56 protein-coding genes, 4 pseudogenes and 1 riboswitch (2 of these 61 cut by a window edge) are annotated in these 54,932 nt (G+C 68.8%); of the genes and pseudogenes, 28 read left to right on the top strand and 32 right to left on the bottom strand.

The window, feature by feature from the left end:
- The 5 genes and pseudogenes from EJK15_RS74165 to EJK15_RS02875 all read right to left on the bottom strand — a co-directional run.
- On the bottom strand, positions 1–43 hold the start of the coding sequence (locus EJK15_RS74165) for a DUF6544 family protein (RefSeq protein WP_338089843.1). It extends 377 nt beyond the left edge of the window; 43 of the gene's 420 nt are visible here — the first part of the coding sequence; its start codon is at positions 41–43; the stop codon falls past the left edge of the window.
- Between the two features lie 64 nt (positions 44–107).
- Positions 108–470, bottom strand: a pseudogene (locus EJK15_RS74160) (universal stress protein); the annotation flags it as partial.
- Between the two features lie 63 nt (positions 471–533).
- The gene (locus EJK15_RS02885) at positions 534–947 is read right to left on the bottom strand and encodes an Hsp20/alpha crystallin family protein (protein ID WP_138708764.1); all 414 of its coding nucleotides are present in this window, start codon (positions 945–947) and stop codon (positions 534–536) included.
- A 141-nt stretch (positions 948–1,088) separates the two neighbouring features.
- The gene (locus EJK15_RS02880; protein ID WP_138708763.1) at positions 1,089–2,138 is read right to left on the bottom strand and encodes a nitroreductase/quinone reductase family protein; all 1,050 of its coding nucleotides are present in this window, start codon (positions 2,136–2,138) and stop codon (positions 1,089–1,091) included.
- Positions 2,129–2,344 carry a PLD nuclease N-terminal domain-containing protein gene (locus tag EJK15_RS02875; RefSeq protein WP_138708762.1) on the bottom strand — a complete coding sequence of 72 codons (216 nt, stop codon included), beginning with the start codon at positions 2,342–2,344 and terminating at the stop codon, positions 2,129–2,131. Before EJK15_RS02875 ends, EJK15_RS02880 begins: the two co-directional genes overlap by 10 nt.
- Positions 2,345–2,519: 175 nt before the next feature.
- Between EJK15_RS02875 and EJK15_RS77090 the strand changes: the two genes are divergently transcribed.
- The 3 genes from EJK15_RS77090 to EJK15_RS02860 all read left to right on the top strand — a co-directional run bounded on the left by EJK15_RS77090 (position 2,520) and on the right by EJK15_RS02860 (position 5,186).
- The gene (locus EJK15_RS77090) at positions 2,520–3,926 is read left to right on the top strand and encodes a DUF4389 domain-containing protein (RefSeq protein WP_138708761.1); all 1,407 of its coding nucleotides are present in this window, start codon (positions 2,520–2,522) and stop codon (positions 3,924–3,926) included.
- A 486-nt stretch (positions 3,927–4,412) separates the two neighbouring features.
- Entirely contained in the window at positions 4,413–4,826 is a 414-nt protein-coding gene (locus tag EJK15_RS74150; RefSeq protein ID WP_240776729.1) for a hypothetical protein, read from the top strand.
- A gap of 84 nt (positions 4,827–4,910) precedes the next feature.
- Positions 4,911–5,186 (top strand): SHOCT domain-containing protein, encoded by a 276-nt coding sequence (locus EJK15_RS02860; RefSeq protein ID WP_240776728.1) that lies wholly within the window; start codon positions 4,911–4,913, stop codon positions 5,184–5,186.
- A gap of 122 nt (positions 5,187–5,308) precedes the next feature.
- Here EJK15_RS02860 and EJK15_RS02855 read toward each other — a convergent pair whose 3' ends face one another.
- A complete protein-coding gene (locus EJK15_RS02855) occupies positions 5,309–6,661 on the bottom strand; it encodes a phenylacetate--CoA ligase family protein (protein ID WP_138708760.1) in 1,353 nt (450 codons plus the stop codon).
- On the opposite strand from EJK15_RS02855, the gene EJK15_RS02850 reads away from it, so the two are divergent.
- A complete protein-coding gene (locus EJK15_RS02850; protein WP_338089842.1) occupies positions 6,591–7,193 on the top strand; it encodes an HAD-IC family P-type ATPase in 603 nt (200 codons plus the stop codon). The genes EJK15_RS02855 and EJK15_RS02850 overlap by 71 nt on opposite strands.
- A 3-nt stretch (positions 7,194–7,196) precedes the next feature.
- Here the strand turns inward: EJK15_RS02850 and EJK15_RS02845 are convergent, their stop codons facing one another.
- Together EJK15_RS02845 and EJK15_RS76130 are read right to left on the bottom strand one after the other, a co-directional pair.
- Positions 7,197–7,787, bottom strand: a complete 591-nt coding sequence (locus EJK15_RS02845) for an Rv1733c family protein (RefSeq protein ID WP_138708759.1) — start codon at positions 7,785–7,787, stop codon at positions 7,197–7,199.
- A gap of 318 nt (positions 7,788–8,105) precedes the next feature.
- The gene (locus EJK15_RS76130; protein ID WP_276615353.1) at positions 8,106–8,228 is read right to left on the bottom strand and encodes a hypothetical protein; all 123 of its coding nucleotides are present in this window, start codon (positions 8,226–8,228) and stop codon (positions 8,106–8,108) included.
- Between the two features lie 239 nt (positions 8,229–8,467).
- Between EJK15_RS76130 and EJK15_RS02840 the strand changes: the two genes are divergently transcribed.
- The 4 genes from EJK15_RS02840 to EJK15_RS02825 all read left to right on the top strand — a co-directional run bounded on the left by EJK15_RS02840 (position 8,468) and on the right by EJK15_RS02825 (position 10,283).
- The gene (locus EJK15_RS02840; RefSeq protein WP_138708758.1) at positions 8,468–9,115 is read left to right on the top strand and encodes a methyltransferase family protein; all 648 of its coding nucleotides are present in this window, start codon (positions 8,468–8,470) and stop codon (positions 9,113–9,115) included.
- Positions 9,112–9,564: a hypothetical protein gene (locus EJK15_RS02835; protein WP_171074072.1), complete on the top strand. Its 453-nt coding sequence runs from the start codon at positions 9,112–9,114 to the stop codon at positions 9,562–9,564. The genes EJK15_RS02840 and EJK15_RS02835 overlap by 4 nt, the downstream gene beginning before the upstream one ends.
- Positions 9,552–9,977, top strand: a complete 426-nt coding sequence (locus EJK15_RS02830; protein WP_138708757.1) for a hypothetical protein — start codon at positions 9,552–9,554, stop codon at positions 9,975–9,977. The genes EJK15_RS02835 and EJK15_RS02830 overlap by 13 nt, the downstream gene beginning before the upstream one ends.
- Positions 9,978–10,040: 63 nt before the next feature.
- Positions 10,041–10,283, top strand: a complete 243-nt coding sequence (locus EJK15_RS02825; RefSeq protein WP_138708756.1) for a heavy-metal-associated domain-containing protein — start codon at positions 10,041–10,043, stop codon at positions 10,281–10,283.
- Between the two features lie 1,007 nt (positions 10,284–11,290).
- Here the strand turns inward: EJK15_RS02825 and fdhF are convergent.
- The 4 genes and pseudogenes from fdhF to EJK15_RS02805 all read right to left on the bottom strand — a co-directional run bounded on the left by fdhF (position 11,291) and on the right by EJK15_RS02805 (position 16,595).
- Positions 11,291–13,990, bottom strand: coding sequence for a formate dehydrogenase subunit alpha (fdhF, locus tag EJK15_RS02815; protein WP_138708755.1), 2,700 nt, complete (start codon positions 13,988–13,990; stop codon positions 11,291–11,293).
- Complete coding sequence (locus EJK15_RS76125; protein ID WP_276615354.1) at positions 13,987–14,229, bottom strand: NADH-ubiquinone oxidoreductase-F iron-sulfur binding region domain-containing protein; 243 nt, start codon at positions 14,227–14,229, stop codon at positions 13,987–13,989. The genes fdhF and EJK15_RS76125 overlap by 4 nt, the downstream gene beginning before the upstream one ends.
- Positions 14,230–14,574: 345 nt before the next feature.
- A pseudogene (locus EJK15_RS76120) lies at positions 14,575–15,609 on the bottom strand (NAD(P)H-dependent oxidoreductase subunit E); the annotation flags it as partial.
- A gap of 143 nt (positions 15,610–15,752) precedes the next feature.
- Positions 15,753–16,595 carry a universal stress protein gene (locus EJK15_RS02805; protein WP_240776727.1) on the bottom strand — a complete coding sequence of 281 codons (843 nt, stop codon included), beginning with the start codon at positions 16,593–16,595 and terminating at the stop codon, positions 15,753–15,755.
- 248 nt (positions 16,596–16,843) lie between these two features.
- Between EJK15_RS02805 and EJK15_RS02800 the strand changes: the two genes are divergently transcribed.
- Positions 16,844–17,344, top strand: a complete 501-nt coding sequence (locus tag EJK15_RS02800; RefSeq protein WP_138708752.1) for a hemerythrin domain-containing protein — start codon at positions 16,844–16,846, stop codon at positions 17,342–17,344.
- Positions 17,345–17,438: 94 nt separating this feature from the next.
- Here EJK15_RS02800 and EJK15_RS02795 read toward each other — a convergent pair whose 3' ends face one another.
- The gene (locus tag EJK15_RS02795; protein WP_240776726.1) at positions 17,439–18,278 is read right to left on the bottom strand and encodes a universal stress protein; all 840 of its coding nucleotides are present in this window, start codon (positions 18,276–18,278) and stop codon (positions 17,439–17,441) included.
- A 311-nt stretch (positions 18,279–18,589) separates the two neighbouring features.
- Positions 18,590–19,147, bottom strand: coding sequence for a DUF305 domain-containing protein (locus tag EJK15_RS02790; RefSeq protein ID WP_171074070.1), 558 nt, complete (start codon positions 19,145–19,147; stop codon positions 18,590–18,592).
- 1,096 nt (positions 19,148–20,243) lie between these two features.
- Here EJK15_RS02790 and EJK15_RS02775 point away from each other — a divergent pair.
- Both EJK15_RS02775 and EJK15_RS02770 read left to right on the top strand, forming a co-directional pair.
- Positions 20,244–20,504 carry a DUF2933 domain-containing protein gene (locus tag EJK15_RS02775; RefSeq protein WP_138708749.1) on the top strand — a complete coding sequence of 87 codons (261 nt, stop codon included), beginning with the start codon at positions 20,244–20,246 and terminating at the stop codon, positions 20,502–20,504.
- Positions 20,501–23,209, top strand: a complete 2,709-nt coding sequence (locus EJK15_RS02770) for a heavy metal translocating P-type ATPase (RefSeq protein ID WP_138708748.1) — start codon at positions 20,501–20,503, stop codon at positions 23,207–23,209. Before EJK15_RS02775 ends, EJK15_RS02770 begins: the two co-directional genes overlap by 4 nt.
- A 150-nt stretch (positions 23,210–23,359) precedes the next feature.
- Here the strand turns inward: EJK15_RS02770 and EJK15_RS02765 are convergent, their stop codons facing one another.
- The 5 genes from EJK15_RS02765 to EJK15_RS02745 all read right to left on the bottom strand — a co-directional run bounded on the left by EJK15_RS02765 (position 23,360) and on the right by EJK15_RS02745 (position 27,666).
- Positions 23,360–24,019, bottom strand: coding sequence for a CHAP domain-containing protein (locus EJK15_RS02765; RefSeq protein WP_138708747.1), 660 nt, complete (start codon positions 24,017–24,019; stop codon positions 23,360–23,362).
- A gap of 13 nt (positions 24,020–24,032) precedes the next feature.
- Positions 24,033–24,178: riboswitch (cyclic di-AMP (ydaO/yuaA leader) on the bottom strand.
- Between the two features lie 933 nt (positions 24,179–25,111).
- On the bottom strand, positions 25,112–25,390 hold the full coding sequence (pspAA, locus tag EJK15_RS02760; protein ID WP_138708746.1) for a PspA-associated protein PspAA: 279 nt from the start codon (positions 25,388–25,390) through the stop codon (positions 25,112–25,114).
- Entirely contained in the window at positions 25,387–26,160 is a 774-nt protein-coding gene (locus tag EJK15_RS02755; RefSeq protein WP_138708745.1) for a PspA/IM30 family protein, read from the bottom strand. Before EJK15_RS02755 ends, pspAA begins: the two co-directional genes overlap by 4 nt.
- 182 nt (positions 26,161–26,342) lie before the next feature.
- Positions 26,343–27,044, bottom strand: coding sequence for a DUF4386 family protein (locus tag EJK15_RS02750; protein WP_138708744.1), 702 nt, complete (start codon positions 27,042–27,044; stop codon positions 26,343–26,345).
- 355 nt (positions 27,045–27,399) lie between these two features.
- On the bottom strand, positions 27,400–27,666 hold the full coding sequence (locus EJK15_RS02745) for a DUF1876 domain-containing protein (RefSeq protein WP_138708743.1): 267 nt from the start codon (positions 27,664–27,666) through the stop codon (positions 27,400–27,402).
- 286 nt (positions 27,667–27,952) lie between these two features.
- Here EJK15_RS02745 and EJK15_RS70050 point away from each other — a divergent pair, with 286 nt between their 5' ends.
- The 3 genes from EJK15_RS70050 (at position 27,953) to EJK15_RS02735 (ending at position 29,869) form a co-directional block, all read left to right on the top strand.
- Positions 27,953–28,117 (top strand): hypothetical protein, encoded by a 165-nt coding sequence (locus EJK15_RS70050; RefSeq protein ID WP_171074068.1) that lies wholly within the window; start codon positions 27,953–27,955, stop codon positions 28,115–28,117.
- A gap of 101 nt (positions 28,118–28,218) precedes the next feature.
- Complete coding sequence (locus tag EJK15_RS02740; protein WP_171074067.1) at positions 28,219–29,328, top strand: carboxylate-amine ligase; 1,110 nt, start codon at positions 28,219–28,221, stop codon at positions 29,326–29,328.
- 349 nt (positions 29,329–29,677) lie between these two features.
- Positions 29,678–29,869: a DUF1918 domain-containing protein gene (locus EJK15_RS02735; RefSeq protein ID WP_138708741.1), complete on the top strand. Its 192-nt coding sequence runs from the start codon at positions 29,678–29,680 to the stop codon at positions 29,867–29,869.
- 79 nt (positions 29,870–29,948) lie between these two features.
- Here EJK15_RS02735 and EJK15_RS72580 read toward each other — a convergent pair whose 3' ends face one another.
- A complete protein-coding gene (locus EJK15_RS72580; protein WP_206060624.1) occupies positions 29,949–30,488 on the bottom strand; it encodes a beta/alpha barrel domain-containing protein in 540 nt (179 codons plus the stop codon).
- On the bottom strand, positions 30,463–31,293 hold the full coding sequence (locus EJK15_RS72575; RefSeq protein WP_206060623.1) for a nicotinate phosphoribosyltransferase: 831 nt from the start codon (positions 31,291–31,293) through the stop codon (positions 30,463–30,465). Before EJK15_RS72575 ends, EJK15_RS72580 begins: the two co-directional genes overlap by 26 nt.
- Before the next feature lie 210 nt (positions 31,294–31,503).
- Here EJK15_RS72575 and EJK15_RS02725 point away from each other — a divergent pair, with 210 nt between their 5' ends.
- A complete protein-coding gene (locus EJK15_RS02725) occupies positions 31,504–32,349 on the top strand; it encodes a universal stress protein (protein WP_338089840.1) in 846 nt (281 codons plus the stop codon).
- A gap of 76 nt (positions 32,350–32,425) precedes the next feature.
- On the opposite strand, the gene EJK15_RS02720 is transcribed toward EJK15_RS02725, so the two are convergent.
- The 3 genes from EJK15_RS02720 to EJK15_RS02710 all read right to left on the bottom strand — a co-directional run bounded on the left by EJK15_RS02720 (position 32,426) and on the right by EJK15_RS02710 (position 35,034).
- Positions 32,426–32,809, bottom strand: coding sequence for a LysR substrate-binding domain-containing protein (locus tag EJK15_RS02720; protein WP_206060622.1), 384 nt, complete (start codon positions 32,807–32,809; stop codon positions 32,426–32,428).
- Positions 32,810–32,938: 129 nt separating this feature from the next.
- Positions 32,939–34,351 (bottom strand): MBL fold metallo-hydrolase RNA specificity domain-containing protein, encoded by a 1,413-nt coding sequence (locus EJK15_RS02715; RefSeq protein WP_206060621.1) that lies wholly within the window; start codon positions 34,349–34,351, stop codon positions 32,939–32,941.
- A complete protein-coding gene (locus tag EJK15_RS02710) occupies positions 34,339–35,034 on the bottom strand; it encodes a CBS domain-containing protein (RefSeq protein ID WP_138708740.1) in 696 nt (231 codons plus the stop codon). Before EJK15_RS02710 ends, EJK15_RS02715 begins: the two co-directional genes overlap by 13 nt.
- 348 nt (positions 35,035–35,382) lie before the next feature.
- Between EJK15_RS02710 and EJK15_RS02705 the strand changes: the two genes are divergently transcribed.
- The 4 genes and pseudogenes from EJK15_RS02705 to EJK15_RS74140 all read left to right on the top strand — a co-directional run bounded on the left by EJK15_RS02705 (position 35,383) and on the right by EJK15_RS74140 (position 39,766).
- Positions 35,383–37,083 (top strand): GAF domain-containing sensor histidine kinase, encoded by a 1,701-nt coding sequence (locus EJK15_RS02705; protein ID WP_138708739.1) that lies wholly within the window; start codon positions 35,383–35,385, stop codon positions 37,081–37,083.
- A 173-nt stretch (positions 37,084–37,256) separates the two neighbouring features.
- Entirely contained in the window at positions 37,257–37,547 is a 291-nt protein-coding gene (locus EJK15_RS74145) for a cation-transporting P-type ATPase (protein ID WP_240776725.1), read from the top strand.
- A pseudogene (locus tag EJK15_RS02700) lies at positions 37,456–39,129 on the top strand (cation-translocating P-type ATPase); the annotation flags it as partial. The gene EJK15_RS74145 and the pseudogene EJK15_RS02700, both read left to right, overlap by 92 nt.
- Before the next feature lie 112 nt (positions 39,130–39,241).
- Complete coding sequence (locus tag EJK15_RS74140; RefSeq protein ID WP_338089841.1) at positions 39,242–39,766, top strand: cation transporting ATPase C-terminal domain-containing protein; 525 nt, start codon at positions 39,242–39,244, stop codon at positions 39,764–39,766.
- A gap of 80 nt (positions 39,767–39,846) precedes the next feature.
- Here EJK15_RS74140 and EJK15_RS02695 read toward each other — a convergent pair whose 3' ends face one another.
- The 3 genes from EJK15_RS02695 to EJK15_RS02685 form a co-directional block, all read right to left on the bottom strand.
- Positions 39,847–40,707: a universal stress protein gene (locus tag EJK15_RS02695; RefSeq protein WP_138708738.1), complete on the bottom strand. Its 861-nt coding sequence runs from the start codon at positions 40,705–40,707 to the stop codon at positions 39,847–39,849.
- Positions 40,708–40,734: 27 nt separating this feature from the next.
- Positions 40,735–41,862, bottom strand: a complete 1,128-nt coding sequence (gene fbp, locus EJK15_RS02690) for a fructose-1,6-bisphosphate aldolase/phosphatase (RefSeq protein WP_138708737.1) — start codon at positions 41,860–41,862, stop codon at positions 40,735–40,737.
- A gap of 155 nt (positions 41,863–42,017) precedes the next feature.
- On the bottom strand, positions 42,018–43,349 hold the full coding sequence (locus EJK15_RS02685) for a PP2C family protein-serine/threonine phosphatase (RefSeq protein ID WP_138708736.1): 1,332 nt from the start codon (positions 43,347–43,349) through the stop codon (positions 42,018–42,020).
- Between the two features lie 361 nt (positions 43,350–43,710).
- Here EJK15_RS02685 and EJK15_RS02680 point away from each other — a divergent pair, with 361 nt between their 5' ends.
- The 3 genes from EJK15_RS02680 (at position 43,711) to EJK15_RS70045 (ending at position 47,716) form a co-directional block, all read left to right on the top strand.
- Positions 43,711–46,302, top strand: coding sequence for a bifunctional acetate--CoA ligase family protein/GNAT family N-acetyltransferase (locus EJK15_RS02680; RefSeq protein WP_138708735.1), 2,592 nt, complete (start codon positions 43,711–43,713; stop codon positions 46,300–46,302).
- Positions 46,303–46,564: 262 nt separating this feature from the next.
- Positions 46,565–47,266: a CBS domain-containing protein gene (locus EJK15_RS02675; protein ID WP_138708734.1), complete on the top strand. Its 702-nt coding sequence runs from the start codon at positions 46,565–46,567 to the stop codon at positions 47,264–47,266.
- Between the two features lie 288 nt (positions 47,267–47,554).
- The gene (locus tag EJK15_RS70045) at positions 47,555–47,716 is read left to right on the top strand and encodes a hypothetical protein (RefSeq protein ID WP_171074066.1); all 162 of its coding nucleotides are present in this window, start codon (positions 47,555–47,557) and stop codon (positions 47,714–47,716) included.
- A gap of 445 nt (positions 47,717–48,161) precedes the next feature.
- On the opposite strand, the gene EJK15_RS02665 is transcribed toward EJK15_RS70045, so the two are convergent.
- From EJK15_RS02665 to EJK15_RS02655, 3 genes are all read right to left on the bottom strand, one after another.
- The gene (locus EJK15_RS02665; RefSeq protein WP_276615352.1) at positions 48,162–48,965 is read right to left on the bottom strand and encodes a WS/DGAT domain-containing protein; all 804 of its coding nucleotides are present in this window, start codon (positions 48,963–48,965) and stop codon (positions 48,162–48,164) included.
- A gap of 63 nt (positions 48,966–49,028) precedes the next feature.
- Positions 49,029–49,229, bottom strand: a complete 201-nt coding sequence (locus tag EJK15_RS02660) for a hypothetical protein (protein WP_138708732.1) — start codon at positions 49,227–49,229, stop codon at positions 49,029–49,031.
- A 165-nt stretch (positions 49,230–49,394) separates the two neighbouring features.
- Positions 49,395–50,096: a CBS domain-containing protein gene (locus tag EJK15_RS02655; protein ID WP_138708731.1), complete on the bottom strand. Its 702-nt coding sequence runs from the start codon at positions 50,094–50,096 to the stop codon at positions 49,395–49,397.
- Between the two features lie 273 nt (positions 50,097–50,369).
- Between EJK15_RS02655 and EJK15_RS02650 the strand changes: the two genes are divergently transcribed.
- The 4 genes from EJK15_RS02650 to EJK15_RS74135 all read left to right on the top strand — a co-directional run bounded on the left by EJK15_RS02650 (position 50,370) and on the right by EJK15_RS74135 (position 52,391).
- Positions 50,370–51,218 (top strand): universal stress protein, encoded by an 849-nt coding sequence (locus EJK15_RS02650; RefSeq protein WP_138708730.1) that lies wholly within the window; start codon positions 50,370–50,372, stop codon positions 51,216–51,218.
- A 78-nt stretch (positions 51,219–51,296) separates the two neighbouring features.
- Positions 51,297–51,716 (top strand): SpoIIE family protein phosphatase, encoded by a 420-nt coding sequence (locus tag EJK15_RS72570; protein ID WP_206060620.1) that lies wholly within the window; start codon positions 51,297–51,299, stop codon positions 51,714–51,716.
- A gap of 47 nt (positions 51,717–51,763) precedes the next feature.
- On the top strand, positions 51,764–52,168 hold the full coding sequence (locus tag EJK15_RS02640; protein WP_138708729.1) for a cation:proton antiporter: 405 nt from the start codon (positions 51,764–51,766) through the stop codon (positions 52,166–52,168).
- Positions 52,169–52,196: 28 nt separating this feature from the next.
- Positions 52,197–52,391, top strand: coding sequence for a hypothetical protein (locus EJK15_RS74135; RefSeq protein WP_240776743.1), 195 nt, complete (start codon positions 52,197–52,199; stop codon positions 52,389–52,391).
- Between the two features lie 59 nt (positions 52,392–52,450).
- On the opposite strand, the pseudogene EJK15_RS77395 reads toward EJK15_RS74135, so the two are convergent.
- A pseudogene (locus EJK15_RS77395) lies at positions 52,451–52,947 on the bottom strand (ATP-binding cassette domain-containing protein); the annotation flags it as partial.
- A gap of 99 nt (positions 52,948–53,046) precedes the next feature.
- The gene (locus EJK15_RS02630) at positions 53,047–53,424 is read right to left on the bottom strand and encodes a DUF6069 family protein (RefSeq protein WP_138708728.1); all 378 of its coding nucleotides are present in this window, start codon (positions 53,422–53,424) and stop codon (positions 53,047–53,049) included.
- A gap of 131 nt (positions 53,425–53,555) precedes the next feature.
- On the opposite strand from EJK15_RS02630, the gene EJK15_RS02625 reads away from it, so the two are divergent.
- Together EJK15_RS02625 and EJK15_RS02620 are read left to right on the top strand one after the other, a co-directional pair.
- Positions 53,556–54,665: a sensor histidine kinase gene (locus tag EJK15_RS02625; RefSeq protein ID WP_138708727.1), complete on the top strand. Its 1,110-nt coding sequence runs from the start codon at positions 53,556–53,558 to the stop codon at positions 54,663–54,665.
- A gap of 151 nt (positions 54,666–54,816) precedes the next feature.
- Positions 54,817–54,932 carry the beginning of a hypothetical protein gene (locus EJK15_RS02620; protein WP_138708726.1) on the top strand. The gene runs 514 nt beyond the window's last position, so the window shows 116 of its 630 coding nt (coding positions 1–116); it begins with the start codon at positions 54,817–54,819; its stop codon lies off the right edge, out of view.

Genomic DNA, 54,932 nt, shown 5'->3' with positions numbered 1-54,932 from the left:
CGTCCGCCCCAGTGCCTGACATCAGCGAAAAGGCGTCGAGCAGCCGAGGTGAACCCGCCGAGCCCGCGCGACCCGACCACCACGAGGTCGGCTACCCGCGAGGCCTCGGCCAGAGCCGGGACCGGGTGCCCTCCAACGACCGACTCCACCATCTCGACCACGGTATCGGCCGTCTCCGACTCGCTTCTGAGCCGTTCGGTCACCGCGCCGGTGATCAGAGCAGTCGAGATCCGCGTCCCCGAGGCGAGCGCACGGGCCTGCTCGGCGGCGCTGGCGAGCAGCAGGTTGTCCCGCTCTGTCAAGGCCTCCTTGGCGCTGGAGGCGATGAGCGGGTGCTCGGCCGTCCAGGGCTCGCGCACATGCACGATGCGCAGCGGCAGGCTTCTCCGTGCGGCGTCCTCGGCCGCCCAGGTGAGGGCTGACTTCGCCGCCTGCGAGCCATCGACCCCTACGACGATCGCTCTGTTCATCATGGACCTTCTTCAGCGATAGGGAGCGCGGGCAGGCGTCCCGGCCCGCGCTCGTCCCAGGCGTCAGTGCTCGACGGTGATCCGCCGGCCTTCCGCCTTCTTTCCTTCGGCCAGCCCCACGCTGACCTCCAGGACACCGCCCGTATAGCTGGCCTTGACGTCATCGGTCTTGGCCGTCTCGGGCAGCGTCACCGACCGAGAGAGCGCCCCGTAGGCGAACTCGGAGCGGTGCGGCTCGGTGGTCATCCGGGTCTTCTCCGCCCGGATGTGGAGCACGCCGTCGTCCAGGGTGACCTCGACGTCCTTGCCGGGGTCGATCCCGGGCAGCTCGGCGCGCAGAACGTACCGGCCGTCCGCGATGTAGTCCTCGATCCGCAGGATCTGTCCGAACGGCCGGAACCCGAACATCGGGTGCTCCAGCCACTCGACCAGCTCCGGGAACGGGAACCTGATGTCCCGCCGCTCAGGCAGGTTCATCGCAGCCTCCTTCCGTGGTCCCGATTTCCACATCTCCAGCTCACGCCTGACGGGCCCACGGCGGCAGAGGACGAAGTCCTCTTTCGCCGGGACCATCGGCATCGCTGGAACCGGATCGCACAGGGTGCGCTCCGGTGTCGATCACTGCGGCCGCGGGCGGAGGGGCAGGCGCACCAGCGCGGCCCCGGTGAGTGCCGCCACCGTGGCCGCCATGACGGCCCCGCCGAGCAGGCCGATGGCGACGACCAGCCAGCCAGGTTGCCCCTCCTGCCACAACGGCGTGGTCACCAGGGCGAACGCGCCCAGCGCGACGAGCCAGGAGCCCGCGGTCGCGATCACCCACCAGAAGGCCCGGCGCACGTGCCGGCGCAGCACCCGCCATTGCAGCAGCCCCATGGCGACCAGCAGGGTCAGCCCGAGCAGGGCGAGCACAGCAGGCGGCCACCGCAGCACGCGTTCACCCAGAACGATCGGCATCGCACCGACGATCCACGCCATGACGGCCCCTACCGCCGTCGCCCGTACCCAGTCGCGGGTGGCGATCGCGGGAAGCGCGGACCTGAGCGCGTACGCCTGCGCCAGGCCGAGGATCGCGCCTTCCACGGCTCCCGCCATGACGATCGCCGCTCCCTGCAGGAGCGGCCCGATGCCCAGCATCCCCCACTCGGGTCCGGACACCACGGCCCCCACCACCGCCGGCACGGTGAATCCGGCCATCTCCCCCAGCGTGACCGCCCGCGTCCAGCGCCACCACATACGCTCGCCGCCCCGGGCCGGGGCAGGGTCCTGCGTTCCGAGGCGGATGACGACGACGGGGCCGCCGGGTGCAATGCGCGACTTGAGGACATGACCTTGCTGCTCAGCCGCCACCACGTGTGCCGATTCCCGGCTGACCGTCGCGTGGCCGCGCCGCATCTCTCCCCTCAGGACCAGTTGCACGGGGGCGCCGCCCTCGAGGTTGCGCCACCACAGCCGCGACGGCCTGCTGATCACCGTGAAGGTGTCCCCGTGCCGCTCGTACTGAACGGGCAGCCGGATGGCGGCGCCGCTCCTGCGGCCGGTGACGGTGAGCAGCATGACCCGGCTCGACAGCAGGTCATGCAACGGCGTCTGGAGCAACCAGGCGACGAGCGGGTTCACCAGGAGCGTCTGGAGACGATCCAGGGCACTCCACAGCGAGATCACGGACATGGCCGGCGTCGGCCCCACAGCAGGTAGGCGATCGGGCCGACCGGCTGGACGAAGATCCCAAGCCACCACAGGCCCTTGCGCCCGCGCACGTCCTCCTTGGGGCGGAAGCACAGATCCACCGCGGCGGCCGTCGTGAGCGCGACCTCCGCGGAAACCAGCACCATCAGCGTGCCCCGGTGCCTCTTCGACAGCTCGTTCCAGCGCATCGACTGGCCCCCTTCTCTCCAGCACCAGGGTGACGACCGTGTCGGCTGCGGTCTGGAGGACGAAGTCACACGTCCGGGCGTCTTTGGACCCTTCTTCTGTGACAGGTGTCCATCGGCGCGCAGGTCGGGACTTTCGACCGCAGGCGCCCGTGCGGGACGGTGATGCGCTGGGAGAATGACTACCTATCCCGTACGAGTCGAGGCCCGGCTCGAGGAGCCGCTGAACCGGGGCCTCTGGATCGTCAAATGGTTCCTGGCGATCCCCCACTACATCGTGCTCGGCTTCCTGTGGATCGCCTTCGGCGTCCTCACCGTCATCGCGTTCTTCGCGATCCTGTTCACCGGCCGCTACCCCCGCGCGCTGTTCGACTTCAACCTCGGCGTGCTGCGCTGGACCTGGCGGGTGGCCTATTACACCTACGGCGCCTTGGGGACCGACCGCTATCCGCCTTTCACCCTCGGCCCGGCGCCGGACTACCCGGCCACGCTGGAGATCGACTACCCCGAACGGCTCTCGCGCGGCCTGGTGCTGATCAAGTGGTGGCTGCTGGCCATCCCGCACTACCTCATCGTGGGCCTGTTCACCAGCGGCAGCGTCATCTCCTGGCGCGGCGACCTGCCTGACGGCGGCGGCGTGCTCTACACGCTCGACTGGGGCGGGCTCATCGGGCTGCTGGTCCTCATCGCCGCCCTGTTCCTGCTGTTCACCGGCCGCTACCCGCACGGCCTCTACGACCTCGTGCTCGGGATGAACCGGTGGGCGCTCAGGGTGGCCGCGTACGCGACGCTCATGACCGATGTCTACCCGCCGTTCCGGCTCGAACAGGGCGGCCACGAGCTGCCGCGCATGGAGACACCGCCGGAGCCGCGACACGCGCCGGTACGGCACGGCGCCGGTTCGATCGTGGCGATCGTCGTGGGCGCGCTGCTCGCGTTCGGCGCCATCGGCACGGCCGCAACCGGCTCGCTCTCGGCGGTGCTCGCCCAGTCCCGCACCGGCAGCGGCTTCGTCAGCACGACCGGCGAGCGTATCTCCACCCCGGCGTACGCGCTGACCACCGACCAGATCGCCATCAGTGGCGAGGGCGTGGAGTACCTGCGCAGCTTCACCGGCAAGGTACGCATCGAGACGTCATCCACCGGCACCCCGCTGTTCGTCGGCATCGGCCCCCGGGCCGACGTCGACACATACCTGAAGGGCGTCGGCTACGACCGCATCGCCCGTCTGACCTTCGGTCCGGGTCCCGACGACACCGCCTACACGCGGCACGCGGGAGGGCAGCCGGCCACACCTCCCGCCACGCAGACCTTCTGGACGGCGACAGGGTCCGGGAGCCTCGAATGGGACATCGAACCGGGCGACTGGACCATCGTGATCATGAACGCGGACGCGAGCCCCACAATCTCGGCCGACCTCCGGCTGTCCGCCACGCTTCCATGGCTGGACGGACTGACCGCCTGGTTGTTCGTCGCGACCGGGATCCTGCTGATCTCCGGCGTCGGGCTCATCCTGTTCGGCATCCGCCTGACCAGGAGCCCCGTCCCTGAGGCCACGCATGCCGCACCGACGCCCCGTCCCTGAAGGGCACCCGCTCTTACAGCCGCAACGGTTTCCAGGACCTTGGGCAGGACCTTCGTCCCTGGCGCGGGCAGCGCCGCGGGCGTGGAGTTGAAAGGCCAGGCTCCGTGGAAGGAGGCCATCATGGATTGGCCCGTCGCGATCGTCATCATCTCCGTGATCTTCGCTGTCACGATCGTCATCACGTCGTTCATCGCCCGCCCGAAGAAGTAGCGCCAGAAACCGCTGGGCGGATAGAGGCGGGGGGCCGGAGGCACTCACCGGCCTCCCGCCTCCAACTCAGTGGATGCCACGGGACGGCCCGGTGTGACCCGTGACGAAGAAGCTGTCCGACACCGGCTTGTCGACCCTTCCCGGTACTTCGCCACAACGCGGCGGGATCCCTACTCAGACCTGACAATCTGCACCCGCGCATCGGCCGCCTAGACCGCCAGTATTGCGGGGAGGGCGCGGACGACGGTCAGAATCCGGCACCTGCCCTCCGCGGGTGTGGATCTGCTGGCCAATGCCGTCCCGGGTGCCGTGGCGGGCTGGTTGCTGGGCCTGGACGGCGTCGGAGTTGTGGCGCTGGCCGGTGCTACGTACATCTCCTCCTCGGGGATCATCGCCAGGCTGCTGGGCGACCTGCGGCGGTTGGGCAACCGTGAGACCCCGTCGGTGCTGTCGGTACTGGTGGTGGCGGCGCTTGCCGCGACGGCGGTCGGTCGTCTGCCGTTATCACGATCTGCTGTCCAGCTGACCGCCTGTCCCATCGGGTCGGTGCCGCACGGTCTCGTCGGATGGTTTCTGCCGGCGATCCGAGCGGGAGAATGCACGGCTTCACACGGGCCTCCCGTCGGCGGCTCGTGTGGCAAGGCACCAAGCCACGAGTTGCCCGCCTCACACCTCAGCCTCTACTACTAATTCCTCTAGTAGTAGGGACCAAGGTCCCTACTTTCATGAACGCTCGCCGGTGCAGGATGAAGGCATCGACGAGAATCCGAGGTGATGACGATGATGTGGTGGGGCTACAACGACATGGGCGGCTGGGGATATGCGCTCATGGGTCTGAGCACGGTGGTGTTCTGGGGCTTGGTGATCACGGCGATCGTGCTGGCCGCCCGACACGTGAGCAGGACCGCCCGCACGGGGCCCGCTTTCCCGCCCCCGACGGCGGAGGAGTTGCTGGCACAGCGGTACGCACGCGGCGAAATCGATGCCGAGGAGTACCACTCCAGGCTGGACATCCTGCACGGCAGGCATGACCACCCGGTCGGCGGCTGACAGGCAGGACGCTCGCACGCCCGGTGAGGTGCCCGCACGGTGCCGTTCGCCGGACGGCTTGCGACGTGGCCGCTCCCGGCCCCTGGAATGACTAACGCCCGCGAGCACAACGACAACGCTGCTCAGGACGTGCCGGGGGCAGCCACGATAAGCGGGCGCTTGCCGCTCGCGCCGGCGGGTATCGTATCCACGATCGTCACGCGGACCTCGGGTGGCAGCGCGCCAGCGCTGGCGAGCGCGGCCTGGACCAGGCGTGCGGTGTCGGCCGGGTCGAACCCGGCGCCGGGTGCGGCGACCAGGATCTCCAGAGCCTTGTCTTCCTGGCGTACCTGCCATCCGGCGGCGTCCAGCAGGTCAAGGACTTGGTGGAAGACGACGGGGTGGACGCGGATGGAGCCGCCGCCTTGCGCGGGCAACGTGAGCAAGTCGTCGGTGCGCCCCTCGATCGACTCCAGCAGCCGGAACGGCCGCCCGCACGGGCAGGGCCGGGTCGCCAGGCGTACCCGGTCGGTCATCTCGTAGCGGATGAGCGGCAGTGTCCTGCTGAACAGAACCGTGACCAGCAGCCGGTCGCCCGCCACACCGGGCGGGACCGGCCGATAGTTCTCGTCGACCACCTCCGGGATCACCAGGTCTTCGAACAGGTGCATGCCCTGGTGATGGCCGCATTCGGCGGCGATGCCGCCGGTCTCGGTGGCGGCGTACACGTTGAAGGGCGGCGCTTCCCAGGCGCGCGCGGCCATGGCCCGGGTCTCCTCGGTGAGAACCTCCGAGGAGGCGTTGACGGCGCGCGGCGCAACCCGCAGCCGCCCGGCGAGCTGCTCGTCGGCCAGGGCGCGGATCATCGACGCGTACGCCACCAGCACCTCCGGCATCGTCTCGTTGAGCCGGACGACGATCTCCGGCAAGGGTGACGCGGCGTCCAGGCGGACGCTCTGGATGAACGGGCTGCGCACGGTGGCGGCCACGCGGGCGGACTGATGCCAGGCGGTGGTGGAGCTGACCACCGCCATGCCCATGGGATGGAGCGGTCCGGCGCTGATGCCGGCCCACTCGTTGGCCCGGGCGTAGGAGGCGATGACGGTGGCCCATTCGCGGGCGTTGCTGGGAATGATGCTCTTGCGCCCGGAGCTGCCGGAGGTCGCCGACACCCAGTACCGGCCCCGGTAGCGGTCGTCACCGCGCAGCGTCTCCAGGTACTCCTCTACCTCGGCGAGCCGCACTTCGCGGTCGGTGCTGAGGTCATCGAAGCAGTCCATCAGGGCGGCTTTGGTGAGCACCGGCAGCTCGGCGAGCGGGGCGCGGGCCAGGCCCTGGTGGAAGTGGCGATAGAAGGTCGAGCGGGCGTAGGCGTGCTCGCGCAGCAGGGCGAGCCGGCGGCGCTGATACTCGCCCAGCCGTGCCCTGCTCCAGCGTTCACGGCTGCGCAGCACGCTTCTCAACCACAGCACCCGGGAGATCATCCGCACGTCCATCCGGTTCCTCCTGACACCTGTTACCGCGTGGACACACCCCGGTAGCGGGACCTTCGACCCTGTCACTCCGTGCTTTCTGCCGCTTCCGCGATACCGCCGACAGAACAGGCTCGACACAGGACCCCTATGTTCGATAGTAGAACGGCGGACGGTCGCGACGGTCGGTGACGGCGTCAACGACGCCCCCGCGCTCGCCCAGGCCGACCTGGGCATCGCGATCGGCGCCGGGACCGACGTCGCGATCGAGACCGCGGACGTGGTGCTCATGCGCTCGGACCCGCTCGACGTCCCCACCGCGCTGACCATCGGCCGCGGCACGCTGCGCAAGATGCGGCAGAACCTGGGGTGGGCGATCGGCTACAACGCGATCGCGCTGCCGATCGCGGCCGGCGTCTTCGAGCCCGCCTTCGGCCTGGTGCTGCGGCCCGAGATCGCCGCCCTGTCGATGTCCGGGTCGAGCTTCATCGTCGCGGTCAACGCCCTCGCCCTCAAACGGCTCCGCCTGCCGCGACCCGCCGCTGCCGGGGAGTGAGCGTCAGCTCGGCCGTGAGCGCCGCCAGCGCTCGTTGGCGGCGGCCCAGGCCGCGTCCCACTCACGGTAGCGGCGCCGGTCCAGAAAGCACCGACGAAGGCCGACAAAACCCGCGAAAAGCAGCGCTGCGGTGGCGAGCACGTACTCGGCCGCCGCGAACGTCACGGTGAACGGCGGTCCGGAAGGCTCGGGCGAAGGCGTCGTCGGTCGTCCCTGATCGTCGATCCACAGGTCGAAGGCTGCGCCAACGCCGACACCGGCCGGGGCGGAGACCATGCCCGTCCGGGCACTGCCATCCGGGGCGGTCCACCGCGCACGAGCCTTGGGCAGGGGTCCCCGGGATACGCCCCCAGGAGGTGCGGCGGCCTCTTCGACGACGGCCGTCACCAGATGCCGGCCGTCGTCCGGCCCGACCGGCATAGTGCCGCGATCTCCCTGTCCGAGGATCAAAGCAGGCCAGACACCGAGGAGAAGGACGACCAGCGCCCCGACCACCATGGCGGATTCGATGCGGTCCGAGCGCCGCCGCAGCGGGTTGTCATCGAAGCGATAACGGCGCACCAGGCGCACCATCCAGTCCGCCACCTGCATCATGCGCCTCCAACCGCTCCGCGATCCCGGTTTCTACTACCCACAGCAATAGATGTGATCAAGCATGCGGGCGGACGCCAGGGTCTTCCATGGCAGAACGTCCCGAAGCCAGAGGACGAAGGTCCCACCCACGCGGGTAGCACCAACCTGGGGGATGAAGACCCCGACCTGAGAACCTCGGGCACATCGGCATATCAGCCATTGTTCATCGTGGAAACAGGCGTCGGTGGCGCAGTTCCGCCTGGACGGCCGGGCCGACGCCCACGAACGGGAGGCACCTGATGTCCGGCATGAGAATGCCGGAGCTCGTGGCTGGAGGTGTCATGGTTTCCGCCGGGCTTGCTCGCCAAAGCGTTTGCTGAGCCGGGTGACCGCCTGCTCCTCATCATCAGTTCGATCCTTCTCGCGGCGGGCGCATGGCTGATCCTTGATGAACTCCTCCACGACCTAGGGCGCGACCGTCCCTGACATGACGGACCGCACGAGATCGGGTAGGCGAGCTCCAGGCGCCACCCTCGCTCCCAGTCGTGACCGTCGCGGCCAGGAGTTCCCGCTCCGGCTGGTTGGCTCCACCAGCGCGCGAACGAAGGCCAATAGTCCCGAACAGCACCTACTAAATGCCCTAGTAGCACAGGCGTGGACGGCGCGAGCATCCCATGAAAGGACTCTGCTGGGAGGGCGAGATGGCTGACGCCGCATACGGGCTGTGGCCGCTGGTGGTGCTCAACACCGCGCTGTTCGTGCTGTTCGCGGTGAGCTTCTTCCACCCCAAGAGCAAGCGGGACTGGCGGGCGATGGGCGCCTACAGCGCCTTCCTGGTCGCGCTGTTCACCGAGATGTACGGCACGCCACTGACCATCTACCTGCTCGGCAGCTGGCTGGGATCACGGTTCCCGCTGCTGAAAGACACCCACGCGGGCGGGCACCTGTGGAACGACCTCATCGGCTGGCAGGGCGACCCCCACCTGAGCCCGTTCCACCTCGCCAGCTACGTCTTCATCGGTGGCGGATTCTGGCTGATCGCAGCCGCCTGGCGGGTGCTGCACCAGGCGGCACAGGATGGCACCCTGGCGAGCACCGGCCCCTACGCCCACGTCCGGCACCCGCAATACGACGGCTTCCTGCTGGTCATGATCGGGTTCCTGCTGCAGTGGCCGACCATCCCCACATTGCTCATGTTCCCCATCCTCGTCGTGATCTACCTGCGGCTGGCCCGCAGCGAGGAACGCGAGGTCGCCCACCACTTCGGCGAGACCTGGACGGCATACGCCATCACGACGCCGGCCTTCATCCCGCGCCGTCACCGCCACCCGGCAGGAAGCAGATCATGAACCGCTCGAGTATCCGTATCGGGTTCATCGCACTGGCCGCCTTGGCGATGTTCTACATGCTGGTGGTCGGCGGGCTGGGTGGGCTGGACCACCTAGGGGACCAGGTGCTCACTGACTGGCCGTGGCTGGTGGCCATCCTGGCCGGGTTCGGCGTCCAGGTCGCACTCCTGACCGAGTTGCGCCGCCGGCGGCGGCTGCACGGAGCGGCCGGGACGGCGGCCGGCACCGGGAGCGGCGCCTCGGTGGTCGGCATGGTGGCCTGCTGCGCCCACCACGTCGCCGACCTCGCCCCCATCGTGGGCGCCTCGGGCGCGGCCATCTTCCTCACCGAGTTCCGCATCCCGATCATGGCCGCCGGTCTCGTCATCAACGCCCTGGGCGTCGCCGTCGCGCTGCGGCGGCTGCGCCGCACACCCGCACCCACCGGAGGTGAGACATGTCACGCCTGATGCCCCGCCCCGCCGTGGTGGTGGCCGCGATCCTGTCCCTGCTGCTTGTCGCGGCTGTGATCTGGTGGCTGGCCGCCCGCCCGTCCGGCGCGCCCCCGGCGCGCACCAGCACCATCCAAGCGGGTGCCGTCGAGGTCAGCGTGACCCCCCTGGTCCTGGACCGGTCGGGAGCACGCTTCAAGATCACCCTGGACACGCACACCGTGCCACTCGACCTCGACCTGCCGCGAGCCGCCATCTTGCGCATCGACGCACGCGCCATGAGCCAGGCGATCTGGAACGAGACGGCCGGGGGCAGCCATCACCGGGAGGGCACGCTCGCCTTCGCCGACCCGGTGCCGCCCGGCGCCGCGGTCGAGCTCCGCATCACCGGGTTGCCGAAAGATGTCACATCCGTCTGGACGGCGCCGTAACCCGCGCATCGTGCTGGCATCGTCCTGCGGATAGGAAGCCGCCGAGCGGGAAGGGGACTCGACATGGGCAGGCACCAAGGCCCCACGTGCCGGGTGGTACTGGATCTGTGTGGGGTGGACTGGGGCGGCGACCGCGAGCAGGCCACCGCCAAGCTGCTCGCCCGGCCCGGCGTCCTCGAGGTCGAGGTGGACCCGGACAAGCGCCGGGCCGTGATCATCCATGATGCCCACTACGAGCTGCCGGCACTGTGGAATTGGCTGGTGGAGTGCAAGACCAGCCATGAGCAGGAACGGGGAAACGCATGACACCCCCTCGGGACGCCCTTCAGTCCTGACGGCCGCGTTCCCTGCCATCGCCCCGTACGGAAACGCGCGCCGGACCGTCTCAGGAAGTCGGGGGCAGTTGTTTGATCGGGGCGAGTTCGGTCGGGCGCCGCGCTGATCGCCCGCGGAGAGTTCTCTCTCGTCATCGTCGGTCTGGCCGGGGCCCAGCTCCCCGCCTTGGCGCCGCTGGTGGCCGCCTACGTGTTCGTCCTAGCCGTCGCAGGGCCGCTCATCACCCGCCTCATCGACGCCCGACCGGCAGCGAGCCCTTCGGACCAGCCGCAGGGGACCTAGACTCCCCCTGCTTGCGCACGGTGCGTGCGGTGAACTGGGATCGTGACGCTCCCCACTGCCGCGCCCTCTGATGGCGCTCACCACACTCTGCTCCCACACGAAGTGTGCTGCTGCTTGAATCCGATCTTCACCGCGGTCTGAGCGAGGAGGAGGCCGAGCGGCGACTTCAGCGCTATAGGCGCAAGGTGCTGCCGAAAGCGAAGCCCGCCGGGCTGCCGTCGTGGCCCCCTGCCGTGAGCGCCGTACCGACCTGCCACGACGCCTGGATCACCGTCAAGATGATCTCTGGGACCTGGCCAGAAGCCTTGCCACCGTCCGGAACTACGCTTGGAGCTCAGGCGGCCCCAGTTTGCCCTACTGAAGGCAGCCGCCCATATCATCGAACACATTATCGGGTCGGGCCGGCTTCTGGGATTAGCGGCCGTCCACGCGAGGCGCGCTCATTCGTGCTGGGTCGGCCCGTAGGCGTACGGCTAGCGGCGGCCTGGGTGCGGCCACCCCACGCCGCACGACCTCATGATCGTCGACGAGGAACGCGCGAATCATGTATTCGACGCTAGTCAACAGCTCCAGAAACCCAAAGAGGCCAGAGCGCCAGGTCGCGCCGGTGAGAAGTTTTGGCCAACCGGTTGCCTGGCCGTTGACATCTCCGGAGAGCGCGGCGTACTGGCGGTATATCGGCTCCGGTTCACCCCTCAGGGAGCCGTCCGGGCACGGAGGCCGCCTGGGGTCACAGGCGCGCGCAGGCGGACGGCGGTGACCTTGTACTCGGGGCATGAGGTGACGGTGTCTGCATGACTGGAGGTCAGGGCGTTGACCCGGTTGGATGGGAAGTGGAAGGCGCAGAAGACCTGGCCCCGCGTGACCTCCTCGGTGATGCGCACGAGCAGCGTGGCCTGCCCGTGCCTGCTTTCCACGACCACAGGGTCACCGTCACGGACAGCCATGCGGGCGGCGTCGGCGGGATGGACATCCAGCCGATCCTCGGAGTCGAGCTCAAGGTTGCCGGTTCGCCTCGTCATGTTGCCGGAGTTGTAGTGCGCCCAGCGGCGGCCGGTGATCAGGATCAGCGGGTAGTCGTCGTCGGCGCTCTCGCCCGGCGGCAGGTAGGGGCGGGCGGCCAGGTGCGCCAGCCCCTCGGCGGTGGCGAATCGGTCCTGGTAGAGCCTGGCCACTCCGGGCAAGCTGGGATCGGGGCACGGCCAGGGGATGGCGCCTTCCCGATCCAGCCGCTCGTGGGAGATCCCGGCGAAGACGGGAGCCACCCGCCCGCATTCGGCGAGCGCCTCGGCGGGTGTCGGACAGCCCAGATCGGCGCCGAGGGCGGCGGCGAGCGCGTGCACGATGGCGAAGTCGGTGCGGGCCTGGCCGGGCGGGGCGAGCGCGGGGCGCACCCGCTGGAAGCGCCGGTCGAAGTTGACGAAGGTGCCGTCCTTCTCCAGCCAGGAGGCGGCCGGCAACACGACGTCGGCGTGGCGGGCGGTCTCGGAGAGGAAGAGTTCCTGGCTGATGACGAGGGGGCAGGCGTTCAGGGCGGCGATGACCTGGTTGGCGTCGGGGTCGGTGGTGGCCACGTCTTCGCCGATGACCCACAACACCCGCAGGTCTCCGGAGCGGGCGGCCGCGAACATCTGGGGTATGCGCAGACCGTCGTGGTCCGGCAGGCGGGTGCCCCACATCTGCTCGGCCCGGCCGCGCGCTACCGGGTCGCGGACCTTTCCGTAGCCGGGCAGCGTGTCCGGCAGGGCGCCCATGTCGGAGGCGCCCTGGACGTTGTTCTGGCCGCGTAGCGGGTTGACGCCGTAGCCGCGGTCGGTGCCGACCGCGCCGCGCAGGATCGCCAGGTTCGCCAGCGTCCGTACGCCGTCGGTGCCGTGCAGGTGCTCGGTCACGCCGAGCCCGTAGACGATCGCGGGACGTTCGGCCTGACCGTAGAGCCGCGCGGCGGCGATCAGATCCGCTGCGGGCACGCCGGTGATCCTGGCCACCTGGTCGGGCGCGTAGTCGTCGAGGATCGCCGTGAGCTCGGGCAGCCCCGTGGCACGCTGGCGCAGGAACTCCTCGTCGATCATGCCTTCCGCGAGCAGGATGTGCGCGAGCCCGTTGAACAGGGCAACGTTGGTCCCCGGGCGTGGTCGCAGGTGCACGTCGGCGTGGTCGGCCAGGCCGACGGTGCGCGGGTCGGCGACGATCAGGCGTGCGCCGTGCAGCACCTGCTGGAGCAGCCGTGCGCCGACGACGGGGTGTGCCTCGATGGGGTTGGCGCCCACGACGAGCAGGCAGTCGGCCTGCTCCACGTCCTCCAATCCGTCGGTGCCGCCGGCCAGGCCGAAGGCGGCGGTGAGTCCGGCGGCCGAGGGCGAATGGCACAGGCGCGAGCAGTTGTCGACGTTGTTGGTGCCGACGACCACTCTCATGAACTTCTGGATCAGGTAGTTCTCTTCGTTGGTGGCGCGGGCCGAGGAGATGGCCGCCACGCTGTCGGGGCCTGCCTCGCCGATGGCGGCTCGGAGTTCACGGGCGATGTGATTGAGCGCTTCGTCCCAGGTGACCGGCTCGAGATCGGAGCGGCGGCGCAGCAGGGGCTGGGTGAGCCGCTCCGGGGAGCGCAGGAAGCCGTGAGCGAAGCGGCCCTTGACACACGCATGACCCTGGTTTACAGGCCCGTCCCTGGCAGGCCGTACTGCCGTGACCTCGCCGTCACGGGTCAGCACGTCCAGAGCACAGCCGACGCCGCAATATCCGCAGGTGGTGCGGGTGTGAGTGAGCGCCGACAGGTGAGTCCCGACGGGGAGCCCCGGCTCGGTAAGAGCGCCGGTGGGGCAGGTGTCCACGCACCCTCCGCAGGCGACGCAGTCGGACTCCGCCCAGGGGCCGCCGGTGCCCGGCGCGACCACGGTCTCGGCGCCCCGGCCTGCCAGCGTGAGCGCGAACGTGCCTTGGACCTCGGCGCACATGCGCACGCACCGGCCGCAGGCGATGCACAGGTCCCGGTCGAGACGAACGAAAGGATGACTGTCGTCGCGGCCCCTGCCTGCACCGCGTTGCGCAGTTTCCGGCCCGATGCCGAGTTCTCGGCAGACCCTCGCCAGCTCGGCGTCACCTTCCAGCGCATACGGCGGAAGCGCCGAGACGATCAGCTCCACCGCGTCACGGCGCAGGCGGCGCAAGTCGTCCTGTTCGACGTGCACCTCGACGCCCTCCGACGTAGGGGTCACGCAGGCCGCCACAACGTGCCCGTCGACCCGTACCAGGCAGGCCCGGCAGGAGCCGACGGGCGTCAGCCGGTCGTCATGACAGAGCGTGGGCACGTCGGCGCCAGCGGCACGCACGGCAGCAAGCAGCGTCGACTCTTCGGGCAGATCGACAGGGACGCCGTCCACGGTAATCCTCATCCGCCCCACCCCCGCAGACGGTCTTCGTAGGCGCGCACCAGGCTCCGGACGGCAGGCGGCAGCCGACGGCCGAACGCGCACAGGCTGGCCTCGCTCATCACGCGCAGCATGCGGGCGTAGGCGTCGCCGGGAGGCTCACCCGTCCTGGCCAGTTCCAGCCCGCGGCGCGAGCCGACCCGGCAGGGCGAGCAGGCGCCGCAGCTCTCGGCGGCGGCGAATGCCCATACGTGCCGCAGCACCTCCAGCGGCTCGATTCGATCGTCGATGGCCACCAGCCCGGCGTGGCCGAGCGCCGCGCCATGGCCGGCCAACTCCGTTTCGGTGAGCGGCACGTCCAGGACCTGCTCGGACAGGAACCCGCCCAGCGGGCCGCCGACCTGCAGCACGCCGAGTTCCGCCCCGTTCCGCAATCCGCCGCCCAGCTCAGTGACGATCCGCCGTACCGGGGTGCCGAGCTCGACCTCGTAGCAGCCGGGATGAGTGAACCGCTCGGACAGGCAGACCAGCTTCGTGCCGGTCTCTCCGGGTGTACCGCGGCGCACGTAGGCTGCGCCGCCACGGCTGACGATCCACGGCACCGCGGCCAGCGTCTCAACGTTGTTCACCACGGTCGGAACGCCCCACAAGCCGCTGCTGGTCGGGTACGGCGGGCGCGCCCGCGCACAACCCCGGCCACCTTCGAGCCCGGCGATCAGGGCCGTCTCCTCACCCGCGACATAGGAACCGGCACCCGCCACGACCTCGACATCCAGGTCGACGCCGCTGCCGTGCACCCGGCGGCCGAGGTGGCCGTCCGCACGCGCCCGCTCCACCGCCTCCCGCATCTGCGCGAGCGCCTGCGGGTACTCCGAGCGCACCAGCACCAGACCACGGCGTGCCCCGCAGGCGAAGCAGGCCAAGGCCAGCCCTTCCAGCACCCGCGCCGGATCGACTTCCATGAGCAGCCGGTCGGCGTAGGAGCCTGGATCGCCCTCGTCGGCATTGGCGATCACCACGGTGTCCGGCGAGCCACCCGCCGCCGCCCACTTGGCCGCCACAGGAAAGCCCGCCCCGCCCCGGCCGCGCAACCCGGAGGCAGCCACTTCCTGTTGAACCAGTTCCGGAGTCCGCCGGCCGACGGTGTCCGCCCATGTCCGCCACGGGGGCTCACCGGCTGCGATCCCGGCGAGCACCACCGGATCACCCGTGGCGTCGGCTGCCGGAATGGGCGGCGCCTGCGGTCGCACGCGCCCCGCCACCTGGTCGACGACGTCCGGCCCCGCACAGGGCGTCTCACCGTCCAGCGCAGCCGGCCCTCCGTAGCAGTAGCCGAGACAGCGGACAGTCTGCAAGGACACCTCAGGATCCGGATCGCGGTCGTCATCGGCCGTGACGCCGAGTACGCCCTCGATGGCGGGCAGATGCCGGCCCGCTTGGGCCGCGAAGCACGCCGTCGCGCCGCAGACTCGCACGTGGCGACGCCCGTGCGGGATCGCCAGGTCCGCGTAGAAAGTCGCGGGCCCGAGCCCTGCCGCTGCGGGCAGCCGGAACCGCCTGGCTACCTCCGGCGCCCACCTTTCGGGCCGTTCCGCGTGCTCCGCGGCACTGGTGGCGAGCGCATCGATCAGGTGGGCACCTGGCCGCCCACGTCGTTCAGCGAGGGCGCGAAACGCGTCGAAAGGGCTGCTTCACAGATTTGTCCATGCCCATTTCCTAGATATCGGACACACGTAAATAGGGTCCACACCTATGCGGATGTCGCGACGAGGGCCGCGGCCGCGGCTCAAGACGGCGGGGTCACCGCCACCGGACATCGAGCTTCGGCCAGCGCGGTCTGAGTGACAGGTCCCAGCAGGAGGCAAGGTGGTGAATCGGTTCCCCGATTGCCGAGCACGAGTAGCATCGCGTCCTTCGTCGCGTCGATCAGCGCTCGCTGTGGTCGCTCGGCCACGAATTCTGTCGTGACAGACACCTTGGGGTGTCTGGAGGTCAAATGGGACGTGACGTCGCGAAAACGAACCTCCGCTCCCCTCCGGATCGCCGGGAAGTCGACGAACGGCTGCCACTCCGGCCCGGCCAGTGGCCCGTAATCTCGCCAGCAACAGATCGCTGTCACGGCACCGCCGCGGAGCGCGGCCTCCTCCAGCGCGAAACCGAACGCGGCCAGGCTGGCGGGCGAGCCGTCGATACCGACCACGATCCGTATCCCGTCGCCTGCCGGCTTCCCGTCAGGCCGTATGACGACGACAGGCCCGACACTGTGCGCGGGCACCTGCACGGCGGCCGATCCCACCTGCAGGTCATCGAAACCGCCTTGCCCCCGCGACCCGAGCACCGTCAGCTCGGCCTCGCGTGCGGCCTGCAGGAGCACCGTTGAGGCCGTCCCCCTCGCCAATCGCGGCCGGACGTCCATGTCGGGGGCCAGGCTCCGAGCACGACGTACACCCTCGTCCACCACATGGGCGGCGACCCGCTCGATCTGTGCCAGGACCTCCTGCTCCACAGGCCGAAGCGGATACGGCCAGTGCCAGGCATGACACACCAGGACAGAGGACTTACGTAGCCGCGCCTCCTCGACCGCCCAGCACAACGCCAGTGTGCTCGCCGGTGACTCGTCGTAGCCCACCAGTACGGGGCGTCCCATGATCGCCTCCCCGGGAGAAGGGCTCTCCCCTCCAACCGCATGGGCTTCCCCGGCCTGTTAGGTCAGATCCCACGGGCGACGAAAATCTTTCCTAGAGAGTGCCTGACAAAGAGCACAGCGCGCGCGGCACGGGCAGCTCGCACGGTCGGTCGTGGCGAGGTGCCGAGTTGACCGATGAGCCGCATCCTTCCCACCCCTCGTGGGGGCGAGACGACGTAGCTTGTAGCCTGATGAGGCGGGAGGCAACCATGTTCACCCAGCCATTGCGCGACGAGCACGCGCACCTGCTGCCACACATCGAAACACTCCGCACAGTGGCCGACACCCTGGAGCACACGACACCGGAGGCGCTCGGCGACGCGCTCGCCGACCTTGAGCGGTTCTTGGGCGATCACCTCATCCCGCATGCCGAAGCCGAAGACCGGGTGCTGTATCCCGTGATCGCCCGGGTGCTGGGAGCTGCGGAGGCGACCGCGACGATGTCCAGGGATCATGTCCAGGTCGGCCGTCTCGCGCACGAGCTGAGCACGCTGCGTAAGGCGATAGGCAGAGAAGGCCTCAACGACGAACGGCGGGCCGCACTGCGACGGGTTCTCTACGGCCTGTACACCTTGGTCAAGGTCCATTTCGCGAAAGAAGAGGAGATCTACCTGCCGCTACTCGAACAGCGGCTTCCCGAGCCCGAGGCGGAGCAGCTCTTCGCCGAGCTGGCGCATGCCCATCACCACTGACTGCACCGCGCTTCGAGACGGTGATGCCTGGGCTTCGGCCGCGCCACCCGACTGGCGACCGTCCACGCGCCTGGCTGCACCACGCGGACAATTCCTAACGGACGATCGCCACCGGGCAGGGTGCATGCCGCAGCATGGCCGCGGTCACGGAGCCGAACCGTCCGTGCGGGCTCCCGACGACCACCAGGGTCGCGTCGGAGACGGCGGTGAGCGCCTCGCCTGCTCGTGACTGCGGCGTACGCGCCTCGATGGTGACCTTGGGCTGTTTCTCCCTCCACGGCGCGAGGATTTGTGTCAACCAGTTCTCGGTCGCATTCTGAACGGCCAGCGGATCCAGCGCTGGGAAGGTCATCCCTCCCCAGGCCACCGGAGGTTGGTGCCAGGCGTGCACGACGAGCAGCGGAAGGCCGCGGATGGCGGCTTCCGTGAAGGCGAATCCGAGCACCGCGTCGGCCTTGTCGTCGTTCGCCAGGCCAGCCACGATCGGCCCCGGGTGGGCCTTTCGCGGCAAAGCGCCCCGGCCGCGGACGACGATGACCGGGCACTCCGCGTGGGCCGCCGTATGCGCCGCCACGGACCCGATGATCGCCCGAGCCATCGCGCCCAGTCCGCGAGAGCCGACCACGAGCAGTCCCGCGTCGGCCGACAACTCCTCCAAGCGGGCGGTCGTCGAGCCCTCGTACAGGTCGGTACGCACGTGCAGGCCCATGGAACTGGCTCGTGCGCAGTCGGCGCCGTGCCACAGCACGTGCTCACCCGCGCGACGCAGCGAGTCACGTGCAGCCTGATCCCCGTCGCCATACGGCCACTGCCAGGCATGGCAGATGGTGAGCGGCAGCTTTCGCAGCTCGGCCTCGTCCATCGCCCAGTCCAGGGCCTGCATCGAGTGGTCAGAGCCGTCATAGCCGATGACCACGCCCAAGGTCTCGTTCACATCATCACTCTTGGCAGATCGCAGCGCAGTATGACGGGACGCAATTGTCCGATCTTGAACCTTTCACATTTCCTGGTCAGATGTTTGGCCCGACGTCAAGCGAATCACGCCAGGGCCACCTCGAGGCGGTGCGGCAGAAACGGGGCGTGCAGGTAACGGTGCATCGTCTGACACTGACCTGAGTTTCGCCCCCCTGCGTCACGGAGAGTTACTCTCACCCGTGGCCAGCACGCCACCGTTCCAATGGCGCATCCCAAGCCTGTTGTCGCGGGGATCGCACCGCCACAGCCTCACAACCGACGTCCGCTGAATCAGGTGCCCGTCGGCGAGGGCTCCGTGGGCATGCCGGGCGTTCCCGGCATATGTGGCCCCGGCGTCATGCCCGGCATGCTAGGCATGCCCGGCACCCGTGGCATGCAGGGCACGCTCTCCTCTCCGAACCACTGGACCAGGTATTGGCGCATCGTGCGGACCTCCGCCCACTGGTCGTCGCGCACCGTGCGGGCGAAGGCGGCGACCTCGGAATGCTGCACCTCACCGTGCCTGAGGACCTGCTGCGACATCATGATCGCCATCATGTGGTGCGGGATCATGTGCTGCAGGAACGTCTTGTCGAGCTGATCTCCCGAAAGTCGCGAGAGATCGGGCATCGTGGTCTCGCTCGGGCTCGGCGTCGGGCTCTGCCGGTACCACTGCTCCAGCCAATCTCTCATCTTGCCGACCTCGGCAGTCTGCGTCGTGACGATCGACTGCCCGAGCCGCCGCATGTCGGACCGCTCGGAACGCTGCAGTTGCCGCGCCGCGGTGATGGCCTCCTCGTGGTGCGGCACCATCTGCGACAGGTAGTCGTACTCGCTGGTGATTTGCATCGGCCCCATGCCCGGGCACGTCGGCTGTATATCCGTAGGTGAAGGACTCGGGGACGGCATCGGCGGAGACTCCAGGGCCGCCGCGGTGCCCCCCGAGACTGCGGTGATGACGGCCAGGAATGCCCCTGCGGCGATTCCGGCCTTCATAGAGCGTCGCTTCATGCGTCTCCCCCAAACGCCGATCCGACCCCTACGTCCACGGTAACCCCACCGCTCTGACCGGCCGTATGGGAGGTCCGCCGGCGCCAGACCCGACTGCCGACCCCAAGTCCTCTGTCGCGGCCCACAAAGCAATCGCCGACGTAGATCGTCGATCACTTCCGCTGCTACTGCGGCGGAGGTGAGGACCAGCTCGCCGGTGGACAGACACGCTTCATGCCGCGTTCGGAGCCGGGGCTAGCATGGGTATCAAGGCAGGTGGTGGCCTATATGAACGCGAACGGCGGTGCCCCACGTCCCACAACTCGCACACGGGTCATGGTCGCGCTGGACGGCTCACCGGCGAGCCTGGCCGCCTTGCGCTACGCGGTTGATGAGGCCCGCGACGCGGTGCGGGCCTGTTCGCGATCTGTGTGTGCTCCCAGGTGTCGGCGCTATGCCCAGGCCTTGACGATGGGCATGGGTTCTTCTCTCGCATGCGAGGGGAGTATGGAACTCTTTCAGGGAAGCGCTGGGCTATGTTCCGGCCGATGTCGAGGTGAGCGCGCTGGTCGCCTGCGGTGAACCTGGTCCAGCACTGGTCGAACTCGCCGGCGGGGAGAATGACCTGCTCGTGCTGGGCAGGGGTTGGGTGGGCTTGTTGCGCCGTTGGCGGGGGGCGGTCTTGAGCCGTTACTGCGTCACTCATGGCCGCTGTCCGGTGCTCATCGTGCCGCTGCCGGCACGGCTACGGTCTTTGTGCCGTTCCAGAATCCGCCGACGCGATTGGGATCATTTGCTCCAGGGCTGATGTTCCTCAATGTCCTTCACAGCGACGATACCCAGGCCCGTGGGACCTTTGGCCCTGCCTCTGGGTACTTTCTGCCGTTCCATCGGAAGCCGCCGGCGAACACACTCAACCTGACTCCTACTTCCAATAGTAGAAGGGGTGGAGAGCATGATGAAACAACATCTCGCGCTGGCTGCCGTAGCGGTCGTGGCCGCGGTCGTGGCCGCGGTCGTGGCCGTCTGGGCCGGCGCGCCGGTGAGCACGGTTCTCCTGGTGGCGCTGCTTCTGGCGTGCCCGCTGATGATGCTGCTGATGATGCGGTCCATGGGCGGCGACCAGGCCGGCCACCAGCACCACCAGACGCCTGAGCACGACCAGACGCCTGAACACGACCGAACCCCGAACGTGAAGGGAACCGATGTGTCGTGACCGCATCCGACTGGGTGGTCATCGCCGTTTCAGCGGGGTTGCTCGCCTTCATCGCCTGGTACTTCTTCGGCCCGAGAAAGAGCCGGCTCGCGGATCTGCACGAGGGGCTGCAGGAGGTCGAGGTCACCATCAAGGGCGGGTATTCGCCTGACGTGATCCGCGCCCGCCAGGGCGTCCCACTGCGCCTGGTCTTCGACCGCCGAGAAGGCGGTGAGTGCACCTCGCACGTGGTCTTCCCCGATTTCGGGGTTGACCGGGTGCTGCCCGCGTTCCAGCGCACCGCCGTCGAACTGACCCCGCCCGAGGCCGGCGAGTACGGCTTCGCGTGCGGCATGAACATGGTGCGCGGCCGTCTCATCATCGAACCAGGCACAGACGGTGAGCCTCCACGTGGCGAGGCGACCGTGAGCCGGCGCGTCGAGAACGCAGCAGGCCAGGAGAGGATCCACGCGCCGAGCCCCGCCTCTTCGGAGGGTGGGGACGATGCCGAGGCGGCCGAGCGGCGGGCGGAGATCCGGGACCTGTCGCGCCGGGTGCTGATCGGGGCGGTGCTGACCGTACCGGTGGCGCTGGCGGTGATGGCGCACGAGTTCTTCGGCGCCGCCTGGGTGCCGGCGCTCCTGCTTGACCGCTGGGTGCAGCTGGTGCTGATCACACCGGTGATGGTCTACGCGGGCTGGCCCATCCACCGAGTCGGCTGGCTGAGCCTGCGCCACCGGGCAGCCGAGATGAACAGCCTCATCACTCTCGGCACCACCGCCGCCTATGGCTACAGCCTGCTGGTGACCGTCGCCCCTGGGCTGCTGCCGCCGGAACTGCAGGACGTGTACTACGAGGCCGTCGGCGTCATCCTGACGCTGATCCTGCTCGGCCGCCTCCTGGAATCACGCGCCAAGGCCGGCACCGGCGAGGCCATCCGCAAGCTGATCGGGCTGCAGGCCAGGACCGCCAGGGTCCGCCGCGACGGTGCCGAACGGGAGATTCCCATCGCCAAGGTCCTGCCCGGCGATCTGGTGATCGTCCGGCCGGGCGAGAAGGTTCCGGTGGACGGCGTGGTCGTCGAGGGCCACTCGACGCTGGATGAGTCCATGGTCACCGGCGAGTCGATCCCGGTGGAGAAGGAACCAGGCGATGCGGTGGTGGGCGCGACCGTCAACCAGACCGGCGCCTTCACCTTCCGGGCCGAGAAGGTCGGCGCCCAAACGGTGCTGGCCCAGATCATCCGCTTGGTCCAGGCGGCTCAGGCGTCCAGGGCGCCCATTCAGCGCCTGGCCGACCTGGTGTCCGGTTACTTCGTCCCGGCGGTCATGGCCATCGCCGTGGTGACGTTCGCGGTCTGGTACGTCGCGGGCCCCTCGCCCGCCTTCACCCTCGCCCTCGTGGCGGCGGTGGCGGTGCTGATCATCGCGTGCCCCTGCGCGCTCGGCCTTGCCACTCCATTGTCGATCATGGTGGGCACCGGCAAGGGCGCCCAGGCCGGCATCCTGATCCGCGACGCGGCGGCGCTGGAGACCGCGCATCGGCTCGACACGATCGTCCTGGACAAGACCGGTACCATCACCCGCGGCAGGCCCGCATTGACCGACGTGCTCCCCGTCGGGGCGCGGACCAAGGAAGACCTGCTCCGGTTGGCCGCCTCCGCAGAACGCTCCTCAGAGCACCCGCTCGGCCACGCGGTGGTCACAGGCGCGGCCGAACGTGGTCTGGCGCTCGCAGACCCCTCCGGCTTCGGGTCGGTGACCGGCCAGGGCGTCTCCGCCGTCGTCGAGGGCCACCGCGTGCTGGTCGGCGGCCGCCGGTTGCTGTCCGCCGAAGGAGTACAGGTGGCGGACTTGGAGACGGCCGCCGAACAGATCGCCGCGGCGGGCCGTACGCCGGTCATGGTGGCCGTGGACGGCGACCCCGCCGGGGTGCTCGGCGTGGCCGACACTGTCAAGGACGACTCCCGCGACGCCGTGGCCGCGCTCCAGCGGCTCGGCCTGAACGTCGTGATGATCACTGGCGACAACCGGCGCACCGCCGAGGCCATCGCCCGCCAGGTCGGCATCACGCGCGTGCTGGCCGAGGTGCTCCCCGAGCACAAGGCCGCCGAGATCGGCCGGCTGCAGGGCGAGGGCCGCCGGGTAGGCATGGTGGGTGACGGTATCAACGACGCTCCCGCTCTGGCGCAGGCCGACGTCGGTTTCGCCATCGGTACGGGCACCGACGTAGCGATCGAGGCCTCGGACGTCACCCTGATCTCCGGGGCGCTGGAGGGCATCGTCACCGCGGTCCGGCTCTCCCGCACGACCATGCGTAACATCCGCCAGAACCTGTTCCTGGCTTTCGTCTACAACGTGGTCGGCATCCCCATCGCGGCCGGCGTTCTGTACCCGTTCCTGGGCTTGCGGCTCTCGCCCATCATCGCGGCCGCCGCGATGGCCCTGTCCTCGCTGTCGGTGGTCGGCAACGCCAACCGGCTGCGCCGCTTCACCCCGCCGCGCCTGCGCCCCGCGCCGGAGGTCCCGGCGAGCCTCGCCGTCATCGTCGAGACCGGGAATGAGCCCGAGCAGGCCGTCGATCCCGTCTGCGGCATGCAGGTCGACACCGCCACCGCCGCCGGGTCAATCGAACGTGACGGCACCACGTACTGGTTCTGCTCCACTCACTGCCGCGACGCCTTCGCCACGCGTGGACCACTGTCGCACTCCCACCATGGCGGCTGACGCGCCGGCGCTCTGAGCCCTGCCTGTCGCATGGGGAGGTGGTGAATGAGCAACGGCCGGCAAGGCGTCAGGCCGCTCCGCTCGGCTCAGTGCGGAAACGCAGGAACGGGGCGGGACCGTATAGTGGTCCCGCCCCGCAGATGACGCTCGTCAGGCCTTGTAATGCGGGTAGCCGTAGCCCACGACCTGGGACGTGGGCCGGATGCGCTCCTCGACCTTGCCGTTGCCGGTGTTGCCCTCGATCGTGGTGATCGTGCCGTCCCCGTTGTCCTTCTTGACCAGGCCCATGTGATCGATGCTGCCGATGCTCCTGTCGTCCCAGGAGAAGTAGACGACGGCGCCGGGCTTGGCCTGGGTGCCCCAGCGGCCGTTCTTCTCGAACCACTTGGCGTAGGTGATCGTGTAGGCGTCCCAGCCCACGGTGGGCCTGGCGCCGGCCTTCTCGCCGACCCAGGAAACGAACATGGCGCACCAGGGCGCGTTCGCGTAGGCCTGGATACTGCCGCCGTCGCGGACCACGGTTTCCCTGGCGCGCTGCGAAGCCATGTACCAGGCGTGGAACGGCGTCCCGCCGCCGGCCGCGTTCTCGGTCACGCCCACCTGGGACTCCGCGATCTTGATGATGCTGTTGGCCGTGACCTGGGCGGGCTTCTTCGCGGCGACCTGAACGCCTGCTGCACGGTCACCCTGGTGGTCGGCGGCGAAGGCGGGCGTCGCGGCGAACAGGGCGCCGGCGGCCACGGTCGTGCCCATGAGGAGGCGCAGGCTGTTGGCGGGCTTGAGGGCACGAGAAAGTACGGTCTTGGTCATGCTTTTGGGTTGCTCCTTGCTTCCATGCCGCCTACCGGGTTAGCTGACGGGTTCGGGCGTGGAAGTGCCCTACGCAACGGCCCTGTGGGAGTTGCGATTCACCCCAACAGAATTGGGTCCCCGGCTTCGCTGACTTCGCGGATTCGGCGGTCGCACCTACGCTGCGGGCATGCTGCCTGCGCAGGTAGAGCACGGTCTCGGCAATCTGGGACGCACACCGGGCATGAAGCGGCTCTCGGTCCGTGCGCCTTGAGTCCTCAAAGGTAAGAAGTTTGCATAGGGAAATGCAAACGGGGCTCGCGGGAATGCCCCGAAATCCCATATGCGGCAACGGTTTCCGCGCTCAATTCTTTACCTTTGCCGCCCTGCAGGAACGGAAGGAACAGCCTGCGAGTCTCCTCGGGACAGTCGCCATGGAGCGAATGTCCGCCATACGATGCCGCCCGCATGCGGCTCACCGACGACCCCGATCAGGTCGTCGTGTGGGTGGAGCAGGCTTGGCATGAGCAGCCACGTTCACTGCCCGGAACTGCTCCGCAGGCCACGACAATGCCGGACTTGAGGCGTTCTGCGACGTGGAGGCTGCGTGTCTAGGTCGTGCCAATCCCTGCTCGAATGCCTCGAAGAACAGCGGGAACGTTACCAGCACGCCGATGATCATGGGGACCGCAGTGGAGACGAGTACGGCCCGCGTCAGGGCCGCCAGAAGTTGGTCCGCCGGCTCCCACGTGGTCGCGCCCCACGACCGTTTCCTGCAGCAACCGCCGGGTCGCGCGAAGGTCTCCAGCCGCCAACGCCTGCTCCGCCCCCTCCACCTTGGCGAGGTCCGTAGCGGACTTATCCGGTGCGTCCAGAGCGTCCTCGATCCGCTCAGCGATCACTCCCGGTCACTGAAGTGTTGACGATGAGCGAGATCACGTGCAGCTCCAGATCATGGGACCTGTCACTCTCTTCCGGGACATCGACGTTGGAGCCAACGACAGTGGGCCGGACACGAGACGAAGCCGGTCGTCATCAATATCGCGCAGCTAATCCTCGCGCCACGCCGGCTTCTTCGACGTACATGCCATGTCCCCCCAACGGCCGCCCTGGTCACCCTGGGATCAGGCCCTCCTCGGCCAGGAGCGAACGCACCTGCTCCAAGGTGGTGTCCTCGCTGGGCAAGACTAGGTCCGAGGTAGCCAGCTCGTCCGCCGCAAGGGCCGTACCGCGGCGCCGGACGGTGTCGAGCAGATCCCCCAGGGCCACGGCGAATGCCAGTGCCTCATCGGCGTCAACGGCGGCCTGAAGTCGGCCGTCGAGCGTGTTCAGCTCACCCAAGTAACGGTTGGCGATGTCGAACTGCCCTTCCCCGAGAATGCGCACGATCATGATGAGCCCTCCTGTCCGCGCCGTTCCTCAGCGGCGGGCTCGGCGGGCAGGGCCGCAAGGGCGGGCCCGGCGTCGAGCTGCCGCCTCAGTCGTGCCAGCTCTTCGTCGACGTCGCGACCCGCGGTCAGTTCGTCCAGCCGAATCTGGAGATCATCGCGACCTGCGGGGAGCGTGACATCCTCCAAAGCACCGGAGGCGATCAGCTCGTCCAGAGCGCTCGCGCGGGCCTGCAGCTGAGCGGTCTTGTCCTCCGCCCGCTGGACGGCCAGCCCGACGTCGCCCATTTCCTCGGAGATTCCGGTGACGGATTCACTGATCCTCGTCTGCGCCTCCGCCGCGGTATACGTCGCCTTGATCGTTTCCTTGCGGGTGCGGAACGCCTCCACCTTGGTCTGCAGGCGCCGACTGGCCAGCGTGAGCCGATCCTCCTCCGCGCGGAGTGAGGCTTGCTGCTCCTCCAGACCGTCCGCCTGTGACAGAACGGCCGCGCGGCGGGTCAGGGCCTCACGAGCGATCTCCTCCCGGCCCGCGGACAGCGCCTGCTGCGCCTGCCCCTCCAGCTTGCCCGCGGACCTCTGCAACTGGCTCAGCTGCAACTCGACACGCTTACGACTGGTGGCAACGTCCGCCACACCGCGGCGAACCTTATTCAGCAACTCCAGTTGCCGGGAGTAGGAATAATCGAGCGCCTCGCGGGGATCTTCCGCCTGATCCAGCGCCTTGTGCGCCTTCACCCGGAACAAGTCGGCGATGCGTCGGGCAAGACCCATACTGATCCCCTCCTTCACGGATAGAGCGGGGCGGTCCGGAGGAACAACCCCTTCCTGCCTACGATGCGCCTGCGGCGTCACTCAGGGACGTCTCTTTGGCCCCGACCTGCCGGGACCAAAGTCCTCTGAGTCGTAGAAGAGATGGCTCCATGACCGTCGCAGGCGGACCATCGCTCGGCCGTTCAATGAGCGAAGACCCCGCGAACCGAGGAGGCCCGCTCCACCTCCGGGCGGACGAGCATGACGATCGAGGCGGCCGCGATCCACAGCGCGAACGCGATGCCCACGACGTAGCCCAGGAGCATCATGGTTCCGGTGGGGGCGAGGAAGCTGCCCACCCCCGAGATGAGGCCGATCACGGCGACGACCATGCCCAGCCAGCCCAACCATGGGCCGACCATCTCCCGGCGCACCATGGCGGCACCGGCGCTCGCCGCGAACAGCGCCACCAGCAAGCCCATCGGTCCGAGGGAGAGCTGGTGAACGGCGTACAGGACCCGCACCGTCTCGATCTCACCGAGCCGGAGCGGCGGGGCGGCCAGCGTGGCCAGCGCCGCGAGCGGCACCATGCTCAGAGCGCACATCGTGGCCAGGCTCACCCCGGAGACCAGGACCACGGGAGAGAAGGCCTCTGCTCCCTTTTCGGCTCGCTGCAGCACATGGCGCAGATGTGCGGTGAACCACAGGAAAGCCACCACGGCCAGCGTGACGAGCAAGGAGGCCGTCAGCACCGCCGTGCGGCGCTCGTCGAGGTAGCGGAGGATGGAACCAGCGCCCGCGTCCAGCCCTGGAGCGTTCGGCACCATCACGAAGGCCAGCAACAGCAACACCGCCGTCGCCAGCCCGCTGGCCGCGCTCGCACGCTCCCAGGATCGCTCTTTCATGGCCGCCTCCCATCTGCGAGGATTTCCCGGCAGATTGATCGCCAGCACCGCTAGGGAGGCCTAATGCTCCCGGGGTGCGAGCCGGAAATCCTGCCATGCCAGCCCATTTGTACCGTTCATACCCGTCCGAGAAGTTCGTTACCAGCGAGCACAAAGCACGTCCGTTCCGCCTCCGGCCGAACGAGCATGGCGATCCGCAGATGGCATCCACCGCACACTCGAACTCGACGGCTGGCGGCTTGGCCTGGCATTTGTCCACGCCCCTCCAGGACGCGGCCATGAGTGAAGCCTCGTGCCCGCCCGGCAACTGCGGTCAAGGAGGCTGAGCCGACGTCCACGCCGCCGGCGGACGAGCTCACTCCGAACGGCCGGGGACGGGCGAGCCGGCTGACTCTCTGATGTCGCGTTGCGTGATGACCGCGAACTTCTCGGCGAGGTCGGCCAGCGCCCGTGAGGCCGCCAGCTCATCGCCGATCTCCGGCACCGCGGGATCGGACGGAATGCGGGCGCGACCACTGCCCGCCAGCCCTGCACTGTCTCTGGTGGTCAGCACCGCACGTGCGCGCGTGTTGTCGCCGTCCTCGGTGAGGTAGATCTGCACGGTCCACTGTTTGGCTTCCATGACCATGACCTCCTTCACGGATCCTTTGTCTCCATCGCACCGACCGGTCACGGCGCGTGACAGAGGCGAACGTCCGCAAGTCAGCCGGGCCAACGGCCCTATCGGCACCAAGGGTGCGCGCCCTTGGCCAGAGGCGAGGTGGCGATCGTCACCTGCCCGGCCAATAGTCAGCGCCGCGTCGGTGCACGGCAACAACGAACAGGGCAAAACCCGGCATGTAGATGCCCTAGGTCGCGGGCCATAAGGCTCTACCCGCCTCGTAGGGACAGGTGTGGCCTGGAGCCACATGCAGTACGGCCACATCCTGCAGGCGGTTCGCATCAACACCAGTACTCGTGCAGCCCGCAAGAGCATGAGGCGTCCAGTCAACTATGTCCAGACGATCGCATGGATCTCGATCAGCTGGCTGGTTCCTGTGGCGTCCGTGGACAAAACCTTCGAAGCGGGGTAGTGACCGGTGTCAGCCCATATCGCGACGGAGGCTGGGCCGGGTGGTACGACCCCGGTAAGCGATCATCTGGCGCGAAGTGGCCTGCGCTTCAGGAGGCTGCTATGAGAACGGGTGGCACATCCACCAATGCGGAGCGCTCCGGAAGCCCGACGTTGACGTTGGGTGTCGAAGAGGAGTTTCTCCTGCTGGACCACTCCGACGGGCGCCCGGTCGACCGCGCGCCGGCGATCCTGACGCTGCTCGGCGATGAGCCGCGGGTCAAGCACGAGTTCCTGCGGTCCCAGTTGGAGACCGTCACCGGCGTGTGCACGGATCTGGGACAGGTGGAGGAGGAACTCGCCCGGTTGCGGCGGCTGGCCGCCAACGCGGCGAAGGACATGGACTGCCACCTGGTCGCTACCGGTATGGCACCGCAGCGCGGCCCCCGCCTGTGCCCCGTCACGGCCGATCCCCGCTATCTGCAATTGATCGCCCGCTATGGCCCCCTTGCCGCAGGCCCCGGCACCTGCGGCTGCCACGTGCACATCGGCATCCCCTCACGGGAGCTGGGCGTGCGCGTCCTGGCGCGGCTCCGGCCGTACCTCGCCACATTGCTGGCGCTCAGCGCGAACTCCCCCATCGCCGACGGACGCGACACCGGCTGGGCCAGCAGCCGTTACCTGCGGTGGACCCGATGGCCGACGGCGGTGCCTCCCCGGGTGTGGCGGTCCGTGGCCGACTACGACGCCGCCGTACGCCGCCTGATCCTTCGGGGTGATGCGCTGGACGAGCGAGGCGTCTACTTCCATGCACGCCTGTCACCGCGTTACCCGACGGTGGAATTGCGGATCATGGATGCCTGTCTCACGATCGACGACACCCTCCTGGTCGCCGGGCTGGCGCGGGCCCTGGTCGGGTTGGCGATCGACAACGAGCGAGACGGGGTGCCGATCAAGGCCGTCAGCAGCAGGCGGATCGCCGCCGACCTGCGCACCGCCGCCCGGCACGGCCTGCTCGCGCATGCCGTCGATCCGTATACCGGCTCCTTGGCGCCCCACCGCCTCCTGCTGGACGGTGTCCTGGACCGCCTGGCCAAGCCCGAGCCGATCGCCCGGCTGCTCCGCTGTCTCGCCCTCCGCGGTACGGGTGCCGACAGGCAGCGCGCGATGTGGGTCCAGGCCGACACGCCACAGCACTTCGCCCAGTTCCTCGCCGACGCGACCCTCTGTTGAATCAGCCCGGCAAGTTCCATGTACACCCTGTCCGCCGGCTCGTGGAAGCCCGAAACGAGATCGACGCCGGCAACGCGGTCGCGTTTTCCTTGAACGACCACTCCTTCGACCGGTGACGAGGCCCCAAGGTCGCGTTGACCTTGCCAGTGGCCACCGGGGCCGCCGCCCCTGTCCTGCATGGCAGCGGCGGACGCAGCATGATCGGAGTGGTCCTTCAGAGACCGGACGGGTGTGGGCCAAAGGTCCTCCGCTGGGGGGACCTCCGGCCCTGCTGGAGTCGGGGAAGGGTCTTGCATACTAGGAACAGGTGAACTTCACTGCCTCGGGATCAGGATTTGGGGGGATCTCGATGAAGGCCGCAGTGGGCGATTGGCTGATCGTGGAGGGTACGCACGGCAGCAGCATCCGGCGTCATGGGCTCATCGTGGAGGTGAGCCATACGGACGGCTCACCGCCCTATCTGGTGCGGTGGCTGGATGACGACCATGAGAGTCTCATCTTCCCCGGGCCGGACGCGCGGGTCGTCCAAGCCACCCGATGACGGGGTGCCTGCACGACCGCACGCCGGCGACGTCGCCACGACGTGACTGATGCGTCTGATCGGCAGCCGCGTCCGGGGGTCAGGACGCGAACCGTCCCGCGCCGCTGCGGGGCTCGGCGAGCTCCGCCTGCAGGCGGGCGCGGAGCCGGGCAAGAAATCCGCTCTCGCGTACCTGTTGAGGAACGGGAGCGCGGAGGACGCAGGCAGAGGCGGGAAGCCGGGCAAGGTCCGCGGAACAGCGCGCGGACGCCTTGGACAGCGGTTCGGGGGAAGCGATCCTGCGCCCCTTACCCATCACCGGGACCAGCAGTGGCTCATGACCCTCAGGCGGCTCCTCATCCCGAAGTGCCACGATGTCCACATCGGGGCCGCGGAAGACGTGCTTCCTGCCGGGCGCCGTGGCCTTGCCTGGGGACAGTTTCATCACCGGCCGGTCGCAATACTCGACCAGCTTGTAGGCGCTGTCGAGAGAGGGGGCGTCGGCGGACACGCCGACTTTGGTGCCCACGCCGTAGGCGTCGATGGGCGCGTGCTGGGCCACCAACTCGGCGATGGCATACTCGTCCAAGCCGCCGCTGGCGACGATGAAGGCATCATGCAGACTGCTCGCGTCGAGCAACTGCCGAGTCTGCCGGGCCAGCTCGGCCAGATCGCCCGAGTCCAGCCGGACACCGATCGGTGCCCGGCAGTCGGAGCCGTTTGGTCACGTCGATCGCCGCTCTCACGCCCTGCACGGTGTCGTAGGTGTCCACGAGGAAGGTGGTCTTGCCGGGATGGTCGGTGGCGAACGTTTCGAAGGCGGTTCGCTCGTCGGCGAAGGCCTCGACGTAGGAGTGCGCCATGGTCCCTGCGGCGGGCAACCCGTACCGACGGGCGGCCTCGACATTGCTGGTGGCCGAGAATCCCGCGATGGCGGTGGCGCGTGCCACGGCCATCCCGGCGTCGATGCCCTGGGTGCGGCGGAAGGCGAAGTCGATCAGGTCGGCGCCGTCGGCGGCCAGGACGCAGCGCGCGGCCTTGCTCGCAACGCTGGTCTGGAATGTCAGGTGGTTGAGCATGACGGTCTCCACCAGCTGGGCCTCGGCGATGGGTGCCGTCACCTCCAGCAGCGGCTCGCCCGCATAGATCACACGGCCCTCCGGAATCGCCCAGACCTCGCCTGTGAAGCGCAACTTCCTGAACGCCTCCAACGTCTCTGGCGGGAACTTCTCGATGCGGCCCAGGTAGGCGAGCTCCTCTTCGCTGAAGGAGAACGACTCCAGGAAGTCCAGGCAGTCGGCCAGTCCGGCAGCCACCAGGAACCCCCGTCTAGGTGGCAACTTGCGTACGTACAGGCTGAACGTCGCCTGCCCGGTCATGTGGTGTCGTAGGTAGCTCGCGGCCATGTTGAGCTCGTACAGGTCCGTCAGCAGCGCACCAGCCATACCTCCAGCCTCCGTCCGGTCGGGATGCGCCGGCAGGGGTCGAGAGGCCTGTCCGGGCAGGACGAAAGTCCCTAGGAGCAGCTAAGGGCTTCTTAAATAGCGTCTCCCGGCCGGACGGACGGGTAGGGACCAATCGCATAGTGGTTTGGACCTCGTCCCCCGGCACTGAGTGCGGACGCCGCGCGAGCCGGAGGAAGTAGGAGAAGGTGCATGATGGCCAGACACATCGTGGTCGGCGTGGACGGGTCCGCCCCCGCGACGGCGGCCGTGGAATGGGCCGCCGCTGACGCCCAGCGCAGAGGCCTGGGCCTGCGGATCGTACACGTGTGCGAGCAATGGCGCTTCGGGGATGAGGCGACGAGGTACTGTGCCGGGACGCTGGCCGCCGCTGCCGATCGGGCACGCGGCCTGACGGGCGACGTTGAGGTGACCACGGAACTGCGGTCCGGCAACGTGATCGAAGTCTTGATCAGTGAGTCGGCGTCCGCGGACAGCGTGGTGCTGGGGAGCCGGGGACTCGGCGGGTTCGCGGGACTGGTGGTCGGCTCGGTCGGCCTGGGCGTCGCCGGGCACGCCACCGGACCGGTCGTGATCGTCCGCGGGCCGTCCGTCGTGCAGTACGGGCGGCGGGTGGTCGTCGGAGACGACGGCTCCGACGAATCCGAGGCCGCGATGCAGTACGCCGTCGAGCAGGCCCGCGCCCGCGGCGTGCCCGTGCACGTCGTGTTCGCCTGGCAGATGCCGATCGCCCCGCCGTACGCGGCCGGCTACAGCACGATCCTCGAGGGCGCCCGCGAGCAGGAGATTCGCATGGCGGCCGAGCGCGTGGTGCCCTGGCGCGAGAAGAATCCCGATGTCGAGATCATCGGCGAGCAAGTCATCGGCCATCCGGCCGACGTCCTGATCCAGGCAGGCGGAACGGCGGATCTGGTGGTGGTGGGCTCGCGCGGTCTAGGTGGATTCGCTTCCGCGGTGCTCGGCTCGGTCAGCCACGCGGTGCTGCACCACCTGACCTGTCCGGTCGCCGTGGTACGACCTCGAAAGCAGCAGGCGTGAGGCCCGGACGGAGGCTTTACACCGCGACGGCATCAGCGGTCCATCGCTGCTGCCCAGTGCTGGAGCTCCAGCCTCTCTAGGCGTCGGTCGGGGTCGTCGCTTCCACGGCCGCTTGCTGGAGAGCGTGGCGGCACGCCTTGGTCGCGGAGTGCTGGCTGCGGCCTCGGCGTACGGCGGTGAAGATGCGGCGGGTGCGCTGGCCGCGGGGAAGCTGCCGCAGTGTGACGGTCGGGGCCTTTCCGTTCCATACGAGGTCGGGGAGCAGGGCGGCGGCGTGGCAGTGTTCGACGAGGCGCAGGTGGATCAAGAGGTCGGTGGTCTCGAAGCGCACGTCTGGCTCGAAGCCGGCGTTGCGGCACAGGGTCATGGCCCAATGGCGGGCGGCCATGCCTTCGGGCTCCATGACCCAGGTACGGCCGGCGAGCGAGCGCAGCGACGCCGTGGGGGCCGTCCTTGTCATCGGTTGGTTCGGGCAGCGCGATGTGGAGGGGGTCTTCGAGCAGGTCTTCTTGTTCGACCCCGGGGGCCGTGGGTTTGAGTTGCCCGCCGTAGCTCGGCCCGACGTCACGAAGTGGCTTGATCCAGGTACTTAGAGCAGGACGTGCTCGTCCGGAGCCGGGACGACCGCGTGCCGGCCGAGCTCGTCGTGGATGCGGCCCCGCAGCGCTGCGGCCGCGTCGGGCTCGCCGTGGACGACGTAGGTCACCCTCGGCGGCCTGCGGGCGGTGCGCAGCCAGGCGATGGTCTCGTCGGCGTCGGAGTGCACGGAAAACCCCGGCAAGTTCACGATCTCGGCTCGTACGGGAACGTAGTGGCCGTGGATCTTGAGGGAGGAGGTGCCGTCGACGAGGTCGCGCGAGCGCGTCCCCAGCGCGGCGAAGCCGACGATGAGCACGGTCATGCGCGGATCGGGCAGGAGGTGGCGTAGGTGGTGCAGGACGCGGCCGCCGCTGGCCATGCCGGAGGCCGAGATGATGATCGACGGCTGGTCCGGCTCGTTGACGCTCATCGACTCCTCGACGGTCCGCAGCTCCCGCAGCCAGCCGGGGTCCAGTACGTCCCGCGTGAGCCCGGGGCGCAGCTCCGGCGAGCCGGAGGCGATCGCCTCCAGGTACACGTCCCGGGCGGCCAGTCCCATGGGGCTGTCCACGTAGACGGGAACTTTCGCGATCATGCCCGTCCGCCGTAGCTGGTGGAGGCGATAGATGATGACCTCAGTGCGGTCGACGGCGAAGGCCGGTATGAGGACCGAACCGCCGCGGTGCACCGTCCGGTTGATGGCCGCGGCCATGGTCCAGAGCGTGCCGGCATCGTCATGGCGGCGGTTGCCGTACGTCGACTCGACGAGCAACGCGTCGGCGCCCTGAAAGGGCACCGGTGGCTTGAGCAGCGGATGGGTTGCGCGCCCCAGGTCGCCGGTGTGGACGAGTACGGCCCCGCCGGGCAGGGTGACCTCGCTCCACGAGGAGCCGAGGATGTGCCCGGCCCGGTGCAGGCAGAGCTCGATGCCGTCCAGGTAGGCAGGCTGTTCGTGCTCCAGAGGGACGAACAGCTCCAAGGCTTTCTCAACGTCCTTGTCGTCGTAGAGCGGCAGCGCCGGACGGTGCTTGGACCAGCCGTAGGTGTTGGCATGCTCGGCCTCGTCGGCCATCAGTCTGGCGCTGTCGCGCAGCACGATGGCCGCCAGTCGCGCCGTGTCCGGCGTGGTGTGGACCGAGCCGCTGAAGCCCTGCCGCACCAGCCCGGGCAGGTAACCGCAGTGGTCCAGGTGCGCGTGACTGAGCACGATCGCCGACACCGATGACGCCGGGACCGGGAACGTTGCCCAGTTCCGGCGCCGCAGCTCCCGCCCGCCCTGGAACAGCCCGCAGTCGAGCAGCACGCGGTCTCCGCCGGGGAGCTCGAGCAGGAACTTACTGCCCGTCACCGTGCCGACGCCGCCGAGGAAGGTCAACTGCGGCGATCTCGTGCCGCTCCTCCCGTCCGGCATCATGTGCCCCATGTGGAGTCGTCGTCCTTCCACTGGAGCTTGTCGATCACGTCCACCACCCCGTCGACGCGGGCGGCCATCCGCACGGCGATCTCGGCCTCGCTGCGGCGGTCCATCCAGCCGCTCAGCGTCACGATCCCCTGGTGCACCTGAACTGTGACGCCTGCGGTATCCATCCACAGCGTGCGCCCCAGCACGTCCTCGCGAATCTCGTCGGCGATGTCGGCGTCCGCGCGCACGAACACCTTGATCAGATCGCGTCGGCTCACCACGCCTTGCAGCGTGCCGTCGTCGTCGACGACGATCAGGCGTTTGACGCCGTACTCGTCCATCAGGCGGGCGGCCGTCACGGCCGAGGCGGCGGCGGGCACTGTCACGGCGGGCGTGGTCATCAGCTGAGCGGCCGTGTCGCCGGCGGCCTTGCGCCGGACGTCGGGGCCCTCCTCGGACAGGCGGTGGCGCAGCCGGGCGCGTAGCGGCGGCTTGTAGCCCTCGGCGTAGTAGCGCTCGCGGAACTCCTCCTTGCACAGCAGATCTGCCTCGGACACCACGCCTAGAACGTGGTCCTCGGCGTCGACCACCGGTACGGCGCTGACGTGGTGGGCGATGAGCACCTCGGCGACGTCCTTGAACGGTGTGCTGCCGTTGACCGAGGCGACTTTCGTGGTCATGACGTCTTTGACCGTGATTCGCATCGTGGGTCCCCTTTCCGAACTCCTGGCCTTTCATCACAGCGCGGACGCTTCCTCGCAGGTAGAGGCGGAAGTCCCGTACAGCGGAGCCGTTCGGCAAAGATTTGTTCACGTGACATGCGTGACCGGTTGCGGAGGCACGCGTGAGGGCCGAGCTGCCTGCCGTGGTCCTCGACGGCGGCCGATTGGTCGGCATGGCGACGACCGCCGGCCGAAGATCTTCGGCGAGTGTCGTAAAAGCGCCCACGGGCAGGATTGCCAGGGAGCCATCCGGCGATGAGCTTGCCGGATGGCACGGGGAAGGCCCCCTGACCAGGGGGCGGAGATATCCGAACGGCGAGACTGATGGGTATGAGCGGGGGCGAGCACCAGCCGCTGATGCCGTCGATGCGGCTGGATGAGCTACTGGCGGAGCTGCAGGGTCGGCTGGAGGCCGTCCTGGCCACCAGGGATCGGGTGCACGCGCTGCTGGACGCGGTCGTGTCAATAGGCGGCGACCTGGATCTGGAGACCGTGCTGCAGCACATCGTGGAGACTGCCACGGACCTGGTCGACGCCAGTTACGGCGCCATGGGCGTAGTGGGACAGGATGGCACGCTCGTCGAGTTCATCCCCGTCGGGCTGAGCGAGGAGGAGATCGCCCGCATCGAGCACTGGCCGCACGGGCTCGGCCTGCTCGGTCTGCTGATCAAGGACGCCCGGCCGTTGCGGCTGGGCCGTATCTCCGAGCATCCCGAGTCCCACGGCTTCCCGTCCGGCCATCCACCCATGATCACCTTCCTCGGGGTGCCCGTGCGGGTACGCGACGAGGTGTTCGGCAACCTGTACCTCACCGAGAAACGCGGCGGCGGCGAGTTCGATGAGGAGGACGAGGCCATCGTGGTCGCCTTGGCCACCGCAGCAGGGGTTGCCGTGGAGAACGCCCGCCTTTATGAGGAGTCGCACAGGCGCGAGACGTGGCTGGAGGCGTCCGCCCAGGTGACCATGCGTCTGTTGTCGGGAGCCGCGCCGCGCGAAGTGCTGTCGACGGTGGTGGCGCACGCCCGGGAAATGAGCGATGCCGACCTGGTGCAGTTGCTGCTGCCCGACCCGCACGGGCAGGTACTGACCGCGGAGATGGCCGAAGGGGCCGGAGCGGAGGAATTGCTGGGGACGACCTTCGAGATCGCGAACACCCTGGCGGGGGACGTGTTCACGCAAGGCGACCCGATGGCCGAGAACGACATGCAGAGCCCCCCGCACCCGGATTCGTCGCTACACCACCTGGGGTACGGGCCGGAGCTGATGGTTCCGCTGGGCGCGGGCCAGCATGTGCGTGGAGTGCTCGGCCTGGCCAAACGGACCGGCCGCGTGCCGTTCAGCGGAGCTGATGAGCAGGTGGTCCAGTCGTTCGCCGGACACGCGGCGATCGCGCTGGAACTGGCCGAGGCCCGCCGCGACGCCGAACATCTGCAGTTGCTGGAGGACCGCGACCGAATCGGCAGGGACCTGCACGACATGATCATCCAGCGACTGTTCGCCACCGCCATGACCCTGATGAGCACTATCCGGTTGGTCGAGCACCCGGAGGCGGCCAACCGGATCAAGCACGCCGTCGACGAACTGGATGACACCATCAGGCAGATCCGCTCGACCATCTTCGCGCTGCAGAGTGACAGGCAGGACAACCCAGCGGGGTTGCGGGCGCGGATCGTCACTCTGGTGGAGGAAGCGGCCGGACGGCTGGGCTTCATGCCCGGGCTGCGGCTGGAGGGGCAGTTGGACACCACGGTGCCCGAGTCAGTCGCCGACCATGTGCTCGCCGTACTGCGCGAGGCCTTGTCCAACATGGCACGTCATGCCGGCGCCAACCGGGCAGAAGTGTCCGTGGAGGCAGCCGGCCCGCACCTCACACTCGTGGTCAGCGACAACGGTGTCGGCCTGGGCGAGCACCGCGGGCGCAGCAGCGGCCTCCGCAACATCGAGGAACGGGCCCACCGCCTGGGTGGCACCGCGGAGCTGGAAGCCCCGCAAGGAGGCGGAACGCGCCTGCGATGGCGAGTCTCGCTGTGACGTTCGTGCGAAGTGCTCGCGCCTCTGGCTGACGACCGGTGAATGTTTCTTGACCACACCGCTGCCGACGCCATGAGTATCAGGTAAAGCCGCGCGGGGAGGGCTGGAAGGAGGAACGGAACGGGCCATCGAGATGGGCCGGTATTACCCCTGGACCCGGGAAGGGGTGCGTGATGCCCTCTGAGGGCTCTGTGCATGTGCTGCCGCGAGAAGGGCTGAGCTCGGCCGAGGCGACCCGCCGCCTAGCCGCCGACGGCCCCAACCGGCTGCCAAGTGGCGAGCGCAGCCCTGTGGCACTCCTGCTGTTCCGGGAGCTGGTGCACTTCTTCGCGCTGATGCTATGGGCGGCGACCGGGCTGGCGCTGCTGGCCGATGCCCCAACTGGCCGCCGCCATCGCCGTAGTAGTGCTCTCCAACGGAGTCTTCGCCTTCGCCCAGGAATACCGTGCCGACCAGGCGAGTAAGCGGCTGCGTGAGCTCATCCCCGCCGATGCGACGGTCCGCCGCGATGGCCGCCGCACGGTGGTGAACGCCGCTGACCTGGTCAGAGGGGATGTGGTGCTGCTGGAAGCGGGCGACCGGATCTCCGCAGACCTGGAGCTGGCCGAGGCCCATTCCCTGGCGGTCAACCAGTCCGCTCTGACCGGCGAGAGCGTCCCTGTGAGGCCCGGGGAACGGGAAACCCTCTTCGCCGGTACCTTCGTCGTCGAGGGCCAGGCTGAGGCTGTGGTGACGGCCACAGGAGGACGTACCAGGCTGGCCGACATCGCCAGGCTCACCCGGATGGCGAGCCGGCCGCCCAGCCCGCTCGCCCTCCAGCTGGGCAGGGTCATCAAGGTCATCGCCGTGATCGCGCTCGGGGTGGGCGGGGTGTTCTTCGGGCTCACGTTGCTGCTCGGCATGTCACCCTCCGACGGCTTTCTGTTCGCGCTCGGCGTCACCGTCGCCCTGGTCCCGGAAGGGCTACTCCCCACGGTTACCTTGTCGCTGGCCCGCGCCGCCCGACAGATGGCGGGCCGCAAGGCCCTGGTGCGCCATCTGGAGGCGGTGGAGACCCTCGAGTCGGCCACATTCATCTGTACCGACAAGACCGGCACGATCACCCGCAACGAGATGACGGTCGTGCGGATCTGGACCCCGGACGGATCGCTCGACCTGGCCGACACCGCAGCCGCCGCGGAGATCATGCGCTCGGCGGTCCTGTGCTCGACCGGGCGGCTGGTCCGCAGCGACGGCGGCCACAAGGCCGTCGGCGACCCGACAGAGGTCGCCCTGCACGCGCTGGCGTTGCGCGCCGGGGTTCGCGAGGACGTGGCCGTCACCCGGCGTTATCCGTTCGATCCGGCCCGCCGCCGCTCCTCTGCGGTCGCGGACGGCCGACTGCATCTCAAAGGGGCGCCGGACGCGGTCCTGCCGCTCTGCGGCAACGTGCCGCAGGCCGCTGCGGCCCTGGAGGAGATGGGCGGGAGCGGCCTGCGGGTTCTGGCCGTGGCCCGTCGCGACAACTCCGGCACGGGCACCGCCGAGCAGGTCGAGCAGGGCTTGACGTTGCTTGGCCTGGTCGGCTTGGAGGACCCGCCTCGCGATGGGGTCGCCGAGGCGATCGTCACGTGCCGCAGGGCCGGCATCAGACTGGCCATGATCACCGGCGATCATCCCGGCACCGCGCGGGCGATCGCGGAGAAGGTCGGGCTGCTGGGTCGGGAGCCGCTGGTGCTCACCGGGCGTGAACTGCCCGACGACGATGCCGCGTTGGGTGAGCTGCTCGATCGCGATGGCGTGGTCGTGGCCCGCGTGACTCCGGAGGACAAGCTGCGGATCGCCCGTGCCCTGCGTGGGCGCGGCCATGTGGTGGCGATGACCGGCGACGGGGTCAACGACGGTCCCGCGCTGCGGGAGGCCGACATCGGCGTGGCCATGGGCGCCTCCGGCACCGACGTGGCCCGCGAGGCCGCCGATCTGGTGCTGCTCGACGACCACTTCGCCACCATCGTCACCGCAGTCGAGCTGGGCCGCGCCACCTATGCCAACATTCGCCGCTTTCTCACCTACCACCTCACTGACAACGTCGCCGAGCTCACCCCGTTTCTGGTGTGGGCCTTGAGCGGCGGCACGCTCCCACTCGCGCTGAGCGTGCTGCAGGTGCTCGCCCTGGGACATCGGCACCGACCTGCTACCCGCCCTCGCCCTCGGCGCCGAGCCCGCCAACCCCCGCACCATGCGCGGCCCCACGCGCACCGGCGCGCTGATCGAGCGGCGTCTCCTCCTCCGCGTCTTCGGCGTGCTGGGGCCCGCCGAGGCCCTGGTGGAGATGGCCGCCTTCTTTACCGTGCTGTCGCTGGGCGGCTGGGCGCTCGGCGTCGAGCCATCTACCGCAGTGCTGGCCGCGGCCTCGGGCGCCGCCTTCGCCGCGGTGGTCTTGGGACAGCTTGCCAACGCCTTCGTCTGCCGTAGCGAGACCCGCTGGGCCGGGCGAGTGCCGTTGCTGGGCAATCGGCTCCTGCTGTGGGCTGTGACGATCGAAGCGATCATGTTGCTGGTCTTCGTAGGCTTCCCGCCACTGGCCCGCCTCCTAGGTGGCGCGTTTCCTCCGGCGGCGGGCTGGGCGATGGCCGCGCTGGCTATCCCGGCCGTGGTCGGCGCTGACTCCGTGCACAAGGCGTGGCAAGCGCGACGTAGGTAATGACCATGTCGCGACCCCCCCGACGCGGTGGTGGCGATTGTTCATCGGCCCGGGCGAAAGGACTCGCCCGGGCAGGCCGGTCAGGGCCGGACCACGACAACGGGCACGCGTGAATGGTGGAGCACGGCATGAGCGACGCCACCCATGCCGAGCAGGGCTGAAGCTCCGCTGTGCGCCCCTATGACGACGAGGTCGGCCTCGTTCGAGGCGTCGATCAGCGCTTTTGCCGGGTGCTCGTGGACGAGGTGCGGGACGAGCGTGACGTCCGGGAACTTCTCCCGCCAGCCGGCGACGGCCTGAGCCAGCAGGATCGCCTCCTCTTGGCCTACTCCGTCGACGTCATAGACGACCGGCTGCATGTCGCCCGGCCATCTCGTAGCGGGATGCACCCAGGCGTGAACGGCCCGCAAGGTGGCGTGGCGCAGCGCGGCCTCGCGGAAGGCGAAGTCCAGCAGGAAGTCTTGGCCTGGCTTTCCGGTGACCCCCACGACGATCTCGCCGCGGTCACCGGCGTACGGTTGCCGGATCACGGCCACCGGACACGGTGCCCTGGCCACCACGTCACGGCTCACCGAACCCAACAGCAGCTCAGCGAAGCCCCCACGGCCACGGTTTCCCACGACCAGGAGCTGCGCCTCTTGAGCCGCAGCGACCAGCACGTCCGCCGGTCCGCCTCCGATGATGTCGGTGGTGACGCTCAGATGCGGCCTGCTAGCCCTGGCATGGACGGCCGCGCGGCCGAGCATCTCCCCGGCCGCGGCCTCCGACCCTGTTCCCCAGCTACGCGGTTCGGGGACGAGCGGTACGTCCTGGGCCCACCCGGACACCGCGTACAGCATTAGCAGCGCGGTGCCGCGGAGGGCGGCCTCCTGTCCGGCCCAGCTCGCGGCCTGCAGCGAGGACGGTGATCCGTCCACGCCGACGATGATCGGGATTGTCATTGCTGCCGCCTCGTGCGTTGGTGTGCTTTACCTTCGGCTCGTACCAGCCGTGGCGACCTCGGTTGTCATCGGGGTCCAGCGGCTGGCGAGTCGTTCGGTGAGGACGGTCATGGTGGTGTACTCCAGGTCCTCCAAGGGCAGCCGGTGCGGCTCGAACGGGCCGTGCCTGCGCAGGTAGTCCATGGCCTCGTTGGCCTGCTCGCGCGCCCGGTCGAAGGCGGGGTCGGCGAACAGGTCGCGCGGGCCGATCAGCTTGCCGTCGTGGATCTGGAAGCCCAGGGCCACCACGCGCGGCGGGCCGTCGAAGCGCGAAGGGTGCGCGTGCTCGCTGGAGACGGGCATGAGCGGCGCGTGATGCGAACCGCGCATGCAGCCGGCGACCCCGTAGGCGAAGGTGAAGGGCTCCAGCACCTCGCCCACGGCGGGCAGCCCGGACTGGCAGCGGACGATCATCACCGGGTCGTCCTTGCCGACGTACTTACCGGCAATCAGCGACAGCCGCTGGGTGCTGGTCGCGGCTGCGGTCTCGCCGAGCGTCTTGGAGCGCACGCCGTGCACGACGTAGCGGGCCGGGGCGCCGATGTACATCAGCATCTCGTACAGCTCGGCCGGGCAGTCGAAGAAGATGCGCTTCTCCTCGTACAGGTCGTAGACCTCGAAGGTGAAGCCAGCGTGCATCTTGGTGTCGATGACCAGCCCGGCGGTGTTGAACGGATCGGCGAACATCTTGTACAGCGGCAGGTTCCACGCCCCCGGCTCGGTCTTGTCGGCCAGGAAGCAGATCACCGGCTCCGAGGGCCGCTCCTCGAAGTCGAGCTCGGCGTAGCCGGGCCCCATGCCGCGCAGGTTGCCGGAGAAGGCGTCCGACAGCAGGTCCTGGCCGGCGCCGTAGAGCCCGAGCTCCTTGGCGACGTGTGTGGTGGCCTGGAAGGTATCCCAGGCGAAGGAATGGATGAGGTCGGCGTCCGGGCCGTAGGTGTGGGTCATGATGAGCGAGACGTCGTCGCCGCAGCTCGCCACGTGCCCGTCGATGAGCAGCCCGGACTCGATGGCCCGGCCAACCTCGCGACGCGCCTCGGCCATCATGTCCGGATGCACGGCCGAGTGACCGACGAACCCCCCGGTATCAGCCTTGATGATGCTCAACGTGATCATATTGATCACCCCCGATTGAGTCTTCCTCTCAGCCTTGGATTACGACCCTTTGTCCCGATAGGGGATTTAGTCCCTAATGGCAGGGGTCATTCGTACCGACTGGCTGCTCACACGCGTTGATCACTTCGCAGCTGTACTGAAGACTTCCGGCGGGGTCAGATGCGCGGGGTGCGCACGGCCAGGATGGCCATGTCGTCCTGGCCGTCGCTGGGGTGTTGGTCGATCAGTGCCTGCACGAAGTCGCACAGGGGCAGGGCGGCATGGGCGGTGGCGATGGCGATGGCGGCAAGGTGTTCCATTCCTGCTTCGATCGGGCGCTCATGGTGCTCGATGAGCCCGTCGGTGAAGAAGATCACTGTGGCGCCTGAGGGCAAGGGCTGCGTGTGGTCGTGGCGCGGCTGGGCGGAGTCGACGCCGAGGGGCAGGTCAGGGTCGGCGTGCAGATAGCGGGCCTCCTCATCGGGGGTGAGCAGCAGTGGCGGCGGGTGGCCTGCGCTGCTCCAGCGCAGTGTCCAGCCATGGGCTTCGGGTTCGACGCGGGCGAGGCACGCGGTGGTGACAGGGTTGTCCGTGATGGCGTGGAGCATGCGGTCGAGCTGGGTGAGGACGGCGCTCGGCGAGGTGCGCTGGTCGTAGAGGAGGGCACGCAGCATGTTGCGGGTCTGGGTCATGGCGGCGGCGGCCTGGAGATCATGTCCGACGACGTCACCGATGATTGCCGCGCAGGCTCGGTCGGGGACGAGCATGACGTCGTACCAGTCTCCGCCCACGTGGCCCGGGATAGCGGCGGGACGGTAGGCGGCGGCAGCGTCGAACGGTTCCATGTGCTCAGGGAGCCGCGGTAGCAGGAGTCGCTGGAAGCGCTCGGCGTCGCGGCGGGTTTCCTCGTACAGGCGGGCGTCGTCGATGGCGAGCCCCGCGGCGCCGGCCAGCGCGACGATCAAGGCTTCGTCATGAGCGTCGAAGGACCGTCCGTCGAGCCGCTCGGAGACGTACAGGTCTCCGAAGATCTTGCCTCGGACGATGACCGGGGCTCCCAGCAGGGTGCGCATTGGTGGATGGCCGGACGGGAAGCCTGCCGAATCCGGGTGGGCGGAGATGTCATCGACGCGCAGTGGCTCAGGATGACTGATCAGATGCCCGAGCAGACCGTGTCCGTGAGGAAGCTCCGTGCCGGCCAGGTCGGCCCTTTCCCGCTCCGACAGGCCCATGGGGACGAACAAGGTAAGGCTGTCGCCTTTCTCATCAAGTACGCCGAGCGCGCCGTAGCGGGCACCGACCAGGTTCATCGCGGTGGACACGATCAAACCCAGCACGACGGACAGCTCCACGTCCCGGCTCAGGACGGCCTCGTACAAGTCATGCAACTGGTCCTGGGCCCGAGCCAGAGACCTGAGCTGTTCGGCGATCTGCTCCAATTCGGCGCCCAGGCGCAGACGCGTCCCCTGGGTGTCCAGCTGCTGTGACTCTTCCGCTTTCCCCGTCATCGTGGCCACCCAGTGGCTAAGTGCTCGTTTTTCTGTGGCCCTCACCAGTAAGTATCGGCGCTGATCCGGAGCGTCATGCAGTGCGCCACGCGCCGAACGGACTATCTACGTTTACCCCTCTGACGAGGGATAATGCCTCTGGCGCAGGTCGTGGCAGCTTCCCTGAATGACAGGGACCGATCAGAGCGACCACCTGGCACACGGCCGCTGAGGAGACAACACGATCATCGCAAGCTTGACAGTCAGGGACCTTCGGCCCTGAGGCCGAGGCCATCCAGCACTGCCCAACGCACCGCCCATCGGAGAGCCTCGACGGTGGGCGTTATGGATCGGCGCGACAGGTGATGAACGGAGATCCAGCATGTCCGAGGGCTACGACGTTTTGCTGCGTGATGGCGGCATCGCCCACGTACGCCCACTGCGGCCCGCCGACCGGCAGGCTCTGCACGAGCTGGTGGACCGTTCGTCGGAACGCTCGGCATATCTGCGGTTCTTCACCGGCGGCCGCAACACCGCGCACTGCTACATGGACCGCATCACCAGCGACGAATACGGCGGGCACGCGCTGGTCGCCAGTCTTCACAGCCGCTTGGTGGCGGTCGCCGAGTACATCCCCACCGGCAACGGCAGCGCTGATCTGGGCATCCTCCTGGACGACGCGGTGCACGGCCATGGCCTGGGCACGCTGTTGCTCGAGCACCTCGTCCTGGACGCGGCGGAACACGGCATCCGGGAACTGACAGCCGACGTCCTGGCCGAGAACCGGCCGATGATCCGCGTCCTGGACGACCTCGGCCTGGAGGTGAAACAGCGCATGGAGGGCGGCATGCTGCATCTCAACATCGCCGCCGAGCCAACCCCCCGGTTGCGGGTAGGCATCGAGGCCCGCGACCACGAGGCCGAGCGAGCGTCACTGGCACGAGTGCTCGCACCCCGCTCCGTGGCAGTGATCGGCGCCAGCCGCAACGAGCGGGCCGTCGGCCACAAGGTGCTGCGCAACCTCATCGACTGCGGCTTCCCTGGGGCGATCTACCCGGTCAACCCCAATGCCACCCAAGTGGCCGGGCTGGCGTGCCACGCCAAGGTGCCCGACGGCGTCGACCTGGCGGTCGTGGCGGTGCCGGCCCGGCACGTGCTGGAAGTGGCCCGCGACTGCGCGGACGCAGGGGTGGCGGGGCTGGCGGTGCTGACATCGGGATTCGCCGAGGCAGGGCGGCGCGATGCGGAATCAGACCTGCTGACGATCTGCCGTACGGCCGGGATGCGGCTGGTCGGACCCAACTGCCTAGGTGTGATCAACACCGGGGCGCGGCTCAACGCCAGCTTCCTGCCCCACCACCCCATTCAGGGCCGCGTGGCGCTCATGTCACAGTCCGGCGCCGTCGGGGCCGCGCTGCTTGACCGGCTGGCGATCTCCTCGTTCGTGTCGGTCGGCAACAAGGCCGACGTCAGCGGCAACGACCTCCTCGAATACTGGGAGGACGACGACGGCACCGATGTGATCGCGCTGTATCTGGAGTCGTTCGGCAACCCACGCAGGTTCGCCCGCATCGCCCGCCGCGTCGGGGCACGGAAGCCGATCCTGTTGGTCAAGAGCGGCCGCGGCGGTGCCGGGAATCGGGCGGTGCGCTCGCACACCGCCGCCGCGGCCACCCCGGACGTGGCGGTGGACGCGCTCACCCGCGCCGCCGGGGTCATCCGGCTCGACAGCGTGCACGAGCTGATCGATGTCGCCCGGCTCCTGGCCACCCAGCCTCTGCCGGGCGGGCGCCGGGTGGCGATCGTCGGCAATTCCGGCGGGCCCCAGGCGATGACCGCCGACGCCTGCGAGCACCACGGCCTGCTCATCCCCGAGCTGCCGCCCGGACTTCTCGACGCTCGCGCCGCCGCTGCGCTGGACAACCCGGTGGACCTGACCGCGGATGCCGGCGCAGCCGAGATCGGCGCAGCTGCCGCGGCACTCGTCGCCTCACCTGACGTGGACATGGTCCTCGTCGTCTACACCCCACCGTTCGGCGATGGCCTGAACGCGACCCGCCAGGCCATCGCCGACGCGGCCGATGGCGCGGACAAAACCGTGCTGGCCTGCGTCGCCGGGCATGACGACCTAATCGACGGCCGGATTCCCAGCTACGCCTTTCCCGAGCAGGCCGTCGAAGCCCTCGCTCACGCCGTCCGGTACGCCGAATGGCGCCGCCGCCCTGCCGAACCCGCCGCCCCGCCCGTGCGGGCGGACACCGAGACGGCGCGGCAGATCATCCGGGCGGAGCTGGCGGCGCATCCCGAGGGCCGCTGGCTCTCACCGGTGGCAGTCGCCGGGTTGCTGGGCTGCTACGGCGTGCCTGTGGTGGCGTCCATCGACGTGGACGGTTCCGAGGCCGCCGCTGAGGCGGCCACGCGGCTGGGGCTACCTGTCGTGCTGAAGGCCGTGGGCCCCGTGCACAAGAATGAGGTCGGCGGTGTCCGGCTCGGCCTTCGCACTCCGGATGAGGTCCGGCAGGCGTACCAAGAGATCGTGGAACGTGTCGGCCCGGACATGACCGGCGCGATCGTCCAGCGCATGCTGCCTGCCGGTGTCGAGATCATCCTTGGTGGCGTCAACTACCCGGCGTTCGGACCGCTGGTCATGGCGGGCATGGGCGGCGTGCTGGCCGATCTGCTGGCTGACCGAACCTTTCGGGTGCCGCCCGTCACAGACGCAAGCGACATGATCAACGAGCTGCGCTGTGCCCCGCTGCTGCACGGCTACCGCGGCTCGCCACCCGTGGACGTCGATGCTCTCGCCAATCAGATCACGCGAATCGGCAGGCTGCTCGACGACCTTCCTCAGGTGGCCGAGCTCGACCTCAACCCGGTCATCGTCACCCCGGACGGCGCTACCACGGTGGACGCACGCATCAAGGTGGCGTCTTGCGAGCCGCCGCCCCCGCTACTGCTCCGGCGGCTGCGCTGACCTGGTTTAGCGCCCATCGCACGGTCCCTCGGAACCGGCTGATGGTATCGACACCAGCGAGCGGGCACGACCGGTTCCCCGCGCGCCTCACCCGTACCACACTCTCCCTGACTGAACGACTGGCGACCTTCGCTACCTGCCCATACGACCGATCCAAGATGGGATTAGTGGGCACTAATCACCCAAAGGGGCAGGGCTACGGAGTCCATTGGCTCAGCTGGGGCGGCTCCCGGATGCGGGTGCCATTCCAAGGAGATGTGCGATGCGAGTCAAGGTACGGAATGTGATGACCCGTGAGGTGAAGTCGGTGACCAGCGGCGCCTCGTTCAAGGACGTGGCCGAAGTGTTGATCGCACATGGCGTCAGCGCCGTCCCCGTGGTCGGCGACGAAGGTCGTGTCCTCGGCGTCATCTCAGAAGCGGATCTGCTGTGCAAAGAGGAGTTCAAGGAGCAGTACTACGGGGAGGGCTACCAGCCGCCGTTGCGTGCCCGGTTGCGCCGTGGCCTGAGCAAGGAGGGTCCGAAGGTCAGGAGCCGGGCCCGCGGCGACACCGCCGCCGACCTGATGACCACCCCCGCGGTGACGATCGGTCCCTACGCCTCGGTCGTGTCGGCGATGCGGCTCATGGCCGAGCACGGCGTCAAGCGGTTGCCGGTCGTCGGCAAGGAGGGGCGACTGGAGGGCATCGTCAGTCGGCGTGATCTGCTGCAGGTGTTCGTACGTTCCGATGCCGACATCGCACGTGAAGTCCGCGAGGACATCCTGGCCCACTCGCTGTGGGCTAAGACCTCCGACGTGCGAGCCACGGTGGAGCAGGGTGTCGTGACGCTGTTCGGGTCCATGCAGCGGCGCAGCGACGCCCGGATCGCGGTCTGCATGGTCGAGCGGGTGCACGGGGTGGTCCATGTGATCGACCACATCACCTGGAGGCAGGACGACACCCCTGCCTGGAAGCGCAGGTGATGGACCCAGGCCAGCGACATGCTCTCCATCGCCGGCATTTTCCGTTAGGTGGCGCTCACATTCTTCAACACGCGCGCTTCCACGTCGATCAACTCCCCGCATCCGTGCCGGTCAAGAGATCGATCACGTCCAAGCGGCGTCATACATCCAGAGTCACCATGCAGGTCCACCAGCTTGCGTGGTGTTCGAAGGTCAACGGATGCAGGGCGTCGGCTTTGGCACCGCTCCCGTCTGGGGCACGGCCGCCAGATCGGCCATGGTGAGGTGGAGGCTCAGACGGTTCTGATCTTGTACAGCCGCCACAGGCACGCCACCTCTGGGCAGCCCGAGGACGACCACATTCTCCTCGGCGACAAGCCCGGTCAGATGCTCGGCCAGACGTACACCCGCATCACGACGATCAACGAACATCGGCGTACCTGCCTTCCCCGGCTCTTCGCCGTGCCTTGACACGAATCCCCACGTCGGTGGCGAAGGACACCCCTCTCATCACCATCAGGCGGTAAGGAGCCTGGTGGGTAGGCTTGAAGGGCCAAATTCGTGAGCCCAGCCCGGGGTCAACCCTCGCGAGCAACCCCTGACCCGACGTTGACAGCTGCCTTCCAAGACCGATGGCGGCGCCCCCGTCTGCGGCACCCGTGCCGGCCCCGAAACAGCCCGGCACGCGGCTGGTCGACAAGCATCGCTCTTCGTCCTGGTTTCAGTGGGCGTCGGCCCTCGCCAGATGGGTCTTTGGTCCCTAGGGACGGCCGCCTATCTGCGAAAGGGTGGAGTGAAGGAGGCCAGACAGGGAGGTGATCCCGGTGCGGCGAATTCGAATCTCAGTACGCCCGAGACCATGTCGCCCCGATGAGTGGGTCGACACCCGCACGCCTTCCGGCCGTGTCCTGCCGTACTAGGAATCGGGTTTGAGCTCGTCCAGCGCTTCGCGCAGGTAGCCGGAGCAGGCCCACACGTCGGGGACCAGTTTCCTGCAGGCGATGATCCCGACGTCGAGGCGGCCGTCGTAGGAGAAGGCCGTAATGTTCAGGGCCCCGCTCACCTCGGTGATCACGGACACCGGATAGTGCGCGAGTAGCTTGACTCCCGCGATCCGGAGCGGGAACTGCGGGCCGGGAATGTTGGAAACGATCACATTGATGGGTGGTGCCGTCCTGCCCACCAGCTCGAACGCGGCGCGGTCAGCGAGGCCGTTCAGCGCGGCCGGCAGGCTCGCGCTGAACTCCCGCAGCAAGCACGCCGGTGTCAGAGCGAACCGTTCCTTGATCTGCTGCATCGTCTGACTCACGGCTTCAAGCCGTCGACGAGGATCGGCCACATGCGTGGGCAGCTGTGTGATCATCATGGTGACCTGGTTGCCCTCGGTCGTCGCCGTTCGCTCACGCAAGGAGAACGGCACGCCCGCGACCAGGGGAACGTCCGGCAGTGCCGCGTGGGCAAGCAGCCAGCGGCGCAACACGGAGGCCGCCAGCGTCATCACGACGTCGTTCACCGTGACGCCGAAGGCGTTCTTGACCCGCTTGATCTCCTCCAGCGGCAGCTCGGCGAAGGCGTAGCGGCGGTGGGATGAGACCGGACCGCTCAGCGGGGTGTGCGGAGCCGCGAGATCCGGCAGCTCGGGCAAGGATGCGCGTCGTGCCCATCGCGACAGTCGGCCCGCACCTGGCAGTCGCGAGACGACGGGCAGTTGATCCAGCACCGGTAGCGCCTCGCCCGCGAATCTCAGCAGGTGTGGCTTCGCGATAGGTCGTCGTGACCTCAGTCACGACGCCGCCTTCGCCGACCTTGCGGGCAGCGTGCCGCTCGTGGGCGACGTCGGGCTGTAGACGAACGTGGTGAGATCCTCTACCGGTTCGAGTGGTGCCTGCTCGGCGAAAGCGACCGCTTGATCGATCTCTGCGGCCACGTCGCGTACTGAGCCTTCCATCAGAAACGGCCGATCCGGTTTGGTGGTGAGGAGCAAATCCCGACTCCAAGCCGAGTCCATGGGCACTGACCTGCGGCTATGTACCTGTCTCCTCTGCTGAACCCTTCCCAGCCGCAGCAGAGTGAATCGAGGTAGTCCATTGGCGTTGCCCGCCGCCGACAGCGCGGGCAGCGCACCATGGACGACGATTTCCGTGGAGCGCTATCGCCCACTCCACCTGAGCGTGTCGTCTTCCTTCCATTCCAGCTTGTCGATCACATCGACCACGCCGTTGACCCGCTGGACCATCCGCGTGGCGATCTCCGCGTCACTGCGGCGGTTCACGGACCCGCTGAGCGTCACGACGCCCCTATCCACCCTGATGCGGACGTCGTCGGTATCCACCCACAAGCTGCGATCGAGGACGTCCTCGCGCACCTCCTGGGCGATGTCCCCGTCCTGCCGGACGAAGACCTTGAGCAGGTCGTGGCGGCTGACGATGCCCAGCAACGTGCCGTCCTCATCGACGACCGGCAGTCTCTTGACTCCGTGCTCCTGCATGAGCCGTGCCGCCTCGACCGTCGTGTCGGCAGGCGTGATCGTGACCGCCGGCGCCGTCATCAGCTCGGCCGCCGTGTCACCGAGTGCCTTCTCTCCGGCCTTGTGCCCCTCGCGGCCCATGCGCTCACGTAGCCGAGCGCGCAGCGGCGGCCGGTATCCCTCCCGGTAGAACTGCTCCCGGAACTCTTCTTTGCGGAGGAGATCCGCCTCGGACACGACGCCGATGACATGACCTTCGGCATCCACCACAGGTACCGCGCTCACCGCATGGGCGATGAGAATCTCGGCGACCTCCTTGAACGGAGTGCTCCCGTTGACCGATGCGACGTCCCTGGTCATGACGTCGCTCACTTTGGCGCGCATGTGCCTCATCTCCTCGCATCCGCGACTCTTTACAACTCCATCCCACGCACAAGCAGGACCGGCTCGGTAGGGGCGAAAGTCCTCACTCGCGCCATCGTTCGTCAGTCCCCGTGGCGTGGCCATCAAATGGTTGTCGCCATGGTGAAGGAGGGAATTGCGCATGGGACGCCGGTGACTACAGCACAGCCTTGAGGACCTTTGCCGCGGCTTTGCCGCGTTTCGGGCAGGAGGTCCGGGCGGAAAGGTCTGCGACGGCTAACGAAAGGCGCAACCATGAACGACGTCATCGTCGTGGGCACTGACGGCTCGCCGGGCGCCGATGCCGCCGTCGCGTGGGCAGCTACCGACGCGGCACGCAAGGGGCTCCGGCTTGAGCTCGTGCATGTGATCGAACGCGGCACCTACGACCTTCCGCGTTACCCGATTCCGTGGCTGCTGACGACACTCGGGGAAGCAGCGGAGGCGATGCTGGAAGAGAAGACCGAGATGGTCAGGGCCCGCTGGCCCGGCCTCGAGGTCACCACCAAGGTGAAGACCGGATCCGCCGTGGCGGAGTTGCGGGCGCAGGCGGAGTCGGCCACCGAACTGGTGGTCGGCTCGCGCGGCCGGGGCGGATTCGGTGGCGCGTTGCTCGGCTCGGTGAGCCTGGGAGTGGCGGGCCACGCCCACGGCACGGTCGTCGTGGTACGGCCGACAGCGGCCGAACGCGGGCAAATCGTGGCAGGCTTGGACGCGACCGAATCCTCCGAGCCTGCCCTGGCTCACGCCTTCGCCGAGGCGTCCCTGCGCCGAGCAGCGCTGCGCACCGTCTACGCCTACGCCGTTCCCCTTCATGCGCTCTCGCTCGACTTGGAGCGGCTACGACGAGCCCAGTACGAGTTCGTCCGCGATCGACTGGCCCCTTGGCGGGCCAAGCATCCTGAGGTCAACGTGATCGAGGACATCACCTCTGTGCATCCGGTCGCGGCGCTCTCTGAGGCATCCAAGGATGCGGACTTGGTCGTGGTTGGCAACCGAGGGCACGGCAGTATGGCATCCACGGTGCTGGGCTCCGTCAGCCACGGCGTGCTGCACCACGCTCACTGCCCGGTCGCCGTGGTCCGCCTTCGAGGTGCACGGTAAATCACGCCGGGAGCCCCGGCAGGGACCTTCGACACATGTCCGCAAGCTCCCCGGGATCGGGATTCCTGGCCAGCAACAATGCGGCTCTCGGACGCCTACGCCGCGCCACTCGGCCTGTCCGAACTCCAGGCGCAACGGCCGGAACCGCACCGGATTGCCTTCCAGCCCGACGACCAGATCCTCATCTACACCGACGGGGTGATCGAGGCACGCGACCGAAGGGCCGTTTCTACCCGCTCCCCGAGCGCCTACAACTGCTGGAGGGAGATGATCCGGAGGAGGCATTGGAGAAGCTTCGGCTGGATCTCGTGGCCCATGTCGACGGACCCTAGCAGGACGATGCCGCGATGTTGCTCCTGCGCTGCCGGGAGCCCTAAACCCCGTCGCACCTACCGCCGTAATGATCGGCCTCCGAGTCGACGCCGAAGGCGGAGCACGTTCGTTTGCCGACCTACCATCCCGTCCCGGGAGGATCCGAACATCTCGCAGAGGCGATGACGTGATCGTATGATCTCGGGCAGGCTGAGCTTTCCAAGGAGCCGACGTTGGCCAGAATCGCATTCCTGATCGTGCTCGTCGGCTTAGGCTGGCTTGCGGCCGATCTGGGCGGTGTCTCCGGGCTGGAGCATTCCGGCGCCTACCTGCTGCTCAGCAGCCTGCTGCTCGCCGTGGGTCTGTACGGCAGCACGCACGGTATCGACCGCACTGAGGCTCGCCAGCACGGCCGCCTGATCCTGCTCGCGGTGACCGTCGGGGTGCTGCTGAAGGCGGCCTTCATCGCCGGCGTGGTCTATCTCGTCTCCGGCGACCCGAGAGCGATGATCCTCGCAGTGGCCGTGGCCCAGATCGACCCGCCCTCCGTGGCCTCGGTCATGGCCGACAACCGGCTGTCGGACCGGGCCAAGACCATCCTGGGCGCGTGGTCGTCCTTCGACGAGCCAGCTCGGTGACCAGCAGGTCGGAGTCGGTGGTGAGCAGGTGCACCCGGCCGCCCTCGACCGAACTCCGCAAAATCCCGGGCAGATCAGGTACGGCCGGCGCCGCGAAGGACACCCGGCGCACGCCCACCATGTCGCGTACGGCCTGCACGGTGCCGTCGGCCAGTACCCGGCCGCCCGGCCCCGGCCGATCACCATCACCCGCTGCGCCAGCGCCTCGATCTCCTCCAGGTAGTGGCTGGTCAGCACCACGGTGCCGCCGTCGGCGTGGAAGCTCCTGATCCCCTCCCACAGGGTTCGCCTGGCCTCCACGTCCAGCCCGGTCGTGGGCTCGTCGAGGAACACCAGCCGCGGCCGGCCCGCGAAGGCCAGCGCCACCACCAGCCGCCGCCGTTGCCCGCCGGACAGTCTCCCGACCTGCCGCCTGACCAGGTCGCCGAGGCCGAACCTGGCCAGCAACTCCGCCGTACCGTAGCGCTCGGGGAAGTGCGCGGAGACGAAGTCGACGATCTCGCCGACACGCAGCGACTCCGGCAGCCCGGTCTCCTGGGGGTCACGCCGGTGCCGCGCCGCAGGGCGGGGTCCAGCGGCGAGCCGCCGAACAGCTCCACCGTGCCCGACGTCGGCCGGCGCAGCCCTACGAAGAGGTTGATGAGGGTGGACTTGCTGGCGCCGTTCGGGCCGAGCAGCCCGACCAGCTCACCCGCCCTGATGTCGAGCAAGACGCGGTCCAGCGCGAGCACGTCACCGTAGCGGCGGGTGGCCTCGATCGCTCTGGCGAGGACGGTCATGTCATGTCTCCTGTGCCGTGTCAGCGTTGTCCAGCGGGGTGCGAATCGTCGTGGGCGGGCCGCCCGCGCCTGGTTGGCGGGTGACGGGCCCGGGCGGGTTCATCGCCGTGCCAGCCCCAGGACGAGCACGGTGCCGACGACCAGGTGCATCAGGACCAGCACCAGCATCGTGGCGATACCGACGGCGCTGCCGAGCGGCCCGAGCAGGGACAGGACGAGTACGGCCAGGGCGACGATCGTCCAGATCCGGCCGGGCCGGGACGCGAACCGCTCCAGGACGGCCAGCAGCGCCCAGCCCGCCAGCCCGACCAGCAGGCTCGCCACCAGGACCGATCCCGGTTCGACCGGCTGCGTGCCGGCGCCCATGCGCACGGTCAGAGTGGTTCCGGCGACCGGCACGGCCAGGGCCCAGACCGCCAGGGCGGCCGCCGGGGCGCCGACGACGGTGAGGAGGATTCGCTTGGCTGAGGTGTTCATGCCGGTCAGCTTCGCCCGGTCGCCCGATCCGCCACATCGGGCGCGCGGTCGCTCTGTGTTCTCCCCCGGCGGGGTACGGGTCCTACTTTGGTAGGTGATGGCGCCTGCGAACCGGCGATTACCCTGACCCGATGAGCAAGATCCGACCCTCGCACCCGATCGCGGTGGCCAGCGTGGTCCTCGGGATGGGCGGCCTGAGCGCCCTAACGCTGTGGAGCCTGGCCGACGGGCCCACGTGGGGGCTGGACGTCGTCGTCGCGGCGGTGAGCCTGGTCGCGGCGCTCGCCCAGCTGTGGTGGCCGACCTCGGGAGCACTGGCCGCCACCCTCCTGGCCACCCTCTCCCCCGCGGCCACTGCGGCGGCGACGATGGGGGCGCTGCAGGTGGCCCAGCGCAGGCGCTTCCCCGTCGCGGCGGCGGTGGCGGCCGCGGGCGTCGCGGCCCACGTGGTCCAGGGGCTGTGGCGGCCGAACTCCGGCATCTCCCAGCAATGGTGGTTACTGCTGATCTGCGCTTCCTACGGCGCGCTGCTCGGCTGGGGCGCGCTGGCCCGCTCCCGCCGCGCCCTGCTCTTCTCCCTGCACGAGCGTGCCGACCGCGCCGAGGCCGAGCAGGGCAGGCGGGTCGCCGAGGCCCGCATGGCCGAACGCCGCCGGCTCGCCAGGGAGATGCACGACGTGCTGGCCCACCGCCTGTCCCTGGTGGCCACCCACGCCGGGGCACTGGAATACCGCCCGGACTCCTCCCCCGAGCAGCTCGCCCGGGCCGCCGGGGTGGTCCGCACCGGGGTCCACCAGGCGTTGGAGGAGCTCCGCCAGGTGATCAGCCTGCTGCGTGAGCAGGACGACCAGCTGGACGAGCTGGAACCCCAGTCGGCGCTGGCCGACCTGCCCGGCCTGATCGCCGACGCACGGGAGGCCGGCCAGGAGGTGCGGCTCCGCGAGGAGGTCGCCGACGACGGCGCCTTGCCACAGGCCGCGTCCCGGACCGCCTACCGCGTCGTCCAGGAGGGCCTCACCAACGCCCGCAAACACGCCCCCGGCCGGCCGGTGGACGTGCTGCTGCGCGGCGCTCCCGGCACGTCCCTGCTGATCGACATCCGCAACCCGCCGGCCCCAGCGGGCACCGCCCCCCTCGCGCCCGGCAGCGGCCTCGGCCTGGTCGGGCTCACCGAGCGGGTACGGCTGGCCGGCGGGCAACTGGATCACCACAACGCTGAAGGAGAGTTCCGGCTCCCCTGAGCACCTCCTGAGGATCGTTGGTCGCGCCACCGGTGCTCGTCGGAGCCGGTGAACAGGGTCCAGTGCGAGCCGATTGGGTGAATACCCGGCCGTCGTCCACCCACATAAGTAGACTCTCTACATGTAGCCAGTCTATATATTTGGAGGCGGCATGACGCAGTCTTCGCGTCATCTGCTCGTGTGGGTGCACGTGGTGACCTCGGTCTCCTGGATGAGCCAAGCGCTGGCCCTGTTCGCCCTCAGCATCCACAGCGTCATCACCGGCGA

This window comes from Nonomuraea basaltis (assembly GCF_005893125.1).
Lineage (GTDB): Bacteria > Actinomycetota > Actinomycetes > Streptosporangiales > Streptosporangiaceae > Nonomuraea > Nonomuraea basaltis.
The sequence above is the reverse complement of the archived record's forward strand: the minus strand, read 5'-3'. Positions and strand labels throughout refer to the sequence as shown.

Coding starts and splice junctions, on each gene's coding strand:
- EJK15_RS02715 (WP_206060621.1), bottom strand. CDS start 34,351: ATGGGGCACATGATGCCGGACGGGAGGAGCGGCACGAGATCGCCGCAG.
- EJK15_RS02755 (WP_138708745.1), bottom strand. CDS start 26,160: ATGGGTCTTGCCCGACGCATCGCCGACTTGTTCCGGGTGAAGGCGCAC.
- EJK15_RS02695 (WP_138708738.1), bottom strand. CDS start 40,707: ATGACAATCCCGATCATCGTCGGCGTGGACGGATCACCGTCCTCGCTG.
- EJK15_RS74145 (WP_240776725.1), top strand. CDS start 37,257: ATGCCCTCTGAGGGCTCTGTGCATGTGCTGCCGCGAGAAGGGCTGAGC.
- EJK15_RS02630 (WP_138708728.1), bottom strand. CDS start 53,424: ATGAACACCTCAGCCAAGCGAATCCTCCTCACCGTCGTCGGCGCCCCG.
- EJK15_RS02800 (WP_138708752.1), top strand. CDS start 16,844: ATGAGGCGGGAGGCAACCATGTTCACCCAGCCATTGCGCGACGAGCAC.
- pspAA (WP_138708746.1), bottom strand. CDS start 25,390: ATGATCGTGCGCATTCTCGGGGAAGGGCAGTTCGACATCGCCAACCGT.
- EJK15_RS02860 (WP_240776728.1), top strand. CDS start 4,911: ATGACGATGATGTGGTGGGGCTACAACGACATGGGCGGCTGGGGATAT.
- EJK15_RS02625 (WP_138708727.1), top strand. CDS start 53,556: ATGAGCAAGATCCGACCCTCGCACCCGATCGCGGTGGCCAGCGTGGTC.
- EJK15_RS02675 (WP_138708734.1), top strand. CDS start 46,565: ATGCGAGTCAAGGTACGGAATGTGATGACCCGTGAGGTGAAGTCGGTG.
- EJK15_RS02855 (WP_138708760.1), bottom strand. CDS start 6,661: ATGGACGTGCGGATGATCTCCCGGGTGCTGTGGTTGAGAAGCGTGCTG.
- EJK15_RS02650 (WP_138708730.1), top strand. CDS start 50,370: ATGAACGACGTCATCGTCGTGGGCACTGACGGCTCGCCGGGCGCCGAT.
- EJK15_RS02745 (WP_138708743.1), bottom strand. CDS start 27,666: ATGGAAGCCAAACAGTGGACCGTGCAGATCTACCTCACCGAGGACGGC.
- EJK15_RS02750 (WP_138708744.1), bottom strand. CDS start 27,044: ATGAAAGAGCGATCCTGGGAGCGTGCGAGCGCGGCCAGCGGGCTGGCG.
- EJK15_RS72570 (WP_206060620.1), top strand. CDS start 51,297: ATGCGGCTCTCGGACGCCTACGCCGCGCCACTCGGCCTGTCCGAACTC.
- fbp (WP_138708737.1), bottom strand. CDS start 41,862: ATGATCACGTTGAGCATCATCAAGGCTGATACCGGGGGGTTCGTCGGT.
- EJK15_RS70050 (WP_171074068.1), top strand. CDS start 27,953: ATGCAGTACGGCCACATCCTGCAGGCGGTTCGCATCAACACCAGTACT.
- EJK15_RS02825 (WP_138708756.1), top strand. CDS start 10,041: ATGGGCAGGCACCAAGGCCCCACGTGCCGGGTGGTACTGGATCTGTGT.
- EJK15_RS02765 (WP_138708747.1), bottom strand. CDS start 24,019: ATGACCAAGACCGTACTTTCTCGTGCCCTCAAGCCCGCCAACAGCCTG.
- EJK15_RS02720 (WP_206060622.1), bottom strand. CDS start 32,809: ATGACAAGGACGGCCCCCACGGCGTCGCTGCGCTCGCTCGCCGGCCGT.
- EJK15_RS72575 (WP_206060623.1), bottom strand. CDS start 31,293: ATGGCTGGTGCGCTGCTGACGGACCTGTACGAGCTCAACATGGCCGCG.
- EJK15_RS02710 (WP_138708740.1), bottom strand. CDS start 35,034: ATGCGAATCACGGTCAAAGACGTCATGACCACGAAAGTCGCCTCGGTC.
- EJK15_RS77090 (WP_138708761.1), top strand. CDS start 2,520: ATGACTACCTATCCCGTACGAGTCGAGGCCCGGCTCGAGGAGCCGCTG.
- EJK15_RS02685 (WP_138708736.1), bottom strand. CDS start 43,349: ATGACGGGGAAAGCGGAAGAGTCACAGCAGCTGGACACCCAGGGGACG.
- EJK15_RS02835 (WP_171074072.1), top strand. CDS start 9,112: ATGAACCGCTCGAGTATCCGTATCGGGTTCATCGCACTGGCCGCCTTG.
- EJK15_RS02885 (WP_138708764.1), bottom strand. CDS start 947: ATGAACCTGCCTGAGCGGCGGGACATCAGGTTCCCGTTCCCGGAGCTG.
- EJK15_RS02880 (WP_138708763.1), bottom strand. CDS start 2,138: ATGTCCGTGATCTCGCTGTGGAGTGCCCTGGATCGTCTCCAGACGCTC.
- EJK15_RS02845 (WP_138708759.1), bottom strand. CDS start 7,787: ATGATGCAGGTGGCGGACTGGATGGTGCGCCTGGTGCGCCGTTATCGC.
- EJK15_RS02790 (WP_171074070.1), bottom strand. CDS start 19,147: ATGCAAATCACCAGCGAGTACGACTACCTGTCGCAGATGGTGCCGCAC.
- EJK15_RS02705 (WP_138708739.1), top strand. CDS start 35,383: ATGAGCGGGGGCGAGCACCAGCCGCTGATGCCGTCGATGCGGCTGGAT.
- EJK15_RS02740 (WP_171074067.1), top strand. CDS start 28,219: ATGAGAACGGGTGGCACATCCACCAATGCGGAGCGCTCCGGAAGCCCG.
- EJK15_RS02830 (WP_138708757.1), top strand. CDS start 9,552: ATGTCACGCCTGATGCCCCGCCCCGCCGTGGTGGTGGCCGCGATCCTG.
- EJK15_RS02775 (WP_138708749.1), top strand. CDS start 20,244: ATGATGAAACAACATCTCGCGCTGGCTGCCGTAGCGGTCGTGGCCGCG.
- fdhF (WP_138708755.1), bottom strand. CDS start 13,990: ATGAGGATTACCGTGGACGGCGTCCCTGTCGATCTGCCCGAAGAGTCG.
- EJK15_RS02840 (WP_138708758.1), top strand. CDS start 8,468: ATGGCTGACGCCGCATACGGGCTGTGGCCGCTGGTGGTGCTCAACACC.
- EJK15_RS02725 (WP_338089840.1), top strand. CDS start 31,504: ATGATGGCCAGACACATCGTGGTCGGCGTGGACGGGTCCGCCCCCGCG.
- EJK15_RS02875 (WP_138708762.1), bottom strand. CDS start 2,344: ATGCGCTGGAACGAGCTGTCGAAGAGGCACCGGGGCACGCTGATGGTG.
- EJK15_RS02735 (WP_138708741.1), top strand. CDS start 29,678: ATGAAGGCCGCAGTGGGCGATTGGCTGATCGTGGAGGGTACGCACGGC.
- EJK15_RS02655 (WP_138708731.1), bottom strand. CDS start 50,096: ATGCGCGCCAAAGTGAGCGACGTCATGACCAGGGACGTCGCATCGGTC.
- EJK15_RS02680 (WP_138708735.1), top strand. CDS start 43,711: ATGTCCGAGGGCTACGACGTTTTGCTGCGTGATGGCGGCATCGCCCAC.